We start from the raw sequence: 57,671 nt of genomic DNA, 5'->3' as shown, positions 1-57,671 counted from the left end.
ATACATGTAATAATTAGCAATTTTAGCTGGGTCTTTAAAGGACAGGGCAATAAAAAAATAAGTTTTCCCGGCGATCTCCTTTTCAATGACGCGTGTTGCATCTAGATTGATATAGGCCGGCATGCTGCTGCTCGACGTGAACTGCTGCTTTTGCACACCAACGCTCAGGGTGTATTTTCGCCCAACTACAGGTTTAAAATTACGGTTTATATAATAGCCATCTTTTTCGTGCTGGAATGAAAAGCTTTGATTTAGGTTGTCCTTAACAGCTACCTTGGCATTTTTAACTGCTGTAGAACCTACTTGGGCGTCAAAAGCAACAGATTGCGAAACCCGAATGCGCTGCACACTGTTGGCATCCGATAGCTGCGCATCAATCACAACACGACCACTATCTGCATTCAAATTGAGATCTACTTTTTCTTCGCAGGACGAAAGTACAAAGATGGAATATAGAAAAATAAGAGGAGATTTGGACAGCATAGGTTTAAAATTTAAAGTTCCAGGTTACTGAAGGGATTATACCGAAAAGAGCAATTTTGTATGCCTCTGTCCGATTTGGATTTGATTTGTCGGTGCGAAAATCGATTGTATAGGCGTTCTTTCGGTTATAGGCATTATAAATGCCAAACGTCCAACTTGAATGAAAGCGTTTATTTGTTGGTTGAGGTTCATAAGTGGCCGATAGGTCAAGTCGGTGGTAGTCGGGCATCCGATAGCCGTTTCGTTCTGTATAATAGAATAGCGATTTCCCATTGACCTGATATTTTCCACTTGGGAATGTGACCGCGTTCCCTGTGTGGTATACAAAGGTTGCTCCCAAGATCCAGCTCTTGGAAAGCGTATATAGTCCTACGATGGAGAGATCATGTGTACGATCTTGACGTGCGTTGAACCAGCTACCCTTATTGATCTCGGCAAATTGACGCTGGCTTTTGGAGAGGGTATAGCTTATCCAGCCGTTCAGTTTCCCACTGTGTTTACGAAGGTACCATTCGACACCAAAAGCCCTTCCCCGGCCATAGAGTAATTCTCCTTCAAAATAGGCGTCGGCTTGTAGTGTTGCCCCATTGCGGATGTCGAGTTGATTGCCGAGGCGTTTATAGTAGGCTTCTACAGATAAACTATATTGTTTTCTTAAGAAATTATGGAAATACCCAAAAGCAACCTGATCGACGATTTGGGGCTTAATGTTCAGGCTACTGAGTACATATTGATCTGTCGGCAAACTGGAAGTACTATTGGTCAATTGGTGGAGATTCTGAGTGACTCTGTTGTACGAAGCCTTTAGGCTGGTTTGTTCATCTAACAAAAGGCTTGCAGATACCCGGGGCTCCATATTGATATAGTGTTTTGCGATTCGACGATTATTTTGTTTTTCTCCAGTAAGGGTACCATTTTTATCAAATTGATAGAATGTGCGCGGACCTAAAACCATAAAATCATGTACATGTACACCATACTTGAAGGAAAGGCTATTATTTGGCTTCCATTCATGGGAAATATAGCCGCCCAGATCAATGCCCCGTTGACTCTCGATCGCCGTTGGATTAACGGATTGATTTGTTTCCGAGGACAGGTTGGCGGGGCGGATCGCTTGAAATACTGCTCCTGCGCCGAGGCGGACTGTGTTGTTGGCATTGGCGTAATACGCAAAGTCCTGCTTGGCATGGAGATTACGTATTTTCGAGTTGACCTGAAAATTGGTCTGTTCACTCGAAACGCCCGCATGATAATGAAAACCACTATAGATGAAAGAAGTATTACTCGATATTTTGGAATTAAAACGGTGGTTTAATCGAGCTGTAGCCGTCGTATTTCCCCAGGCGATATCAAAGAGGTCGCTATATTTGAGTTTGTCCTTTCCATTGTAACCGGAGAGATAGAGTGCCGTTTTCTTGCCTAGATTAAAGGAGAGCTTCCCATTCAGGTCATAAAAATACAGTGTATTGTTGGCCATATCTTTATTTTTGGCCAGCTTCAAAAAAGAATCAGCATAGGATCGCCGTGCACTTAATAGAAAGGAGCTTTTGCCCTTTTCGATTGGACCTTCCACTTTTAAGCGCGAAGCGATAATACCGATCCCACCTTCAGCAGCAAACTGTTTCTGATTCCCGTTGAGGGTTCCGATATCCAATACGGATGCTATACGTCCACCATATTGAGCGGGGATATCACCTTTATACAGTTGGATGTCCTTGATAGCGTCCGAATTGAAGGTAGAAAAAAAACCGAGTAGATGTGATGCGTTATAAATGGTGGCCTGGTCCAGTAGGATCAGGTTCTGGCCAGCGTCGCCACCGCGTACATTAAAATTGGTCGAGCCTTCGCTGCCGCTTTGTACGCCGGGCAGTAACTGTATGGTCTTTAATAGGTCCTTTTCACCGAAAAGTACGGGAAGAGTACTCATCTCTTTGGTGTTGAGATGAACGGTACTCATTTGTGGATCGGTAAGAGATTCTCCTTTTTTTGAATCCGTGACAATGACCTCATCCATGCGTTGACTTAAGGGCTGCAGATGAAAATTTTGCTCGAAAGATTGACTCAGCGTCATATCAAACTCTTGCGTTTGATAGCCCATATAGCTAACCATCAGTCGGTGTGCGCCTTTTGGAAGAGCCAAAGCATAGCGCCCTTGGGCATCTGTCTTGCTGCCAACGCTGTCATCTGCTGTACGGACGAAAGCTCCGGTTAGTGGAATACCGCTCGCTGCATCCCGGACGATGCCGGTGAGGGAAATCTGCTGCGCAGACACAACCATGGGTAGCAGCGTTAAAGATGCCGGGAGTAAATACTGAACGATGGAGATCATTTGATGTTCTTGTCTGAATTTGATTTTGTGCTGTTTAAATGGAATGACCTGTTAATCAGTGATTAAAATTTGTTATTGTAGTTTATATGAAAGTGGATTGTAATTGTCGCATATATTCGTGTTGGTTTAGATAATATGATAACGATCTCTTGTGTAAAAATATTGTTTCATGCACTGGGATAGATTTAAGTTGTTGTTATACAGTTTGTTAATTGTGTTTTGTTAAATAGGTGTATACAGATTCTCATTGAAAATTTGTATTTTAACGGAGACTAAACAATTTCATTAAATCTAACTAATGGGTAAAGATTATCATTTAAAACAGACCGACGCTAGCCTATTGTCCAAAACGATAGATTTCTTGCGTTTTCCGCTGATTGTAGGTGTGGTGTTTATCCATACCGATTTTTCCCATATTGTACTGGCAGGAGCAAAGCAATTTAGCCTGGTAAATTTTCCGATTTTTACCCGTGTTTTTTTTCTATTTTCTAAGATTATTTTTGAAGTCTGTGTTCCGTTATTCTTTTTTATTTCGGGATTTTTGTTTTTCTACCGAACGGAAGGGTTTTCGGCCCAAATTTATCTGAAAAAGTTAAAAAACCGTGTGCGTTCCCTTTTAATTCCTTATATCTTTTGGAATTTGGTCGTGTTGCTTTTTCTTTTTATTGCACAGACTTTTCTTAGGGGTAGTCTTGTTTCTGGCGTAAATAAGCCGATTGTCAGCTACAGCGTTTTGGATTGGATCTGGTCATTCTGGGATACCTCAAAGGTAAACCCTCATCTCAAAAAAACACTCCCCGTTAATTCTCCTTTTTGGTTTATACGTGACCTTATGGTGCTGGTCGTTTTTTCTCCCGTAGTATATTTGATGGTCAAAAAGCTCGGTGTATATGCTTTAGCTTTTCTGGGCCTGATTTGGCTATACGCTCCTTATTTCTATCTGCCTGGCCTAAGCACAGTATCACTTTTTTTCTTTGCAACGGGTGCATATTTTAGTATCTATAAAAAAGATTTTATACTGCTGCTGAAGCCGCTTTTACCTTGGGATGCAGGGATCTTTATACTCCTGATCGCCGCAGAATTCTATTTTTTTGGCAAGAGCTGGTGGAGTTATCTGTATTGTGCAAATGTGCTGGCTGGGATGGTATTTGTAATAGCACTTTCAGCGCATTTTATTCAGAAAGGTCGCTGGCGTCCCAATTCTTTTTTGGCTGACGGAAGCTTTTTTATCTTTGCGTATCATCGTTTGCCTTTGGTATTTGTGATCAAATTTTTATTTCATCTGATCCGGCCCCAGTCTGAAGCTGCATTGCTGTTTTTATATATTGCATGTCCCACTGTTGTTATTGTGCTGGGGCTGCTCGGTTATCGGTTGTTGAAAGACATGCTGCCAAGATTTACAGCAATAATATGTGGAGGAAGATAATGACACGAATGAAAAAAAAGCAATGGGTCTTCGGGCTGCTGCTCGTCCTTGTTTTAAGTATGCTTTTTTATAGATATGGTTTGCCATACATCCAAAGAAATAAATATGCACGGGTTAAAACACAATATGTATTTACCGAAATAATCAATCTTGGCTGCACTTCGGTCAAACAGCAGGGGGCCTCTAATACCTGCTGGTCCTATACGGGTAATTCTTTCCTGGAATCTGAAATGATCCGAATGGGAAAAAAGCCCGTTGAAATTTCCCAGATTTATACGGCAAGACAAGCTTATATCGATAAGGCACGTAATTTTGTGCGGCTGCATGGTGGATTGACCATGGGGGAAGGGGGACAGCTGCAAGATGTTCTTAATGTATACCGTAAGTATGGAGCGATGCCAAGAGCGGATTACACAGGCTTGCATGGAAACCATACTTACAATGATTTCAAAAAAATGACGCCCATGCTGAATACCATGCTTAAGGTACTGGTCAAATCCAAACCATTGCGGTCGAATTGGGAGCAGTCTTACCTTGCCACCTTAGATGCGCATTTAGGGGAAGTGCCCAAAACCTTTGATTATCAGGGTAAAAATTATACTGCGCGAACGTTTGCGGATCAAGTAATTGGCATTCGCCCGGATGACTATGTGGCTTTGGCCTCTGTGACAGATCAACCCTATTACAAGCCTTTTGTGCTCTTAGTCCCGGATAATTGGTCTTTCGACTCGTTCTATAATGTACCCATGGAACAACTCACCAGCACCATTGATACCGCATTACAGCGGGGCTATACCGTTGCATGGACAACAGATGTATCCGAACATGGTTTTTCCTGGCAGCATGGTTTAGCATACGTACCGGAAAAATGCAGCGACGAGATGTCTAGAGAAGAAATAAGAAATATGTTTGTGAAACCAATGCCGGAGCGGATTATTACTGCTGCCGAAAGACAAGCGGCCTTTGAAAGCTGGCAGACCACCGATGACCATGCGATGCACATTGTGGGGCTGGCCAATGACCAGCATGGCAGACCTTATTATATCGTGAAAAATTCTTGGGGCAAAGCCAATTTCTATAAAGGTTATATGTACGTGACCAAAGAATTTGTTCGTTTTAAGACCATCACCTTGCTCCTGCACAAAGATGCTTTAGATGCTTCACTACAGAAAAAGATCAACTTATAATTCCCAATTCTTTCCATATTTCAGGTGCAAGTTTGCCTTATGGAAAATAATAAATTTGCATATGCAACCTTGGGAGGATGGTTGGTTTTGGGTACTTTTTTCTTTTCTCTTCCGGCTGTTGCCCAGGAAAATAGGTCAATGCCAGATAAGGTACATCATGCCGAACCTCTATATAATGATCTCGTCCGGGATCTCGGAGCACGAAAAGGAGAAAAAGAATTTAATGTTGGGGCAGATATCAAAAGGACCCATACCATGGATGACTATGGTTATTTAATGGAGTATGAATTTGCACCTGTTGATCGCTTAGGCTTAGAAGTCGAAACAGATTTTGTCTATTCCAAAAGCCGAGCGGCCAGCACCCCTTCGACAAATCAGTTAGAAAGATTACGTTTATCCTCCCAATATTCATTTTTTGTTTCCAAAAAACATGCCGCAACATTGGCTGTCGGGTATACCCAGATCTTTGATCTGGCGCATGGGGGCACGGCATTCAATCCATTTTTTATCGCAGCCAAAAATTGGCATAACAACTGGCACGCCTTGATTTATACCGGTCCGGAGATCGCTTTTCATGATGCCGCATCCAAAGTGAATATGAACTGGCAAGTGAATACATCATTTCATTATACGGTACCACAAACCGATCATTTTATCGGTGTTGAAGTCAATCAGGAAATTTCTTCAGCGGGTGTTCAAACGACTTTACATCCCCAGATTAAACTCGGTCTGAGCCACAAGTTGGCTGTTGGTATGGCTGTGGGTTGGCCGCTAAGCGGCCATGAAAGGGCAATGAGTTCGTTCTGTCGATTGATCTACCAGCTATAATTTCAAAGAAGAAAAGAGGGAAGAAATTTGTTGAGAGGGGGCGTTAAAAAGTAAATGGGGCGAACGCCTTCGCCCCATTATATCCATTAATATTATCAAGTCGAACGCAAAAAAAATGACTTGACGGCCCAAATGTAAAAAAATAATATGGAATTGCTCCTGTTAAAAAATGCTAAAATCATGTAAAAATGTATTAATGTGGATATAGGGCTACAAAATTTTTTCATAAAAAAACGGCTAGATCGCGCTAGCCGTTTCATTTATAGGGTTACCAAAAAACTATTTTTATTGTCTAGTTTGTGCGTACACAACGAACGTTTTTAAGTGATGAACTTGCAACGTTAATACCCAATAGGCTCACCGTAGATAGTAGCTCAGCTGTACCTTGTGCAGTTGCAATACGTCCTGTTAAAAGGGGTTGTTTTGTTACTGCCAAATATCCCCAAGTTCCTAAATTAACCAAACCTAAAATACTGTTCGGTGGATCTGAAGTCCATAAAGCAGCTTCACGACCATAACTTAATCCTAAAAGTGCCTGAATAGCTGTCAGATCAAGCGTAAGGAAATTTGGATCCAATACATTTACGCGTGCCAATTGACCATTGTAATAAAAACGAAGGTTGTTGGAAGCTGCATCAAATGCTGAATTGCCTGTTCCTGATGTAGTCGTATACTGGATATAATTTCCAGTAGTCGATCCACTTGCAGGACTTGGTGAAGAGTTCGGCGCTTTTGTTCCGATAAGAAGATCCGTGATATTTTGCAATACATCTGTTAAAAGAGCATTCGAACTGACATAAGCTGTGGTAGAAAAATCAGCATGACTTGGTTTTCTCCAAAGCCCTTGAGGGTACACTTGTGCACAAGGGTCAGCGTATGCTGTCATGGACTGAAATTGACCCGGAAGTATCGCACCATAGGCGAAATAGCTATTTGCTTCAGAACGTTGTCTGTTATTCGCAAAGAAACGGTAAGGGTTGTGACCAGCAGTGTAATATAGATTCGAACGAGACCATTTTACCGTAGATCCTGTCGAAGTCAGTGGCGATTCAACGATATTTGCCAATAGACGATGACTATTTCCTAATACCGGAGTTACATTAAAAGAAATATTAATCGGAGCTGTGGTCGCAAAAGTGCGGTCTACGTTGTCGGCATGTTTGATTGCTAAATTCGTTACAGAGACAGTGACGTTATTTAAAGCTGTCGTTCCGGCTGTATAGACGTAAGCAATTTTCGCATCCGAGTAAGCCGGATCAATATTAGTAAAGCTGCTCCAGTTTAATGTTGGTGAAAATGTAGTAGCAGACGGTGTAAGGGCTCCAGTAGCTACGTTAAGCGCTGCGCTCCGCAAAGCTAAATTAGATACAGCAAGATTTCCAGATACCATATTTCCAAATACACCCATGGTATTCAGTTCAATAGCGATACGTGAATATTTGTGTGCGAAGGTAATCGGTAAAGTAACATCTGTCCCTGGGGTGCTTGGAATAGTGATACTTCCAGAAGCGTAAAGGACATCCTTATTCTCCGGTAATTGAAGTGTTGGGTTTGCAACAGTAACGTCTGGGATCGCATCCGTATTGTTGTAGGATAAGGCTACCCATTTGTACGTGGTGCCAGGTGTTACAGAGATTGTTAAATCTGGTCCTGAAACACTGTATTGTTTGGAAGAGATTAACTGAGTTCCATCGGCAGAGTAAAGGTAAACCCGGTAAGTGACGCCGTTCTCTAATGCTGCAGCGCGTAGGCCCGTGCTTGCAGCCGCTACTGTTCCATCTGCATTTCTGCTCTGTACAACATCTGATGCTGCCGCTTTGAATGGAACATTGTTATCAACAGCAGATACAACGTCCACATCTGCAAAGGATTCTACCTGTAATTTTGCGGATTTACTTTTGTTTGAAGCTTGTTTTACGGTATTGTCTGATCCTTCATTAATACCTTTGACGGACAGCACAATGTTTGTGCCCTCATGGTTATCGGCTTGCTCTACTGCAGCGCCGCGCTCTTTGGAACAGCTTGTAGCAAGCATTCCAGATGTCGCTAAAAGGACAGTCGCAACAATCCAATTAGCTTTTCTAATCGTTGAAAAGTTCATAAATTTCTTAAAATCGTGTAATAAATGCTTTTTTAAGTCCTTTCAGGCTGGTTATGCTTCACCTGTACCTGTGCCACCTGTGCCTTCACCGAAACCGCCGTCGGTAGGGGCTGTGGTAGCAGAGCCAGCAGCAATGCCTTGTTCCAATTCAACTACGTTCTCCACGATGGACGGAGCAACGTACATTTTTTTTGCGTTCTTATTCATGATAATATTATTTGGATAATCCATGCTGTTGCCAGCATGGGGTTTAAATTTAATGGACAATTTTAACCCTTGTTCATGTTCAAAAAATACTCTCGTTGTTAAACGGCTTTGCCTTTGCGTATAGGCAATTAACGCTGTTTTAGCGAGCGCATTTTTGGTTTTTATTTTTCTGTTTGTGTGTGTTTCTAATTTAATTGTTAATACTTTTTTGCTATCGGCTAGTTATACTTTTCCCGAATTGAATTGTAATATTACGACTTAATATCAACTTGTGCAAAAAAAAATTGTAAACTTTTTTTTAATTCATTATTGATTTCATAATATAACAACTTTCTTCATGGTTGTGATTATATATGGTATTGGGCTAAACAGTGCCTAAATAAGCCTTTTGGCTATATTTTAGACTAATTGATCAGCTTTCTTCTTGCTAACATCTCCTTAAACAAGCCAACAGTTCTTTTGTTTTTGTTTTTTTTGAAAAATGTTTTTTTGGCTGTTTATTATTCTATAATTAATATGTTTGAACAGGTTCTTTTAAATAGCTTGTTTTTCTGATTTTGATGTTATAATAAGGATATATATTTCTTTTTTTGATAGTGTTATTTGCTGTCTCTATTTTTCCCTTCAGGTAGATAGTTTCCAATTAAATGCTGTTTATTTGTTTTTTATTTATTGATTTTCAATATTAATTGTTTTTTTATGTTTTATAAGGTTATAAATTGAGTATATCCCATGCAATATGTTTCTTTTTTATTTATGTTATTGTATTTCATTTTAGGAAAAATTGTGGATGCAACTAATTTTTTTGCGGAATTGACTTAAGTATTAATAAATGTAAACATAACGTTTTATTTGATGGAAATGGCCTATTGGAAAGCAGCTGCTTTATAAAACGAAATTAATATATTGTTGTGTTTGGAGAGGGTATTGTGCATAATTTGAGGTGGATAGTTTTCAATAATTGCGTTTCTAACTTTCTATAATGGGATTATTGGCGTTTCCTTAAATGGGATAGTGAATTCCTGATTTTTTTACCTGAATAGTTCTTTATTTATTCTTGTTTCTTTTCGTGATACTACTAAGTTGTTCTTTTTTAGCTGGTTTGTAGCTATGCCTCTACAAGTATGCAAACTTAGCTTAAAATATTGTTTATGGAATTAAATATTGCCTACTTTCGCACATCTTCAAAATGAAAAGGGCTCTATTTTACCTATTTATATAGCTGTAATACAGTTGTTTATGATGAGTTTTTGACGCTGTTTCATTTTGGGTATTCAACAACACTTATAACACGTAAAGAATATAATCATGAAAACGCAAAAGAAAAATTTGATGAGCAAAACTGACCGTTTAGTTTATGTTGCTCCGGCAGTAAAAAAACAAAAAATTGAATTGGAGTATAGTGTGGCTGCCGGCTCTGTAAATCCATCTGTTCAACAGCAATGGGGGGAAACAGAAACACAGACGCATGAGGTAGATAATAACTTTTGGAACTAACCGTAATTCTGATCAAATTAATTAGCTATGAAACAATTTAACATTAAAACTTTATTTACGGCTCTTGTGGCAACTGTACTTTTTGTTTCTTCATGCCAGAAGGATAATGGCACTGACACTCAAACAGAAGGTAAGGCTGCTATAGCAGTTAATATGAATGGGATTGGCCTTGAAGATGGCGCAAAACTTTTGGCGCGTGCTGCTGCTGGTGTTTCAACAACTTCAACAGCTGCAGTGCAGCAAGTAACTGTCCCTTTTGGTGAGGATCTGGTCGTGAGAGCAACGTTGACTGAAGTCAAAAGCTCAACAACATCGGCGTTGCGCGCTTCTGCAAGCAAAGCTGCAACGACTTCCATTGGAACTGGAGCTATTAAACCTTTTAATGGAAATTTCACTATCCGGGTTTATAAACAGGGTAGTACTAGTTTAGAAACGACAATAAACTGTATCGGCGGAACGAACAACAAGTTCGAACTTGAGCCTGGGGCTTACAAATTTGTGGTAACTGCCTATGGTAATGAAGCTGCGACAGGAGCTGATAAAGATCCATTGTGGCAGGAAATCAACCAAACTGTAACGGCAGGAACAAATGCTTTGGATATTTTGCTGAAGCACAAACTGACCGAGGTTACTGTAAAATTTGACGCTGGAAGTGGTCGTACTATTTCTGCTATCGGGGGAGCCACAATAACGCCTAATTTTAACTATGCTTTTGATGAACTTACAGGTCTTGTTAGCTATAGTGGAACTGGAGCCGTCAAAAACTTTAGTTTTCCGGCACAAGCGGCTGGACAAATATGGACAAGCAATGCTGTGATGATCGCTGTGGAAAATACAAATGTGGGTCAAGTGAAATTAGATCCAGTGACAATTAACGGCGTTGTTGGAAATGTGGAATTACCAGGTTTATCATTGAGACAAGGTGTTCAATACACTTTGGATTTAAACTTAGGCCCTAAAAAGCTGCCTACTTTCGAAATCGGAAATGAAACCTGGTCGGGGGGTAACTTGGAGCGCAATCCATCGACCGGAGAATATCATTTTGGTACTGAAGTGAATAGTTCGGGTGATTATTGGTTTCCGGACCGCCTCCTACCAAAACGCTTGGACGGTACTAACCAAGGAGCAGACGGTACCAACGGTGGTAATGGCGATCCTTGTGCTTTGGTACAGCCATTAGGTACCTGGAGATTACCAAATGAAGTTGAGATACAGACATTAATGGATCGTACTGCTCCGAAGCAAGGCGGTAAAGGTCAAGATAATCAAAATCTGATGGCAACTTGGAATCCAGCACGCTATGTAGATTATTATAATGGCAGTTCACCTTCACCTTTGGGTATGTTCTTTGGGGTGAATACAGATGAGCCTGTAAATTTCCCGGCGAGCCAAAGAGACAAGTATTTATTTTTCGCTTTCCGTGGTTATTATCCGAACGATAATAATGGATCGGTAATTGGAAAAGAAGGAGCCTACTTGGTAACTGCAACCGATGGTGGTTACAAAACACTACATATGACTGGTGCAGCTAAGGATATTGGGTACGGTATTGGCTGGCGAGCTGCGGCTAGTACAGAAGCTGTTCAAATCCGTTGTGTAAAGAAATAAACAATTCTAATTTATTTGAATAACAGATGTCATATAAACGCATTCCTCTAATTGGGGAATGCGTTTTTCGTGTTCGGGATTTATTTGCTAAATTGCTCCCTGGCTAGGTAAATGAAACTTTTTTCAGGCGGTACATGGCGTAAATAATAATTATGGAATTTGGAGTTCATCGGGTAATTGGTGTAGAGCAAGACTTTTCGGAAATTAGGGAGGCAACGGCGAAAGAGAACCATGTCGTTCTTTTTGTGTCGTCCGGCGGTAGTAGCATGCGCATCAATAAAGAGCTTACTGAAATAGCAGAATACAGCTTAGTATTGATACCGCGAGGAATAACAGTAGATGCGAATCCAGATGAACAGCGGGCTTTTTTGATTATTTATTTTTCGGAAAGTTTTTTTGCACGTACCGAGGTGGATACCGCCTTCCTCCGGAATTTCAAATCATTTAACAAAAACGAATATACTTATAGAACACTCAGCGTGCCTCAGGAATACGCAACGTACTATGAATTTGTGGGGATGCAGCTCAAGCTCTCCAAGCAGAATTACAATCAGGCAATTTATCGGGACTTGGCACATAATATCGTCAAGCAGATCGTGCTCCTGGCAGCGATTTATGCAGATGACAGGCAATCGGGAGAGCTGCTCGGTCAGCGTACAAAGGTACCTCTGGTACAACGCTTTCAAGAACTGGTTGAAAAACATGTAAAAAAAGAAAAGCAGGTTGCCTTCTATGCGGATCAGCTCAATATAGGAAGTAAAAAACTGACCAGCCTCACCAAGGAAACTTTGGGTATCACGCCCAAGGAGTTCATTACCAAAGAATTGCTTCGTGTGAGTAAAAAACTCCTTGTCGAATCTTCGCTAAGCATCAAGCAAGTGGCCTGGGAACTTGGTTATGCCGATGTCAATAATTTCAGTACCTTTTTTCTAAAGGAAACAGCCCTTACTCCAACCGAATACCGTAAACGCTGGCAGCAATAACCATTCTGTATTGAAAATAATACATATTTTCCTATTAAAAATAATTGTTCTTATTCTTTCGTTTTTGAGATAAAAGGTATATTTAGAATAGAACAACGAAAGGGTATGAAATTATCCATAGTTGAGGATTCAAACGCTTCTGGCTTCAAAATTGCTAAGATTCGATAAGGATAAAGTTGCACAATAAATCACGGATGATCCATACGGCCATCAAAGAACAGGTATCAGGATATGAAAAAGGGACTATTGTTTTTGGGATTAGCATTGTTGAGTGGTACAGCCTTCTCGCAGACAGGGGTTCGCTTGAATATTGAGCTACATGATGTGCAGCACCTTGTTATTAATCCAGATCAATCGACCGTTACCTTGGCCTACCATACCTTGGAAGATTATCAAAATGGCGTAGAGTCTGTCCAAAAATCACATCTTTCTGTATTTAGTACTTCGGGTTACGAAGTGAAGGTCAAATTGGCCAATCAAGATTTTGTAAAAGTCGGGCAGGCACAAACAGAAAAAATTCCGGCTCCTTTGATTCGTGTTAAGGCTGCCGCTTCTCAGGCGGGACAAGCAATAAATACAAGGAATGGCCTTCTTGCAACAAATAAGGAAACGATCATTTCCTCTGATTCACCGACGCTTAACGGACTGTTTGATGTAACGTACACAGGTCCCGGGGCTGATGGTCTAATGCAATATGTAGAGAAAAACAATACGGTAACCTTTACAAACGATGTTCTTTATAGCATCGAAACACGCTAATAATCCCCTTAATTCATTTCTTTTGCCTCATGCACCGCACATTGTAGCTACCGCGCTACAAGCTTTTGTAGCTGTATAGCTACAACAATTTACACACTCCCTTTTTCATACTTTTTGGGCTGAAATTCATACTTTTTACCTCATTTGCTGTAGTACTTTTGTTTTGTCCAAAGAGGATAAATAATAACGAATAAGTCATATAAAAATATAAAAACTACAAAATGAAAAAAATTATTTTCTTCGCAGCAGCAATCATCGGTTCAGTTACTGCAGCAAATGCACAGTCTCAAGCAAAAGTAAAAGTAAATGTTGAGCTGAATCCATTTCAGTCTATTGAAATCGGTAGCGGTGCGGGTCAAGATGGTCAGGTTACATCAGGATATGATGACGAAGTAACGTTGAAATACGAGAAGGCAGCTGACTATACAAACGGGGTAAATAAATTGATCGCAAAACAATTGAAAGTGTCTTCGGTAGGTTCAGGTTACAAAGTAAAAGCAACGATGTCTTCTAATGGTCAATTCAATAAAGTGGCTGGAAATGGTGCTAACACGTATGATGCTAAAAAATTGGTTGAAATTCAAGTTGATGGTAAGTCAGCATCGACAGATGTGAACATGGAATTCGGTCCTTTCGGAAGCACAAGTACAGCTGAATCTTCTGTGTTGAACAAAGAATTGGATGTAAAATATATCGGTAAACCACTTAATGAAGCGACTGTAAAAGAATTGTTAGGTAACGGTGGTAAAGATACAAAAGCTAAATATACCATTGATGTGGTATACACCATCGCAGCAAACTAGTAGGTCCTATACTACGCTATGAAAATCATATAGATGCAGGTATCGGAAGATACCTGCTTTTTTATGTATTTTTATCCCAAATGTATTTTTATGAAGAACCTGATTGCCTCATTTTTTTTGCTTTTTACTGCAACAATAGCTTTTTCTCAAACGGGATTGACAGTTGGTCCGCCCAGATTGTATTTTGTGGGTGACGCCGGACAGGCACAGACGCAGTATGTGGATGTGACGAACCCGAGTAAAGATTACACACTTGAATTGGGAGTGTCTTTTGAAGATTGGTCGTATTCTACCTATGGTGATAATGAACTGAGCCCGAAAGGCACGCTGCCAACAAGCTGTGCGAACTGGCTTTCCGTATCTGAATCGTACTTCTCGCTTAAACCCGGTGAATCAAAACGGTTGCAGTTGAATATGCAGGTACCTAAAGATGCAAAATTCAGTACGGAGGTGCCAATCCATACCGCAATGCTCTTTGTGACCCAATTGAATCCAAGGGCAAGGGAAAAACAGGAAGGAGCTAATATCCGTTTGGCCGTACGCTCGGGCGTTAAGGTCTACCACCGGTTTAACGGAAGAGAAACACCGGATCTTGAGATCACGAATCTGGTCTATAAAGATGTGGATTCTGTTGGACAGTTTCTAGAGGTCAGTTACGATGTGACCGGAAATATTTGGCTGGAAGGAAGGTTGCGCGCTGAATTTTTAAATCAGGAAACAGGCGATAAAGAAGTGGTCGACAATCTTAATTTTTATTGTCTTCCCGGGGATAAGCGTAAACAATATATTGCAATTCCCAAATCGTTAAAATCTGGGAATTACCTCGTTTCGGTATTGGCATTTTATGGCGATCAGGATGTGGTGAAGATCGCGGAATTGGAATTTAAACATGTGGCAAAGAACTAAAATAATAACGCTCTTGATCTGGGGCCTGTTTTCGGCAGCGCCTCTGGTTGCACAATTGCGGTTTTCAGTCTGGTCGGATAACTATTTCGAAGTAACTTCCTATTTGGGAAAAACGACGCCGGATCGCTTTAATGTGTTTCAATTTGACCTGAACGGGCTCAATGTGAACGAAAAAAATTGGTCGCTCGCCGTTCGCTTGCTGGCACCGATACGCACCATTGCAGGCGGAAAGAACCGGAGCGGAAATACATTTCCGGTAGATAAAATAAGCCTCCGCTGGACGGGTGACAACAATGAAGCAAATTTTCGCCTGGATGGTATCGGCGCAAGCCGCAATCCGATTATTTTGCAAAATAGTAACGATGTACTGCTGATTAACCGAGCAAAACAACCCATCAGTTCCAATGGAAATTATTATCTGCAATATCAGCTGTATGGTGCCCTGACCATTGCCCAAGGTAAATACCTGGATGATTATCTGAGTCCGGACCAGTATACGTACCTGAAATATCGTATTCCCTTGTTGTTTACCCTGTATAGCGAAAGCGGAAAAGTACTGGGGACACAAGAAATTAATTATGAAATGCAATTACCGCCGCGTTTGACCGATGGTGGGATGGTCGATATGGAGCCTGATTATAGTTTGGAGATTGCTGCGGATGCCGCCAATGCCACATTGCAGTTTTCGACACAAAAAGACTATATGCAGGGGGTAAGTTCGTTGGTAGCAAATGCAATACGCGTTAACTCCATAACGGATTTTGAACTCCGGGTCAAGTCGGTAGATAGTGAGCTTGTCCGTAATGGTGGGGGAGCACTTCCGCTATCGGCACTGTCGCTTCAATTGACTGCAGGGACGGGGATAAACAGGATAAAATCCAATCCCAAAGTAATCTTAACCACACAGGAGCAGGTTGCTGTGGCGGCTGCTTCGGCGGATAAAAAGCAAGCGCAAACTTTTAATGTGGAGTATAAAGCTAATCTGACCGCTGATCAGGTGTCGGCTTCTAAATCAGGAAGCTATGGTGTGTCACTCCTCTATTTATTGATCCCACAATAATTTGATCTCTGTTGCGTGTTTAAATGCTCTTTTCATAAGCTTAGGTCGATAGCCGCTGTGCTGTTGCTGCTGCTGGTTCAGTCTGTCTGGGCACAGCAGGAAAAGCCTGTTCACTTGATTTTACCCGACCAGGTCCAGCTCGAAGCAGGCCTTAACAGCATTGACCTGCAGCTGATCAACAGCAGCGAAAAGGATTTTACAGGCGAGCTCAGGTTGCAGTTGCCGCAGGGACTGCGTGCCCTTGGTTCGGATCGTTTAACGTTTACGGTGCCTGCTGGGAAAAAACGGTTTATTACCCAGCGTCTTCAGGTCCAGGCGCCGGCGCAGTTAAGGGGGCAAACGATAGGTGTTCAACTTTGGGATCCTCTGGGGCAAATGGTTGATAATAAGTCGATGGCCATCGATGTGCCGCCCAAAAAAGCGGTGATCTTACAGGATGTTTCGGAGCAGCAGTATCTGAAGCATGTGGGTGATTCTATTTTTATCCGGACACGGGTTATCAATAATGGGACAACGGATGAGCAGATTAAAATCCTGTTTTCCTCTCCGGATCGCATTGGAAACACGAAATTTAAAGAACAGAATCTTTTCCTTCCGGCAGGGCATGATACGCTTCTCATTCTCCGTTTTGCTGTGGAGAAATATATGTTAAACAGGGCGCAGTACACCATCAGTACGACAGGTCTATATGATAATGGTGATGTGTTTGGAAATCTAGCTGTGCTATTGTCCAATATTACAGCCGATCGAAATTACCAGCAATTATTTGACAACCGCGGTAATCTAGCCGCTTATTCGCGTAATTTTATCGATCTGCAGGTCGATAATATGCTCGGTGAACAGCAGGCTTTTTATTTACGGTCGGAGGGGGAGTATCGCCTAGCTAACGGACAGCTCAGATACAGCGCCTATCTGACCAAAACTGGGGGGATGGATCGACCCACATTAAGCAATACCTTTGCCAGTTTTCTGAAAGGGAAAAATACCTATACGATCGGAAATTTGCAGGAGAGCATGGAAGCATCTGCTTTTGGAAGAGGTGTCAAATTTGATCATATCGATACAGCAAGGGCTGCAAATTTCTCGGTTGGTGTATTGCAACGTGCCGTAGACCTACTGGATTACAGTACTTCTGTCGATCCGGGATATACCGCTTTTGGAAAAGTCGTTTTGGGGGAAGGTAAAGCGGATCACCGTCGTTATGAGGGGCAGCTCTTCTATGATCGCAATGGTTTAGACAGTACGACCAGTCTGCTATGGTCAAATTCTTTTGATTTTTTGAAACAAAAATATGCAGGCAACACCGTACTGCGGGGTTTTGTCGCTGCTGGACTCCAGAGCCAGAATGGCCGACAAGCGGGGCCTGATTCCTCGATGCCTTCCTGGGCTTTGGGGCTCCGAATGGACCAGCGCTTTGCCAAATGGAGTTTTAGCTCCGATAATTTTTATAGTTCCCCTTATTATACCGGTAATCGCCGCGGTTCCCTGCAATTTGTCGAACGCTTAAATCGAAATTGGGGTAAAATATCCACAGCATTAAGCTATACCTTTTATCGTTATAACCCAAGTTATTTAAATACACATTTTCTCAATTACGCAAGCCAGTCTTCCCGTTGGGATTTAAGCCTGTATATGCCCCTGAGCTCATTTGTGACCTTATCAGTATTGCCAAACTATAATCGCGAAATCGGAACCTATATGTTTGTCGCGGGTACCCGTGAACTGAAGTCTGCCTCATGGCGCTTATTGTCCACTGTAAATGTGCGGTCGCGTAACCTGCAGCATAATCTGAATGTGACCACGGAGGCCGGAATCGTGTCGATGACCGATCAAGCGAATGGGCTTTTTGCGGTACGGACCGATTTAAATTATAATTATAAGAGTCTGGGACTTTCGGCTTCTTATCAGCAGGGTGCTTTTCAGATTTCGGATCTGGTGAGTGCACTATTAATAGGACGTTCGTTTGGAAATCGTTTTTCCGTGGGGCCTCGGGTAAGCGGTACGCTATTACAGGAAAGACTGCAATGGACAGCCAACGCCCGGGCGAATTTAAGCAGCAATTACGGAAATAGTTTTGGAGGGAACGCGAGTGTAAATTACCGCGTTCTGAAAAATACCCTGCTGACGGGTCTTTTTCAATACAATTATAGCGTCATGAAAACTGGCTATGATTACGATTTCAATAATTTGCGGATTGGTGTTCGGCAAAATTTCAAAGGATCAAATCTTGATCGTCCAGCCGTCAAAACAGGAAATATACGAGTCTTCTGTTTTTATGATAAAAATTTCAATGGCATATTTGATAAAGGGGATATTCCGATGGTTGATCATAGCTTTACAGTAAAAGGAGTCTTGTTTGTAACTGATAAAGCCGGTTATGCTTCCTTTAAGAAATTGCCCTATGGATCGTACTTGTTTTTTTCGCCAAAGCAAGGGCAGTATATGGCCGTGTCGAAGGAGATCGTGATACAGCAGTCAAATCTAACAATCCAGATTCCGCTCCAGCGCGGTGGGATGGTTCGGGGCGCGGTGCAAATAGCGTATACACAGGGGCTTAGTCTAGAGACTGATCTGAATTTAGATATCTACAAGGTTTTGGCAAAAGACGGGAACGGGAAGATCACCGAGATACGTACCGATAAGGATGGAAATTTTGAGTTTGGTCTACCCGAAGGAACCTATAGTTTCTACTTGGACAATGCAAGTTTTCCAGCAAACGTATTTACCGATCAAGAGGCGCAATCGGGAGCAGTGAGACTTGATGCTGATTTGGTGCTGGAGCCTTTTGTGTTAAAAGTGAAGTCAAAAAAGGTCAATGTCAAGCGCTTTGGACAATAAATTTCTATCCGGCAATATGCTGGGATTTTACTGTACTGATATGATCTAAAAGAGACGGATTCAAAATAGGAGATGTTTTTAACATTTCACGGACGGGGTATTTTTCGGCAATATCCGTGAGGGCTTTGAGGTGTTTTTCATGGTGGAGGTCAGTGCCCACGAAATCGTACATGCCTGATTTGAGTAAAGTCATCGCAATCGCTTTGACATCGACACCGTAATAGCGGCTGATGGATAGCAGGTTAAGCTGCAGCAGGCAGCCGGCATCCTTAATTTGCTTATAGATGTTAAAGTTGCCATGATAATAATTATACCGCTCGGGATGTGCAAGGATGGGTTTATAGCCTAGTTTTTGGATATCCAGGATGGTATGAAACAGCGCCTTTGACTCCGATAGATAGGACATCTCAATGAGTACATAACCCCCGGGGATAACGCAAAGCTCATTGTCCTGAATAAGGTTTGAAAGACCATCATCGATCATATGCTCCGCGGCTGCATAAATTTCAGCTTTGCTGCCGATATTCTTAAGGCCGCTTTCAAGATTGACCTGTGCTTGTTCGATGCTTGATTTGGTATTGGGATGAACGCCAGCCATAATATGCGGTGTGCAGATAAATTTCTTCAATCCCAACCGTTGCAATCCTTCCATATAGCCAAGCGAATTTTGTACAGAACTGCTACCATCATCGATCCCTGGCAGCAGATGATTGTGCATGTCTACCTCCAAAAATTCAAGCTGTGCTAAGGGTCTAATGGATGATTTTTTATTGGTACCGAACAAATTGCTAAAAAAGCCCATAATGATAGTTTTAAAAATGCTAAGTTAAATGGGGATATCTGGTATTTTGTTGGTATTTAATATATGATCGTGTTGGCATTTAGTTCCTGTATTCATATCCCTGATAAGACTTTACAAACAATATGCCAGTTTTTGTGTTTAATAAGAATGGAAGAATAGCTCAAGAGATGCTTTAATAGACTGAACACTCTTGCAAACACTTTTGTTTATGATTTTTAATAATTAATTCAGCTTTGTAACAGTTTCGGTATAATACTTGCTTGTCCCCCCATAGTGGACAAATAACAAAGAATAGGTTTTTGTTATTGATATTTTAGGAGATTGTTTAATTGCTTGTTAAATTTTAAGTATCTTGGCGATCTCTTTAAAATATTGCAAAAGCCATATAAGTTGGGTTTAAGACAAAAGCCTAAGAAAATATTATAAAAAAAATAAAAAAAGGGAAATTTATGATGGGTTCTCTAGGAGATTTAAAAAGACGTCTTCGCAAAGACAATCCACGATGGGTTATATTAATGATCGATATGTGGTTTGTGTTTGGAAGTTATGTGTTTTCAAACTATGTGGTCAACAACTTTAAAGGAGTATTTGATATTGCTTTGATGTTGAAGAAGCTTGTGGTCGTATTACCCGTGTTTTTTATTACCTTTCTCTGTTATAATACCTATCGGGGTATTGTCAGGCAAACGGGCATCCGTGATACCATTAAAATATTCAAAACAGTAGCTTCGGCCTATCTTGTGCTGATGTTGCTGACATTGTTGATCAAGGCTGTTTTTGAAAAAGGCACGATGGCAGGCGATTATCTGCGTCTATCTTATGGTGTTTTGACCATGCAGGCCTGTATCTTATTGGTGATCATGGTAGGGGCAAGGGTTGTTTATCGTACAATTTATGAATACCTGTTTTTACCCGCGAGAAAAGGAGAAAATGTACTGATTTTCGGTGCCTCACGTCCCGGTCTCGTTTCTTATTCCCTTTTAAAAGAAGACCAGCGGATCAAATATCAGGTTGTCGCTTTTGTGGAAGATAAGATTTCGCGTATAGGTAAACGGCTTGCAGGATTGAAAATCCGAGATATTACTGAGATTTCAAAAGAATTTGTTGAAAAAAATCAGATTTCACAAGTTATTATTGCTGTTGAAAATAACGATCCCGAGCGTTTGGAGTATGTATCGGACTGGTTTCAAAATATTGGACTTGAACTAAAGATTATGCCACCCGCGCGAATTTTACTTAATTCAGGAGCCAAGCGTGAAATCAGACCGTTAAAGATTGAAGATCTATTGGGACGGAAACCGATTAAATTGGACCACCCGGAGATCGAACAGGAGATGCAGGGTAAAGTGATCCTGGTGACCGGTGCTGCCGGATCTATTGGTTCAGAATTGGCCCGTCAGATTGCCAGACGTCATTATAAGACCTTAATTCTGCTGGATCAGGCCGAGTCTGCATTGTACGATATACAGCAATCGATTAAAGCTACGCAGCCCGAGCAGATGCACTGTGTCGTAGGTGATGTGCGTAACTATGCCTTTATGCAGAAGATATTTGCGCAATACAAACCTGATCTGGTCTTTCATGCGGCAGCCTATAAACACGTGCCTTTAATGGAGGCCAATCCGTATGAGTCTATTCAGACCAATGTATTGGGCAGTAAAAATGTGGCAGACCTCTGTATGCAATATGGTACAAAAAAGATGGTCATGGTATCGACCGATAAGGCTGTCAATCCAACCAATGTCATGGGGGCAACCAAACGGATGGCTGAAATCTATGTGAGCAGCTGCAGCGGTAAATCCAACACCAGCTTTATCATTACCCGATTTGGAAATGTACTTGGTTCAAACGGCTCTGTCATTCCGCTCTTTGAGAAGCAAATGGCCGAGGGGGGACCGCTGACATTGACCCATCCTGAAATCACCCGTTTCTTTATGACGATACCCGAAGCATGTCAATTGGTGCAGGAGGCCGGTGTGATGGGCAAAGGCGGAGAGATATTTGTATTTGATATGGGTAAATCGGTGAAGATTATCGATTTGGCTAAGCGGATGATCAAATTGAAAGGCTATCGTTATCCAGAAGATATTGATATCAAAATAGTTGGATTACGTCCGGGTGAAAAGATTTACGAGGAACTATTGGCGAATAATGAAAATACGGTGAAGACACACCATCCTAAAATTATGATTGCAAATGTAAATCATGACGAGCTTTCGCTGAAGGCAGAGCGTATTAATGCAATCTGTAAGCAGATTTTGGATGCGGAGGTTCAATTGCCCGATTTTATGGAGCTCGTCGCCGGAATGAAACAGATCGTCCCAGAATTTAAATCCCAAAATTCGGAATACGAAGTGCTAGATACACAAGTGGAGCAGGAAGAAATCGAATTGGTGAATGACGCTCCGGTAGAGGTGCCTGTATATTCTTTGGTAAAGAATGTGCTGTAAACCTGGTATAAAACAGCTAAAATTTAGAAATTAACACGATAAATAAGTTAGAAGCCTTCTTCATTGAAGGCTTTTTTTGTTTATTTCGTTTACTCATGGATTAAAACTTGTCAATTAACAAAAATCATCCTAATTTTAGCGAACTATTTGCTGAATGCATCATTCGAAGACCAATGGTCTAAACATTCGAGAATCATTATATGAATAAAACAATTTTAATTACTGGAGGAGCAGGCTTTATAGGTTCCCATGTTGTCCGTGAGTTTGTGTTAAAATACCCTGAATATCAAATTATTAATCTAGATGCTTTGACCTATGCAGGTAATTTGGAGAATTTAAAGGACATCGAGCATCTGCCTAATTATACCTTTGTTAAGGCGGATATTACCGATCAGCAGGCTGTCTCCGCTATTTTCCAAGCGTATCAGCCCGAAGGTATTATCCATTTGGCGGCGGAGTCCCATGTCGATCGTTCAATTGTCGATCCAATGGCTTTCGTCATGACCAACGTCATTGGAACGGTCAATTTATTGAATGCGGCCCGAGAAATCTGGAAAGATAATTTCGAAGGAAAACGTTTTCATCATGTATCAACGGATGAGGTGTTCGGGGCATTGGGTGCAACGGGATTTTTTACAGAAGAAACAAAATATGATCCGCATTCGCCATATTCGGCTTCCAAAGCAAGTTCCGATCATTTTGTGCGGGCTTACCACGATACCTACGGCTTGCCTATTGTTCTGACAAACTGTTCCAACAATTATGGGCCTAACCATTTTCCCGAGAAATTGATTCCTTTGTGCATTCATAATATTTTAAATCATAAACCGCTACCTGTCTATGGTGATGGAAAATATACCCGCGATTGGTTATATGTCATTGATCATGCAAAAGCCATCGATCTCGTTTTCCATGAAGGGAAAAACGGTGATTCCTATAATGTCGGTGGATTCAATGAATGGCAAAATATAGATCTGATCAAAGAACTGTGCAAACAGATGGATGAAAAATTGGGGCGGCCCCAAGGCTCTTCGGCGCAATTGATCACTTTTGTGAAGGACCGGCCAGGGCATGATTTGCGTTATGCAATTGATGCGAATAAGATCAATAAGGAATTGGGATGGAAGCCAACAGTAACTTTTGAAGAAGGTTTGTCACGGACGATAGACTGGTTCTTAGCTAATCAGGAATGGTTGGAACATGTAACATCTGGCGATTATCAACACTATTACGACAAACAATATAAAGACGCATAAGAATGACGTATACGGAAACAAAACTCAAAGGCTGCTTTATACTCGAACCGACTGTATTTGAAGATGAAAGAGGTTATTTTTTTGAATCATTTAATGAGACAAAACTAACCGCCATATTAGGTTACACACCACATTTTGTTCAGGACAATCAATCCAAATCGCAGTTTGGTGTGGTGCGTGGCCTACATTTGCAGGCCGGTGAATATGCACAGGCAAAATTGGTCCGGGTTGTGGAAGGAAAAGTGCTGGATGTCGCTGTTGATGTCCGTCCGGGATCACCGACCTTTGGGCAGCATGTCAGCGTAGAGCTTTCAGCTGAAAATAGAAAGCAGCTTTTTGTGCCAAGAGGATTTTTACATGGTTTTTCGGTGTTATCCGAAAATGCGGTTTTCTTTTATAAATGTGATAATAACTATCACAAAGAATCGGAAGATGGTGTAAATCCATTGGATCCGGAATTGGCGGTCGACTGGCAGATTCCTGCAGAACAAATGATTCTCTCTCAAAAGGACCAAGAGGCACAATCCTTTGCGGAATTACGGTTGAAGTTAATTTAAGATGCTATGCGGATTGTTATAACAGGAGCTTCAGGACAACTTGGCTCAGAACTAAAAGATCTTTTGCTGGATAATACCGAAAAGGAGTGTTATTTTTTGGATCGGAAACAATTGCCATTGGATCAAATCCAGATTATTCAGGATATCTTGGGGATGTATCAACCGGATCTCATTATACATGCGGGAGCTTATACGGCTGTTGATAAGGCTGAGGAGGATCAGGTAAATGCTGATTTGGTCAATCATTTGGCTTGTGAGGAGATTGCACAATACTGTCATCTTCATGGCACACGCCTAATCGCTATTTCGACAGATTATGTTTTTGATGGATCTTCTGCTTCAGCTTTAACTGAAACAGCAGAAACCGCCCCCATCAATGTATATGGGCAAACCAAACTGGCCGGAGAACAGGCGATTCAGAAGTGGAGTCCAGAAGCAATCATTATACGTACTTCCTGGGTCTATTCCACCTATGGCAAAAACTTTGTAAAAACGATGTGTCGTTTAATGGCCGAGCGTGATGAAGTGGGTGTGATCAATGATCAGATCGGTAGTCCTACCTACGCGAAAGATCTTGCCGCAGCCCTATTAAAGATTGCAGATTCGTCTAAATGGGAAGCGGGAATTTATAACTACAGCAACGAAGGCGAGATTTCCTGGTATGACTTTGCTGTAGCGATACGTGATTGTCGTTCGTTCAATTGTCAAGTAAAACCGATTCCCACGAGTGCATATCCTACACCTGCACGTAGGCCGAAGTATTCTTTGCTCGATAAATCAAAGATCAAGTCTGTCTTTGGTGTTGAGGTGCCTCATTGGGAAGTAAGTTTGGCTAAAATGCTAGCCGAAGAATTTGAAAATTAAGAAATAGCAAGGATTAAAGATTCTTGTTTTGGAATCTAAATAAAGTGTTATGAAAGGAATTATTTTGGCTGGAGGTTCAGGGACACGATTACATCCACTTACGTTGGCTGTAAGCAAACAGTTGATGCCTGTCTATGATAAGCCTATGATATATTACCCCCTGTCCACATTGATGTTGGCTGGGATACGTGAAATTTTGATTATATCGACACCGCAGGATCTGCCTCATTTCGAAAAGCTATTGGGTGATGGTTCGCAATTAGGTTGCCGGTTTGCGTATAAAGAACAGCCGAGTCCCGACGGATTGGCACAGGCGTTCTTATTGGGGGAAGAATTTATTGGCGATGATAAGGTAGCACTTATTTTGGGTGATAATATTTTTTATGGTTCAGGTTTGTCCAAGCTATTACAGTCTTGTGCTGACCCAGAGGGAGGGGTTGTATTTGCCTATCCTGTACAAGATCCGGAGCGTTATGGGGTGGTTGAATTTGACCAAGAGAAGCAGGTGGTTTCTATTGAGGAAAAGCCCAAAGCGCCTAAATCCAATTACGCCGTGCCGGGCATATATTTCTACGATAATGATGTTATAGCTATTGCTAAAGGTATAAAGCCTTCGCCGAGAGGGGAACTGGAAATTACGGATATTAACAAAGAATATCTCCGCCAAAGCAAATTAAAAGTGGGCGTTTTCGATCGTGGAACAGCTTGGTTAGATACAGGGACGGTACAGTCCTTGATGCAGGCAGCACAATTTGTCCAAGTGATCGAAGAACGGCAAGGGATGAAAATTGGTGCGATAGAAGAAGTCGCTTATCGGATGGGTTATATTAATCAACAACAGTTATTAGATGTTGCTACCCCGCTAAGAAAGTCCGGATATGGGGAGTATTTAATACGATTAGTTAAATAATTTTAATAGCTTTGCAATTTTTATAGTCTGCCTGGATGTTATAGTCCTTTTTTGAGACTAAAACACAATTATTATTAAAATAAAAATGGTAACAGCTTCCATCGTATTATTTAAACAGACCTATGCGGAGATCAAATCTCTATTAGATGGCTTGGACCAATCGGGTATCAATACGCTATTTATTATTGATAATTCGCCATTTAACGCTATAGAAAATGAAGTTAAGGTTAATCACCCTAATATTCAATATATACATCAGGCCAATAATCCGGGTTTTGGTGCTGCCCATAATATTGCATTCAAGAAAGCGATGTCCTTAGGGAGTGAATATCACTTTGTTGTGAATCCCGATGTGCTTTTGAAAGACGATGTTGTCCAATCGCTGGTTGATTTTTTGAAAGATCATCCTGAAGTAGGAATGGTGATGCCACAGATACTGAATGTGGATGGAACTATTCAATATCTGCCTAAATTCTTACCGAGTCCTATATCGTTTTACAAACGGATATTGTACCGTAAATTTAATTTATTCAATTCTTTTATTGCAAAATACGAGCTTAGAGATGTTGCGCCGGACTTAATATATGATACTCCTGTTATCTCCGGATGTTTTACCTTGTTTCGTATTTCGGCACTGCAGGAAATAGGGCTTTATGACGACCGATTTTTTATGTACCTGGAGGATTGGGATATATCCAGAAGGATGAACGAAAAATATAGAACGGTCTATTACCCTAAAGCAGCTATTGTACACGGGTATGCCGCAGGGTCAAGTAAAAGTTATGGTCTATTTAAAGTACATATTCGTTCTATCCGCGCCTATTTTGGAAAATGGGGCTGGTTTTTTGATCGTGATAGAGTGCGTGTCAACGAACGGACAAAAAAACAATTCAAATAGGATAAATTAGTTGTTTTTTGCTATATGAATATAGAATGTGCTTCCAAATCCAATTGTACTTTCGAGGGAAATCCTGCAGTTGATCCGTTTTGCAAATTCATGACATAACAAAAGTCCGATTCCGGTGCCTTTTTCATGGAAAGTCCCTTCAAAGCTTTTTTGAAAACCCTTGTCCTGAAGTGCAGCGATCGTTGTCGCGTCCATACCTAGTCCTTCGTCCCGAATAGAAATCGTCGTGCTTTCGGAATTTTCCTGCTGATCAATAACAACGGATTTCCCGCTGAGGCTAAATTTGATCGCATTGTTGAAAATATTACGGATAATAAATTCAAACCGCTTTAAATCTGTTTGGATGGTCAATTCGGAAGGGATATTGATCTGTATATTTAATTTTTTTAAATGAATTCTATCCGCAAAGAGCTGCTGGCATTCTTGAGCGACCTGCAGTGGATGTATCGTTTGAATTTCGAGCTTTTCATCGGCCATTTGCTGCGAGGACCAGATCAAAAGATCGTCCAGCATCTTTGAAGCAACTTCGACCTGATAGCCGATGCCCACAAGTATTTCTTTGATTTCTGAGGCCGGCAGATCCACAATCTTCGATACGGAGAGTAAGGTCTGGAAGGTCGCAATCGGACTGCGCAGGTCGTGCGAAACAACGGAAAATATGCTCGAACGAAAGCGATCTGCCTGAACAAGTTCGGTATGCTGCTGTTTAATTTCCTGTGCTTGTTGGTCTACTGTCTGTTTTTCCTTCCGCAATAATCTATTCTTTTTGATCAGCAAAAGGATCATCATCAAAAACACCAAGAGCACAGAAAAGGTTAAGATCCAGATCAGCTTTATCCAGTGGGTTTCACGTTCGGCATTCGCATTTTTTAATAGGAGGTTTTTGTTTTCGAGTTCTTTTTTTTCACTTTCATATTTTTCGCGGAGTTCTTCCCTGATCCGGACACGAAGAGCCGCGGCATCCTCATGAAACTTGCGGTCCGAACTATCCTGATCGCTCAGTATTAAATGCGCATCTTGTGCTTTGATCGCTTTCGCTATTTTATCAAAATCTCCCTGAAGGTCTTCCGTTAGATTGGTGAAACCGCTTTTAGCAATTATACGCTTGATGAGGGAAACTTCTTGTGCGGCCAGATCAAACCGCTTTTCTTTGACATAGATATTTGCTCGGTTGATGCGGGCATAACTTTCCCCAACAGGATCTTTTTTCTTGGTGGTAATGTCTATCGCAAGGTCGGTATAGTAAGTGCTCCATTCAAGCTTATCTGCCTTGAGATAAAGGTAGCTTAATAAAATGTAGGTATTGAAAAGATCAACTTCCGGCGCATTGGCTTTACAGAACTCAACCGTTTTTACTAAATAGTCAATAGAGTGGGTTATATCTTCCTTTTTTTCTCCATTTAATGCATTTTGAGCATATATGTTTCCAATATTGGTCGATATATTAGCCCGATTTCGGGTATCGTGGGTTTCTTTGGCTAAATCTAATGCACGTTGGTAATATTTTAAGGCCTGATCGGGATCATAACTCTTATTAAATACATTGCCTATATTGAGAAAGGAAAGCATCATTCCTTTTTTGTCGTTGCGCTCTTCCCGTTTTTTTAGGACCTTGAAATGGGTTTTTATGCTTTCATCGAAATTATTTAGCTTCAAGTATATGACTCCCTGTAAATTTAACAGATCAATTTGCAGCGCCTCAAATCTTTTGTCGGCGGCGAGCCCCAACCCTCTGGAAACGATCTCTTGCGCCTCTGTAGGATTGCTTCGGTAGATTTCTGAGGCAACTTTGTAATAGGCCAGTATTCGGGTAGAATCGCTGCTTGCTTCTGACAGCTGCTTGTCTAACTTGTCCCAGCCACTGTTTTGTCCATGTGCAGGAAAGGTAAACAACAAAATTAGGGTAACAATAGATAAAATAGATAGACGGCCCATTGGGATTTTTTTGCCAAATATAATTAAGTTTCTGCTTATGTGAAGATCGACGCTTCTGTAGCTGAGCATAGGCGATGATGTTGTAACATGTAATTTTCTAACGGAGAAACGATGATTTCTAAATAATAAAAATTATATTTATGTAGATCTTTTTTAGCCTACTTATTAGTGTTTATATAAATTATTGTGAAATTGATTTCTGATGCGATTAATTTCGCTTCATCTTAAATTTTCTTTTGATTATTTTTTTCTTTAGAAACAATTTTGAGGTTGAGTTTGTCTATAATACAATAGGTTCACGAGAGTGGGGGCGACAATAGTGTGAAAATTGGAGTGGTTTATAATTTTCAGTTTAATAAAATGCAAATATCATGATTACAGTTGGGATAATTGACATGGATGAGCAGGAACGGACAGAGACAAAAAACATCATCTTAGCAAAAAGTAACTCCGAATCAACAATACCAATACATATACTGTTTGATCAGGATACGCTGGCTTCTTCGCGCCGCAATCAAGTCCCTGATGTGATGATTGTCGATATTGATCATCAGGATAGTTTGGTCGTAGAACGGGTGAAAAGTGTTTTCCCGCGTACTGAAATATTGGTGCTGACCAATAATTGTGACGTGAAAACTGTCAGAAGTTGTTTTCGGCAAGGCGCTGTCGGCTATATACTGAAAGAAACCTGCTTGCAATCTTTGAAAATTGCCATAACCATGACATTGGGAAATGGTTCTTTTATTAGTCCTTTCGTCAATCGTGCTTTAATTGAACAAGCCTTCAGTGCCAAGCAATCCGAAAATTTATTGACTGCAAGGGAGCTACAGATTGCCAATGGTATTATTGAAGGCCTTAGTTATAAGATGATTGCCCAGAAATACGCGATCTCATTGGACACAGTCCGTATTTATATCAAACGAATCTATAGAAAGTTTCAGATCAATAGTAAAGGTGAACTGATTGCACAGTTGACCGCTTAATAATTCGTTACATGAACATGTGACTGCCTAAATTTCGATCTCTTTAAATTTAGCCTGATTTTTATGAATACTTGAATGATATGCTATGCCAATAAGAAGCCGTTTAATTTTGGTGTTTCTTTTCTATTGTGCTGCTCTTTTCTTATCCATAGCGAAAGGCCAGCAAAGATACGATATTGCCTATCATTTCGAATATGATTCCATCCCGATCACGGCATCTCAGACCTTCTCCAACAAAATAACGATCATTAATAACACCGCTGGAGCAATCAAACTAAGTCCCCAAGCGAATGAGACGAAGGCCTTGCAGGGATTGATCAAATTGCCACCAATGATACAGCTGAAACCGCATGAATCGAAAACCTTCCCTTTGAAATACATGACTGATCGACGGACGATCTCGGACGCAACACAAAAATTTAGCATTGGGCTGAATTCAAAAGACCCAACTGTAACTGTACAGCCGCCCCAAGTTTTCTGGACAACCTTGGATGTTCAGGCATCGCTGATGATTCAGTCTGAACAACCTGAATATTTTATTGATCAGTCAACCGGACTGACGCAATTTTTGGTCCGCATCGTCAATACGGGTTTAATACCGCTTACTTTTCAGCTGCAGTTTGCGAACCTGCCTTCTGAACTGGAGGTCGTAGGTGAAACTTTGCCAACAACATTGGCTGCCGGCGGACAATCATTATTGCGGTTTACAGCACGTATGCGAACAAAAAAAATAGCCACGGATGTAGAACTGACGATGACAGCTATTGAAGCTGGTGGCAAACAGCTTGCGACAAGCCGGGTTCGCATCATGACGGTAGGGAGCGTTAAGCGGTTCGGCTCGTCGATAAACTTGCCCGACCAGCCCTACAACAATACGATTGCTTTGCGCTATCTGGATATGGGACAGGATATAGCCGTCTATCAGCTTCAGGGATATGGAAACCTAGCGTTCGGCAAAGAGAAATCCTTGAGTTATCGCATGAACATGGATTATTTTAAAAGCCAGCGCACGTTTAATATGTATGATAGTTATTTGAATTATCAAACGGAAAAATGGGGGCTGAAAGCTGGCAATATTTACGAGAATCTAGACCAATATGTTAACGGCCGAGGGGTGAGAGCAAGCTATAAGTTTGATAAGTCTCGTTCGATCAGCGCGTATGCGGTCCAAAACAATTACTTTCTTTGGACTCAGATGAATACTTTTTCGCCCGGAGGAGGAGTTCTAGGACTGAAGTATGCTTTTACGTCAGAAAAAAATCAAGAAAGTAGCTTGGCTTATTTGCATAGTAAAGACAATTACCGAAATGTTCGCAGCCATCTGCTCAGTGGGAAGGGCTATAAAGACTGGAGCGAAAAACAAAACCTCACTTGGGAGGGTGGAACAAGTATCGAACAGCTGGATGCTGGCGGTCATAAGGCTGCTTTGGCAGCAGGCGTAAATTATAATGGAATCTTCGACGGCTTTCAGCTTTCAAGTGTCAATTACTACAGTTCTCCTTATTATGTGGGGCTTAGAAGAGGACTCTTGCAGTCGGATTCACGTGTTGTCATTCCGCTTGAGGAAACGAAGAGTATTTCCGTCAGGATGAGTTTTATGGATAACCGGCCTAAATATCAGGTCGGGGACAGAAACTACTTTTTTAGCAACAGCAATCGGATTGAAATTTATGAGCTGGGATATCGTACCGCATTTGGACGATTGAATGTTGATGTAAGACCCTACTGGATGAAGCAGCGCGCAGATTACCACAGCTGGCTGGGATTAGGTGCTAACGCTGTAAACTGGAAATCCAGTTCGGTAAGAACCGTCGCGGATCTTCATTTTTTTACATCGAACCATCGCTTCTCGCTGCAGACGGATTATGGTTATACTTATAGAAATACCGCTGAAAAGCCCATTGCTCCTTTTCATTCCTTACGTGTATCGGGTAATTATGATCAGGCACTTTTTGGATTTAACGCATTTGTACAGATCAACCCTTATTATTTAAGTGATCTTTTGGCTACCTATGAAAATGCTAACTATAGCATGTACTCGCTGGGGCCCAATACGCATTTTGAAGCATTTGCACATAGCTTACAGGTGCAACTTGCAACGATGTATAGTTATTATGGCTTTTCGAAAAGTAATAATTTGTCCATAAATGGAAATGCCCGTTGGCGGATAAAGAATAACTGGAGCCTCACTGCAGATATCTTTTATACCTTTATTAAAGGTAAATTGCTGTTTATGGCAGATCCCATAAATGTGCCGCAACCCCAGCCATTGGATCGGTATTCTTTTAATAATCGACAGATCAGAATTGGGATAGAAAAGAATTTTGGTCATCGAGGATATGATAAAGGATATCGTTTGCAGCTGACCTGTTTTGATGATAGCAACAACAATGGCATTCGGGAGGATGGGGAACCTGCCGTAGAATCGGTTCTGATTCGAATCGGAAAGGAAGCGGCCATAACGGATGAAAAGGGGCGTGTCAAGTTTGTCGATATGGAGGCCGGCTCTTTTTCCATTCAGACAGAAAACCATCAAGGTTGGGTTTCTCAGGGGCCATCCACGATCGTACTGACCAAAAACCAGTCCATGGACATTCCGCTGATCAAAACAAAACCTGCGAAAGGCAAAATAAAATTAATATCCAGTAAGTACCTGGAGTCTAAGCCTGATTTGAGCGGTATCAGAATTACCGCGAATGATAGACAGGGCAAGAAATATAATACGTTGACCAACGAAGCGGGAGAATATGTTTTCTATCTGCCTGTCGGTTTTTATAAGTTGACGGTGGAGACCGAAGGAATGCCTTTTGTTATTGAAAATTCGAATTGCGAAGCAGAAGTAAAGGTTGAAGGACAGACGGAGCTTCCATCCTTGCGCTACCGGGATCAAAGACGAAAAGTCGGTATCAAAAGATTTTAAGGAGCGACAAAGCTATAGACTATATTTGCGGTATAGGTACCTGCAGGTTTGCCCAGAAGATTGCTGGTCTGCGATGCGGGGATGCTGTACTGCATATTGAGTGTGCGATCGATGACCGGGTCGGCATTTTGGATGAGCTGCTGGGCTGTTGTAGACAGCGTAACTGTATTTACGCCAGTCTGCCCTGCCATTGGACCGATACGTAAAACACTTAACGGAATACTATTGACCCCTGAAGTAAAACTAGAAGAAGTGGCCCGTACATATAAATTGTAGGGCGTGGTCTTGCTCAGTTTTAAATGAGTGGGCATATTCGTACTAACTCCATTCACATAATTACTGGTCGTCGTAAAAGGAAGATTCACGGACTGCTGATTTGCGATGATTTCTCCCAGGTCGCTGACCGCAATAGTCAAACTTCCACTAGCCTGCGCCTGCACAGGAGTTGTTGGGTAGGCTGAAGACAATTTGTTCCAGGTGTAGGTGAGGGGAACGGTATAGGTTCCGGCCTGTATATAGTTGCTTTTTAGGAATGCGGTGCTAATGGAGTATGTATGTGTGATCGAACTGCTGTTATTGGTAGGAACAGCTATTCCCCCCGCGGCTGTTAGTGCCTGATCGCTGGTCGACAGATTGGCCGCGGTTGCCGTTGCAACTCCGCTCAGTGAAGCACTCACTGTGGATACAGGCGAAACAGGCAAGGTATTGTACGGAAAGGTTGTGTTAAAACTAAATTGGGCATTTCCGGTACGTATACTGGGAATATAGGGTACGGTACTTGAGACTGGTATAATTTGACTGGCGCTGATCCCATTTGCAGAACGGTAAAAACTAAGATTGTTTACGGCTATATTCGTTGTTCCTATGCTGGCGGGCGGACTGATAAATCCGGGTACGGTGATGGACAACGTGTAGCTTGCTGGAGAGATGGACCCCGCCAATACACCTTGCGTATAGAAGCTGACAACATTGCTAAATACGCCCGCGGTCCAGGTCTGGCTTGCGGTTGCAATGCGCGCATTGGCGGCTATAGCACCCGACGCAACACTTGCTACAGCTGCATAGAGCAAACCGCCTCCAGTTGAGAGGGCGACTTCATTATTCGTGCCCAACCCAAGCAATACCAAGCTGCCAATACTCGAAAGTTTCATATGGACTAAACTGGCCGGAAAACTTCCACTGGTTGTGCTGGTAAAAGTCGCTGCAGTTGATTTTACTGAAAAAGACGGAAGTAAGGTAATTACACTGGAATAGGTGCCTACATTGACAGGCGTATTGTAGTCGGTTCTAGCCTGTATATTGGCTTGGGGCAGGGTAATAGCAGTCGTCTGTGCATAAATATGATGCCCATAGAAGCTGAATAAACTTAGGAAACAAACAGCAAAATTCCGTTTAATATGTAATTTCTTTCTCTGCAATTTTTAAATCATATTGGCTGCCCGCATCTAATATTGCAACGGCAAGATAATGTCCTGCAGCCAGTTTCTCTGGAAGGTCGATTTGTACCCACTGATCCGAGTTGGGGAGCATCGCGATAGCGACGGCTTTAATAGGGATTTCTTCGCCTGTCTCTGTATTGGTCAGCTCAAACCGTACATAGGCATCTTTGTTAATCTGTCCTGTGTTTTTAACATGTACATCCATCCGGCGCACAGATTGCCCCGTTTGATTGGGAATGATATGCCTGTCTTCAAAAGCAAGGAATTCCAGATCTCCGGGATTTAGTCCTGAAGGGGTATGATAAATTTGGATCCCTACTTCGATGAGCACATTCATATGAAGACCATGCTGGAGGGCGGCCTTCTGTTCTTTCACCTGTGTAAAGAACAGCATCGTATTGCTTAGCCGCTGCGGGACTGGATCTTTGGGGACCGTCATCGAAAGGCTGACCGATTTGGTCTCTCCCGGTGCCAACCGTACCGTGTTTTCCGATAGCGTCAGCCAAGCCGCATTTGATTGCTGTTTTTGGCCCGGAGAATAGTATTTTTTTACGCCAATCGAATCGCGATCCCAATCTTTCAGATTGGCAACAAAAGAGAGCTCCGTGTTTGAGGTGTTGCTAAATGTAATCACCTGGGAAACTGTCTGCCCTGGCTCACCAGTAAAAAAGATGCGGGATGGAGAAATTGAAATACCCTGTCCATAGATCAGGGTATTACAGATATAAAGGACGAATAGTGTTAAATAATATCTCACGGATCAAATTATCTTTCCAATTAGAGTTGTGTCGCAGTATAAGTGACTGTTGTACTATAAGCCGATGCGCCCAGATTCAAAAGGGATGACGGATCGGCTATGGTATAATCCACCGTATAACTTGCTCCGGTTGTTGCGGTCGAACCGTTGACCAAAGCCGCTGGGCTTGTACTTAATGGTACATTTGGTACTGGAGTACCTCCATTGGCAGTGGCTGTTGGTACTGTAACTGTTACAATATCTAGATCAGGTCCTCCAGCAGGCGTAAATGCGGCCGTCGCAGCAACAGTAAGATTATACGGTTTATTGCTCACGACCGTAAAATGCCCTGCTTTCTCCACAGTTTTTGATGCGGTATAATCTGCCGCAGTCGTATAGGTAAAATTAACTGTTGGGGTTGCACCTAATGTAATCGAAATAGCATCCGTTAAGTTGATATTTACCGTAACAGGCTGGGAGGTCGCCGACACTTGGGCTTTGGCTTGATGTCCAAAACAGATGGCTGCAAATGCAATGAGGGGTATAAATAGGTTCTTTTTCATAATTTCCTCTATTTTATGGGATTAAACTCTAGTAAAGTTAGTCAGCAACTGTGCTAAATGCAATGCCAAGAAGTCACATGATGATGTTATAAAATTGAGTGAGGTCAAGGAAATTGCTCCTGAAAATTTTCTGGAAACGGCGTATATTTACTGCCAAATGTCTGAGTCCAAAAGAATCTACCAAATTGATCTGTTTCGCTTTATTGCGGCAATTGCAGTGGTATTGTATCATTATCTGTATCGGGGATATGCTGCTGGGAATATGTCCCTTCTACGGTTTGACGGAGTTGGTGAATATGTTAAATATGGCTATCTAGGTGTTGATCTATTTTTTATCATCAGTGGTTTTGTAATTGCCTTTTCCATTAAGCATCTTTCGCTGCGTAAGTTCTGCTACTCCCGCTTTAAGCGTCTATATCCGATGTATTGGATCTGCCTGATGATGACCTTTGTGGTGACCTGTTTTTGGGGAGCCCCACGTTATCATGTTACATTTGTTCAGCTATTGGCCAATTTGACCATGGTGCAAAAACTGTTTGGGCAAGGAGATGTTGATGGCGCCTATTGGTCGCTCTATGTGGAGCTGAAATTCTACCTGATTATAGCTTTGTTCTTGATCCTGAACCGCTTTAAAAAAATAAGCTTGGATTACCTCGTTTATTTTTGGCTGCTGTTGTCCAGTCTACGCTTTTTTGTTGGTCCATCGGAAATTTATGATGCACTTCACGAATTCTTCCTATTGGATTGGAGTGCCTACTTTATTGCAGGAATTGTATTTTGCCAGATTTTTTTGCATGGGCCAAAAATGCAGCATGTTGTCGCCTTACCCTGGTGCTTGTACATTTCTATCGATGCTGCCGTAGGCCGTATTCATTGGCTGGAGCGTACTTTTCACAGTGACTTTTCTCCTTATATTATCGGAGCTGCCATCGCGGTATTTTACCTGCTTATGTTGCTGGTTTCCTGTAAAAAACTCCAGGCGATCAATTCACCTAGATTTGTAAAAATTGGTATGCTGACCTATCCACTGTATTTAGTCCATCAGCATATAGGTTTTATTATTTTTAATCACCTGCACCCATATGTAAACAAATACCTGTTGCTTTCGGCTGTTATAGGTCTTATGCTCGCGATAGCCTATATCCTAAGCGATCGGATCGAGCCGTGGATCATGAAGCATTTTAAATCATAAAAGGCCCGAGGGTAGGAGATGTATTTCTGCTTAGCTGGGTTGTTTTTGACAATCAGGCCGAACTCCTGAATCGTTTACTACACTGCCTTATGGTTAGAAAACAAGATTCCCTTGATAGATAAGTGATTTTACGGGCGATATCCTTGAAATAGCTTCGGCTGAACAGCTCGCGTCCAGGAAAGCAATATCCGCACTATCGCCGATTTTAGGCCATTGCATATTGCCTTTGTCATCCAATGGGATGGGACCAGCGGTAGCAAGTTTGAGCATGCGGGATAGGGCATATTCGGTAGCCTGGCCGTATACCTGCGCCGCAAGATTGGCTTTTTGCAGCACGCTTCCTGTGCCAAATGTATTCCAGTGGTCTACAATACTATCATTGCCTGTCATCACTTTAACCTTGTTTTCCATTAAGGTCGGAATGGGCATAATCAATCCGCCAAATGGGATCGTCGAAACGATGCCAATTTGTGCGGCGCCCAGTTTCTCGGCCATTTCCTGTTGTTTGGCTTTTTCCAGTCGGCCCAATACAAAACAGTGGCTGAGGTAAGTCTTGCCTTTGAGAACAGGGTTCTCGTTTACTTTATTAATGAGGTATTCTACAGTTTTTAGACCTGATTCACCCGATTCATGTAAGTGAATATCAATTCCCTTGTGATGATCTAGTGCCAGCTGAACCGTAAAATCCATTGTTTTTTCAATGGCTCCGTCAATGGAAAAGGGATCGACTCCACCAATAAAATCGATATCGGTTTTAGCCGCTTCCTTGAGATAAGGTACGGTGTCGGTATAGTAGACACCATGCTGCGGGAAAGCCACCAGTTCAGCTCCGAATCCATTTTTCTTGTTTTCCAGTGCCAGTTGCAGATGGCGTAAGGAGTCGAGTTTGGATGTGGGTTCAATATTGACATGGCTGCGAGCAAAAGCAGTTCCTTTGGATTGTAAAAGTTCGATCAGTTTTTCTGCCTTATAAGTCGAGTTTTTTAGCAGCTCCGGCAGAATTTTCTGTTCAAGGGCGATCATCCCCTTTACACCTCCGGGGCCGCGTCTAACGGCCTGCCATTTGTCGCCATAGTAGGTCTTATCCAAATGGATATGCATATCTTTAAAAGAAGGCAACATCAAAAGTCCTTTTGCATCGATCGCATCTGCACTATTGGTATTGGCACTGATATTTTTGATTTTTCCGTTTGCGATCTGAATGGAAAAAAGCCCTGTTTTTGTTGCCGTTACATGGCCATCTCCATCGTACTCAAAACCCGTTTCTAGTAGCACATTTTTCAAGGTGTAGCTTTTCTTCCCTTGATAACCGCTCAAAAGTTCTTGATGAACCGCTCCATGGTCGTTTTTTGCAAATAGCATTTCTGGGAGGAATGTTGCTCCGGCAAGTGCTAAAGCAGAGTTCCTGATAAATTCCTTGCGGGAAAGGGCAGTTGATTTCATTTGATTTCCTATTATGTTATTTTGTGACCGGAATAAAAAGCCTACCAGTCTTTTACAAAGTTACATCGCTAGTGTCCTATTCTTGCTGGGAGATTTCTGCCATTCTTTGTGTGATTTATCTTTTTTTCATTCTTTCAGCGGACTTGATGCTTCGCCCACCTGGAGGTCTTCCCTAAAGTCACTTGGACTTGTGCCGGTCTGCAGTTTAAAGAAATTCGAAAAATAAGCCTGATCTGTAAAACCCAGCTCAAAGGCTATTTCCTTGATGGATCGCTCGGTACTCTGTAACAGACGTTTGGCTTCCGTACTGATCCGTTGGTGAATAAGTTGGGTAGCCGATATTTTTAGGTGCTTTTTGCACAAAATATTGAGGTAGTTGGGCGAAATATGTAGTTTTTCAGCATAAAAAGCCACGAGTTTTTGTTCTCTAAAAAATTCGTCAATGAGCATATTGAACTTCGCCAGGCGCGGAACCGATTGATAGACTTTGAACTCGGTGAAGGCAGACTCTGCCTCCCGACTTACAGTCGCTGCGATGACACCGGCTCGGGCAGTTATTAATGGAATCAGTGAATTTTCTCTTTTTAACTCCTGCTTGACCGATTCAAATTCATAATGCAATTGTGCAAAAGCATCCGCGGTAAGATCAATGACGGGGTGGTTTTGATATGCCATTTGTGCATCTGGCCCGGAAAGAGGACATGAACCTGATGGTCTTTGATGATATGGTCAATTGAATCAATCGTATGGACACCAGAGGCTTTATCAAAGAGATTAATGATAAAAAAATCATGCTTATGTGGTTTTTTGATGAGGCGTTCCCCATGAAGTTCGTTAAATAGGAGTTCTTCGCGTCCTGCAGTCTGTTCTTTGCGGAATCCATCCAGACCAATAACTGGCGCCCAAATTTTTGAATTTCGTTTATCCATAGTAGCTCATATCAATTCGAAAATACGAAATACCCCTGAGTATTCGGTAACAAGCCGCCAAGTTCACCGGTATCCCCAAAGGTTGATCAACACGAAGGGTTAGATTTCCTGAGATTGTAGCAAAAAGGGCCATGAGTTAAAATCTGGAGAATATAGGCTAAAATAAACCTATGTATAATGCGCTATTGTCATTAATTTTATAAATGTCAATTTAACAAGAATAAGAATGCGCTTGCCATTTTTGAATGTGGATTAGAGATGGAAAAACCCTCGGGGAGAGATGATGGGGACACAACATTTTGGCGAATAAAAGATCGTGATATGAAAAGATACAAAATATATATTGCAGCACTTTTTACACTTTTTATCAAAACGATAGATGTGGCTGTGGCTCAGGGGGGAGACCAAATATTGGATGGTATCGGTGAAACGGGGATGGTGGCACGTTATCTCTTTAATGGTGATTTAAAGGACTGGTCGAGGAATGGACTGCATGGCAAGTTTCAGGGCGAAAAAGTTTCGTTTGTTGCAGATAAGCAATTCACCAAGGTACTGTCTCTTGCTGGCGGAAAGGATGATTTTATCGTATTGCCAGCGCAGGCGCTCTCCGATTTAGAATCGATCAGCATAACGGGCTGGCTCTACTTACGTGCAGCTCAGCCGGAGCAGTATCTCTTCGATTTCGGACAGGATATAGCCCGGCATTTTGCTGCGACAGCAACAGGAATGGATCTGAAAAAGGGATACCAGGGGATCATCTCCCAGAAGAAGGGCGAATCGAAAAATGCAGTTTCGCCGGCTGTCCCTTTAAACAGGTGGGTGCATCTGGCTATTGTGGTTGATATAGCTGCGGGTTCTATGCAGACGTATTTAGATGCGGTGCCAGTTGGAGAAGCTAAGGGTATTCCGCAGGAACTGAGCGCAGTTTTCGGACAGACGGGGAGCAAAAGGACTTTGTATATCGGAAAATCCCTGGCGGGAAGCAATTCGAGTTTAAATGCCTTGCTCCATGATTTTCGGATCTATCGTGTGCCGCTGAACCGGAGCCAGATCAGTACGGTATACGGAAATGCGCTGAAAGGTGTGCATGAAGATCGTAGCGCCAAAGGTAAAGCCGAGGACGATCTGCCTAGATTTCCAATGAGTAAAGCGCAGCTTTATAATGCCTATCTGACCAGTGTTGGTGATGTCAACGTAGAAACTGAAGTGGGAGAATTGCCCCGATTGCCTAGCTATGTCATAGGGACTTATAAAGATGGCATGGTAGGCCCGAAAGTACGTGTGCTATGGCCCGCACCTACAGACAATAGTACTGTCTTGCAGCAAACAGCCTACACCATTACCGGACGCGTTCCAGGGACTGATCTGAAACCCAAAGCAATCATCACCGTAAAAGGAAAGACCAAAGCTAAGCTGCCTAGCCTGCAGCTGGAACCCTTTCACCTGGATCAAGTTGCTCTGAATACGGACGTAAAACATCAGCAGACGAAGTTTATTGAAAACCGCAATAAATTCATCGATACATTGGCCAAATCGGATCCCAATTCTTTTCTCTATATGTTTCGCCACGCCTTTGGACAGCCGCAACCACGGGGAGCGCAGCCATTGGACGTGTGGGATAGCCAGGATATCAAGCTGAGAGGCCATGCGACGGGACATTATTTGACTGCCATCGCACAAGCTTATGCCAGCACAGGATACGACAAAGCTCTTCAGGCAAAATTTTTGGGAAAAATGGATACCATGGTCAACGTTCTTTATACCTTGTCCAAATTATCAGGCAGTCCGAGACAGGCAGGGGAAGCGTCTATTGCCGATCCTGCTGCCGTACCTTTTGGTCCCGGAAAATCAGCTTACGATTCTGACCTGAGCGATGAAGGAATCCGTACAGATTATTGGAACTGGGGGGCCGGATTTATCAGTGCTTACCCGCCGGATCAATTTATTATGCTTGAAAATGGCGCAAAGTATGGCGGCCAGAAGAATCAGATCTGGGCTCCTTATTATACCCTGCACAAGATCTTGGCCGGCTTGATGGATGTTTATGAAGTGAGTGGTAATAAAAAAGCATTGGAGATCGCACAGGGAATGGGCAATTGGGTATACGCACGTTTGGATAAAGTTCCGACAGAGACACTCATTAAAATGTGGAATACGTATATCGCGGGTGAATTTGGGGGGATGAACGAAGTGATGGCGAGGTTATATCGGGTGACCGGTAACCAGAACTATTTAAAAACAGCCCGTTTATTTGACAATATCGATATGTTCTACGGTAATGCTGCGCATGTACATGGGCTGGCCAAAAATGTGGATACTTTTAGAGGACTGCATGCCAATCAGCATATCCCTCAAATTGTGGGAAGCATGGAGCTATATCGCGTGTCCAATGAACCGCAATATTATAAAGTAGCGGACAACTTTTGGTATAAGGCTACCAACGACTACATGTATAGCATTGGCGGTGTTGCCGGAGCGAGGAATCCCGCCAATGCCGAATGTTTTATTAGTCAGCCGGCGACCTTATATGAAAATGGATTTTCTGCAGGTGGGCAGAATGAAACCTGTGCGACTTATAACATGCTGAAACTGACGAGTGACTTATTTATGTTTGATCAGCGTGCGGAGCTGATGGATTATTATGAACGTGGATTATACAATCATATCTTAGCTTCGGTTGCAGAAAATAGTCCAGCAAACACGTATCATGTGCCTTTGCGGGCTGGATCCCTGAAGCAGTTTGGAAATGCGGATATGAAAGGTTTTACCTGTTGTAACGGTACGGCGATTGAAAGCAGTACGAAATTGCAGAATACCATCTACTTTAAGAGTAAGGATGATCAGTCGCTGTATGTCAATTTGTATATTCCTTCAACCTTGCACTGGACGGAGCGGGGAATCAGCGTCGAGCAAAAAACAAATTTTCCTAAAGCGGATCATACATCGCTCACCATACAAGGGAATGGCAAATTTGATCTCCATGTTCGGGTACCGAGCTGGGCAACAAAAGGTTTTTTTGTGACGATAAATGGCATAGCGCAAAAAATTACGGCTAAGCCGGGAACTTACCTGACTTTAAGCCGCGACTGGAAAAACGGTGACGTGATCAACTTAAAAATGCCCTTCCAATTTCATCTGGATCCGGTCATGGACCAGCCTAATATTGCAAGTCTATTTTACGGACCGATTTTATTGGCTGCTCAAGAGCCTACAGCAAGAAAAGACTGGCGTAAAGTCACTTTAGATGCAAAGGATATTGGTAAATCGATCAAGGGGAACCCGGAAACGTTGGAATTTTCTATCGATGATGTGCTCTTTAAACCTTTTTATGATACTTATGGACGCCATTCGGTCTATCTGGATGTCAGCTTAAAATAGGATGTCGACAAGCATTCCTAATTCTTTCCTAAATTCAGATTACCTTTGTCATAAACAATTGTATGTATGATATTGTCTACATTTAAAATTGACCGCAAAGGATGTGGATGAATTCTTATGAATAGGAAATAAAGATGAAAGTACTGGTAATTGAAGACGAGGAAGAGTTAAGGGAAATCGTAAAAACCTCTTTGATTAAGGAAGAATATACCGTGGAGACAGCCAGTGATTATGGAGCAGCCCTAGAAAAAGTATCGCTATATGATTATGATTGTATCCTGCTGGATATTATGCTGCCGGGCGGTAACGGTTTACATATCCTGGATCAACTCAAGAGTGAAGGCAAATCTGATAATGTGATCATTATATCTGCAAAGGATTCTTTAGACGATAAGCTAAAGGGACTCGAGCTTGGAGCCGATGATTATTTGACCAAACCTTTTCATATAGCGGAGCTGAATGCACGGATCAAAGCGGTATTGCGTAGGAAACAACGCGACGGTAAGAATACATTGACGATGGGGAACGTTGTTCTGGATCTCAACGAACGCTGCTTGTTTATTGCGCAAGAACTCGTGCCACTAAATAGGAAGGAATTTGATATGCTCAATTACTTTTTATTGAACAAAAATAGACTGGTCAGCAAAAGTGCATTGGCTGAACATGTTTGGGGTGATCATACAGATCAGGCCGATAACCTCGATTTTATCTATTCACAGATTAAAAATTTAAGAAAAAAATTCCTGGCTAGCGATGCGGATGTTGATTTTGAAGCGGTCTATGGAATCGGTTATAAACTTGTCGAAAAATGAGATTAGCCAATCAAACGCTTAAGTATCTCTCCATCTCCGTGCTGGTAGTAATCGCGCTATGGTCAACGGTATTCTATTTATTTATGCTGGAGGTGATCCACGATAATATTGACGAGGAACTCGAAAACCAGAAACGGCTCATTATCCAGGAGTTGTCTACCAATCCCACCGTCGCTCCGGATTTAGAGTTTGGGATAAATAACTATAAGGTTCGCGAGATCTCCGAACAGCAAGCGCTTAACATGCAGCAGGTATATAAGGACACCATGCTGTATATGCAGGACGATGATGATCCGGAACCGGAACTGGAACCTGTTCGAATGCTGACGACAGCATTTGAACATCAGGGACATTACTATGAACTGTCCATCATCAACTCGATGATTGAAGAAAGCGATCTGATCAAGAATCTGTTTTATTCTGTTGTCATCTTGTTTGTATTGCTGGTCGTCAGCATTGTTTCCATCAATAAGATCGTGATCGAACGTTTATGGCGGCCTTTATATTCTTTCCTTGATCAACTGAAGCGATTTCGTCTGGGGAAAACCCAAGAGAAGCCTGCTATGGATACGAAGATTCAGGAATTTAAAGATCTGCAGCTTGCTGTAACAACACTCATCCACCATAATGAAGAAACCTATGAACAGCAAAAACAGTTTATTGGGAATGCTTCGCATGAATTGCAGACACCTTTAGCCATTATGATCAACAAATTGGAAATGATGGTCGAGTCGGAGGAACTGAAACAAGAACAGTCGGAAACGATTGCAGAGGTCTTACATACTGCCGAAAGGCTTGTGCGTCTCAATAAGTCCTTGTTGCTGTTGAGTAAAATTGAGAATAAACAATTCTTGCAGAATGAAAATCTTTCACTCAATGCGCTTGTCCTGAATATGGTGGCGGAGTTTGAAGATATTGCCGAATTTAAACAGGTAGAAATAAACGTTGTCCAGGTGGATCAGCTTCATGTGCACATGGATAGTGCTCTGGCCAATATCGTCGTGTCGAATCTTCTCCGGAATGCTTTATTTCATAATAAAGCGGGCGGCGAGGTGAATATCAGTATTACAGGCAACATGCTGACGGTCACCAACACAAGTGCGCATGCAGCGTTGGATGCCGATCTGGTGTTCTCCCGTTTTTATAAGTCAGATGCAGCCTCTAAAGGTACTGGCTTGGGGCTTGCCATTGTTCAGGCGATCTGTCAACTCTATGGTTTTGTGCTCGTCTATCGTTATGAAAATAATCTGCATAGTTTTCAGCTCAATATGCACCCTTAAACAACAGACTTCTATTGTGCATGTATTCCCAAATCTTTACAGATTCGCTTTTTTACTTTGTGTTATACTAAAAAAAAGAATCATGAACTGTAAATTGATCTGGAGTGCTTTTATGCTAGCGCTCACAACAACAGGAGCTATTGCTCAAGATATATCACAAAGTCAGGTTCCCGCTGTCGTACTGAATAGCTTCCAGCAAAAATTTCCAAAAGCTAAAAAAGTAGATTGGGAATTGAAGGGAAATGTGTATGAAGCTGAGTTTGAAACAGGTTTATTTGGAACAGACCAGGAAGCTTGGTTTCAGCATAATGGAAGACTGTTGCGGTATAAAACTGATATCAACAAGAGAGACCTGCCAAAGAATGTGGTGGACCGGGTGAAAAGAGATTTCCCAGGTTATCGGATTGATGATGCAAAAAGGATTACCGCTGAGCAGAAAGTGAGTTATGCGTTTGAAGTGAAAAGCCCAAAAGAGGAGTGGAAGCTTGTCGTCGATTCGCAAGGAAATATTCTAGAGAAAGTAAGGGATTAGGTTGAAATGCCTGATTATTGATAAACCATCATGATTTCATCGCTACTGGAGCCTGTGAAATCATGATGGTTTTTTTGGTGGATAAACCCAGTATAGAGCGTTAATTAATCTTCGCCCACTTCGGCGTGGAGTTCGAAAGATAGCTTAATCTGATCCTGTCCAGCAAATTTAGTCGCGTAATCCGAGAGATTCCAGTCTGCACGGGTAACTTTAGCCTTCGTTGTTGCATCATTAAATTTACGAAGGATATAGCTGACATTCTTCTCCCCCTCATTGTCTTTTCCAGCGGTAAAATAAGTGATGATTCCTGTAGTCTCTATTGCTCCATTGACAGCAGAACCATCCCCGTAGGTAGTTTCTTTCGTTTGAAAGATGGCACCAGTTCCTGTACTGCTATTGGGATTTAAGACAAACGAACCGCCTGTAAGGAATGCTTTGTAATAATCCGCCGTTGCTTTATTGCTGATGTACTGGCCCTGTACCTCTTTAGAAGAAGCATCAAATTGTTTGAATTCAATTTTATAGATACTTTCTGGGTTGATATGGGCATGGCCACCGGCCAAAGCTGTTCCCTTTTCGTCAAAGCTGATCGAGATGGGCTCGACCTTGTCTTTATCAGCCAGATCATGGAAATGGTCTCCATGGGCTTCTCCGGCCACTTCCGTAAACACAAGTTTGTAAGCAACTTTGGCATCTGAACCTTCTATGGTTAATGGTGATTCAACGGTCGTTGCATTTCCTGCTTTGTCGGTGACTGTAAAATGAAAATGATACGCTCCAGCTGGTGCGTCTGCAGGAACATCAATGTGTTCATGGAATGTCGCATTTTTTACGCCGATATATTTCCCTTCGGTATAGGCTTTTGTAAACTTGTACTGACCACCACCTTCTTGATGAATCTCAATTTCAATTTTAGCAATAAGTGCTTCGGCAACAAGATCACCTTCGAGATGAAGATCTGATCCCGCTTTGACCGTCTTGTTGTTGCCACTGCCGATTTCAAGCGTGCCTATCTGGGGTTTTGCAAGTGCTGGAATGTCTTCGTTATCTTTCTTACAGGAGGATAGGAAACCTAAAAGAATAGTACTTAACAGGAAGAAGAAGCGAATGTTTCTAGTTTTCATGTAAAATGGATTTAAAAATTTAGTTGATAAATATGTTTGGTATTACTCGAGTATACGGATGCTGATTCCCTTTTGAGTGCTCCAGCCAGCTAGATCGGTTACCTGGATCATAAAATGATAGTTACCCGGATCGATATCGGCCGGTACATCGATTTTTAATTCGGCATTATACTGCTGCGGCTGTCCCGGAATATTGACTGTTTTAACCAACACAAAGGGTTTGATGGGCGTTTTAATCGCTTCTACTGTGCATTCGCCAATTTCCGTACTATGCGAATGATGGTCAAAATTGTGGTGGACATCGATGCTATAGCTTCCCAGGGCTACATTGTCGGCCAGTGTGCTGCGGAAAGTGAAGCTTGTGCCCCGTTTAATCGTGCTACATTGTTTGGGGAAAGCAGTGTCGGAATCGATGGCGATGCTCGGTTTTTCAGTGTCAATGCTTTCCTTATCTTTTTTACAGGCGGCAGCCATGACAAATAACACCGCAATCAGTGTATATTTTTGAAGTGCTTTCATATTAAATAGTTTCATTTTTAAATAGTTATTCATTTGTGTATGTTTAATCGGTATTCATGAGCTCGCCCTGCTCGGTTATTCTAACCAAAAGGCACGCCGATCGATAGGATAAAGTTGCGCCCTTGTTCAGGCAATGCGATCAGCCGATAAAAGCTGGTATGATCCATATATTTCTTATCAAAGAGATTCTGAACCTGCAAGCGCAGCTGAAGGACAGATTTTGCAAAGTGGACCTGTGTTCCGGTTCGAAAGTTAAAGACTTGATAAGCAGGTGTGAATTCCTCTGGCGGAACGACATGGTGCTGTGCTGCTGTCCATTTGCAGTCGACGGACAGATAGGTATCCTTAAAATGCCTGCTATTTTTTGCCGTCCAGCTGAGATCCATTAAAATGGAGGGCGCTGGAGAAAAAGGAAGTGTGTAGCCTTTCTTTGCACCGGAGAGCTGCTCCGAACGGACATATTCACCCAATAACTCTACTTTCCATTGTTTTAAAGGCTGGTAGCTTACTTTGAGTTCAGCGCCATAACGGCGTATCCTGCTCTCTGTATATTCAAATATTTGATTGCCGGCCCCGTAGTACTGATCGTAGCGCGATGTAGGATTGAGATAGATATAGTTGGAAAAGTAATTAAAGAATGGCGTCAAGGCCGCAGAGGCTTTTTTAGCACTCCATGTCAATGATAAATCCAGCTGATAGGACTGTTCGGGTGATAATGATCCATTCCCTTTTTCATAACTGAAATAATGATAATTGACACCATTGGCGCCAAGCTCTTGTGCGATAGGAGCGCGGAAGCTCTTGCCTAGATTGATTTTTGTTTCTACAGAACCAAATTGGCGCCCTGCCCCGATAGACCAAACGAGGCTGTTGAAACTGCGGCTGAGCTCGGATGCCCTGACAATTCTTGCTGTCTGGTTGCCTTCTAGTTGCGAATCGAACCAATCTTGATACGATGAAGTATGAATATGGCTGTAATCGTACCGCAATGCGCCATAGAGCGTTGTATGATCATCTAGTAAATATTGATCATAGGCGAATACGCCCATTGCTTTTTGTCTATAGGATGGGATCAGGAAGCTCCATCCGTCAATCCGGTTGTCTTGATAATCCCCATTTGCACCAATGGTCAGGCGGTGTTTCGCTAATGAAAATTGGTCTTTCAGGGTTATACTGTAGATCTGTTTGTCGTACAGTCGCTCCAGATAGATCGGCACGGTCATATCTTGTGGATAGACGGGGGGCATATAGCCATGTGCGGTGTAATTGTTGTATTCCTGCCGGTAGTTTCTTTGGTATCCGAGGTCAATCCATAACTTATGTTTATCCCAGTCGATAAAGCTGCGGTTAATCAGCTTCAGGTGATTGACGGTTTGGCTCGGAAAACCGATGTCGCGGCTAGATTTGTCATACAAAACGGTGTCTACCCCCCGGGGTTCCAAGCCATGCGCATTGGCAAAAAAACCAAGTTTTGTGTGATAATTGCTCAGGTATAGAATGGAAGAAAAACGATCAGACATATAGCCGCTTCGCAGTTGAAAATGCGTTTCTCGCCCTGCAGTATTCCGTACATGACGGTCTTTCAGACGTACGGCATAATTGTAAACATAGACGGTGTCTGTGGGTACTTTGTAGTCCGCATAATCCAAATGTGTGAAGCCCCCGCCAAAAACCCAATTTCCTTTTCTGCCCTGTGCCTGAAAAGATCCGCCATAGGTGGCATTGTTGGATTTTGTCAGTACATTAAAATTGCCTTTAAAGCCATCTTCCTGGAGTTCAATAGGAGGCAATAGGCGGATGACGCCACCTATCGCATCTGATCCATACAGGAATGAGCTTGCTCCCTTGAGTACCTCGGCACTGCCGACGCTGAATTGATCGATTTCCAATCCGTGATCCAATCCCCATTGTTGACCTTCGTGTTTAATGCCATTTTCTACCGTAGCTACACGGTTAAAGCCAAGTCCTCTGATCTGCGGTTTGGACTGATTTGGACCGATGCCGATGGCATTTACGCCGGGTAGGCGACTCAAGGTCTGCATTAAACTTCCGGCCTGATATTTTTGTATGGAATCTGCATTTAAGATATCAATGGATAAGATCCCTTCTGCCGCGCGCTGATAGCGTTTTCCCCCGACTTTTACTTCCTTGAGCTGGATGCTCTTTTCCTGGCCGAAACAAGGGAAAAACATGTATTGTGCTGCGATAAGTGAAAACATGATATACCTATTCATCTGCTGCGGATTCGATTTGTTTAATGTTATTGTTGCAATTGAGTTGCAACAAATATAGATAAAAAGATCTTAAAAGCAATAAGGTTGCGTTTATTTTGATGAAATTGACTTGCATCACCTCATACAGTGGCAGAGTTTTTGTTGTTTTTTTGCGCCTTAAAGGCGATATAAAGCGTATTTTACCAAGTATTACAAACGATTATATATGAAGTTAAGTGAAGAATATTTCAATAAAGTTGCTGAATTGCAATCCACTGAAGATCAATTGACAATTGATCTTTCTCAACGTCTTACACCCGATGTGTGGTTTGATGCTCTGGCTTATTTTGAATGCAATATGCATCAGCCGGCTGCGGCTGAGCTCTACGATGTATTATTTGAAAAAGGAACTGATTTTGCCGCAAATGTATACTTGAATGATGTTGATTATACTTTTTTTATTGATAAAGTCCGAACAATACTGGAGCGCTATGCGACTATAAATTCTGATGCATGGGTGGAGTTGGGTTTGCAGTATATTTTATGTCGTCGAGATGTTGTCGATAAAGAAAAGACTTCCTTTTACTTAAAGAAAGGAACGGATGCAGGCGTTAAATTGGCAAGGCCGCTTTATTTATATTACAACTATCTAGGTGCATTGGCAGATATCGACCGGGATACGGCGAAAGCTGAGCTGGATGCGCTCGCCCTCGGCGGAGATCTCTGGGCAATCGCTTATAATGCCCATCTGGATGTCTGGACGGATAAGTTTGAAGAAGTCTTTGACCGTATTCAGGTACTTAAGCATTCGCCGGATAGAAAATTACTGCGCCATTACTATGAAGCACTGCAGTTTTACTATTCACGTAAAGATAATAAGGCAAAACGTCTGGACATGCTGGAAGAGGGAATCGCTGTGGCAGACTCCCGCTATTGCAGATTTGTACTCAATGAAATAAAACGTGCGGAGGCATCTTCCTTGGGCGAACTGGAACTGCTCATACCGGAATATCAAGAATTATTTGAATATGGTATGATGGACGCTGCGGTGCAGATTGCACTAATCAAACTTCAGAAATTGGGTAGCGATAAACTGGAAAAACAGGATTATGAGGAACCCCTGCAGTATTTCCAGAAAGCTTATGATTATAATAACAATTATGCGGGCTATCGTCTTGCCTGTCTGTATCTCTATCATGATAGGCTGCAGGATGTCGAACGGGGACTGTCGCTGCTGTACCTGCTCGACGAAAAATATGATTATGTGGAAGCACAGGTTGAACTTGCTGAAATCCTACTGGAAGGCAGATTTCTCCCAAAGGATGAAAAATCTGCCTTCCAGAGATTCACGGTAATGGCAGAAAAAAATATAGCTTACGCCAAACTGCGTTTAGGTAATCTGATTGAATCTGGCTACGATGGAATAGCTCCTGATTATAAAACCGCATTTGCCTATTATCAAGATGCTGCAAAGGATAAATTGCCACAAGCTTTATATCAAGTTGGGCGATACCTAAAATATGGAATTCATGGTGAGGAACCTGATCTGGCAGCTGCATTGCCCTATTTTGAAGAAGCGGCGTCTTATAACAATGCGACTGCGCTTACGGAAATGGGCTTGGCCAGTGAATTAAAAGCTGAACCCGATTATAAATCAGCGTTCGATTATTTCTCGCGTGCGGCAGATCTGGGCTATCCTTATGCCTATTATCTGAAAGGTATTTATTTGGCAAATGACTATCACCAGTCTGGTGCTCCTGAACCATTGGCCGCGTTTACGGCGTTTGAAACCGGGGCTGGAATGCAGGAGGTCAATTGTATGTATGAACTGGCGCGATGTTATCGTGGCGGAATCGGCACGGACATAAATCTGGACAAAATGGTGGCTTTATATCAGCAGGCTGCCGATCGAAACCATGTGCAGGCTTTGACGGATCTTGCGCTCTGTTATGAATATGGCTATGGACTAAACATCGATACTTTTAAAGCACAGGATTATGTCAAAAAAGCCGCTGACCTCGGTTTTCCTTATGCGATTTGCGTATTGGGGAGATATTATCTGAACGGGCTGGTGCATAAGGATGTGCCCCTGGGTCTCCAGTTGTTGGAGCAGGCAGCGGAAAAAAACATTGGTGAAGCGCTGTTGCTGCTTGGAGACTATTTTTTCTTCGACTATGATCAGCGGGAAGAATATGACAAAGGCTTTGATTACTATACGCGTGCCGAAAAACTGGGATCGCTGTCAGAGGGCTTGGGCATGTGTTATGAGTTTGGTATCGGAGTGGAGGTACAGCCCGCCAAAGCATTCGGGTATTATCAACAAGCCGCAGCGCAAGGAAATCAGCAAGCAATCTACCGATTGGGCAGATGTTATTATTTTGGAATAGGAACAGAGATCGATAAAACGGTTGCTTATGAGCACTTTATTGAAATCGCACAACAAGGAAATCCTTATGCTTGTTACTTTGTTGGCGTGCAATTGCTGGACGGAGAAGGTATACCGATGGATCTTCAGGACGGTGTCGAATGGATGATGAAGGCCGCTGATGCCGATCATGCTGAAGCACAATTTAAGCTGGCCAACTGTTATCTCATGGGGGATGGGGTAGAGGAAAATGAAGATCTGGCCCTGGAATGGTTCGAAAGAGCGGCCGACAATGGACATGAAGAAGCTATTCGATTGACAAAGAAAACGAGAACGTAAGAATAACATGCAAGAAGAAAAATCTTATTCATTTCAGGTAAATCTGAAAGGGATGATCGCACTGCTCTCGGAGCACCTTTATAGCGATCCCAATACATTTGTGCGCGAGCTTCTTCAAAATGGGGTGGATGCAATTACAGCCTTAAAACACCTGGATGAACAGCATCAAGGCAAAATAACGATAGAGTTACCAAGCGCTGAGCAGTCGAAGTTTATATTCAAAGATAATGGAATAGGACTTAAGGAGGCCGACATCCACCAATTTCTGTCGATTATTGGGGAGAGTTCGAAAAGCAAGGATATTAAGGATGCGAAGGACTTTATTGGTAAGTTCGGCATTGGGCTGCTCTCTTGTTTTGTGGTAAGCGATGAGATTATCGTGGAAACAAAATCGGCACTTGAACAGCTACCCTTGCGCTGGACGGCAAGAGCGGAAGGGGACTATAGAATTGAGCGCCTGAACGAAGATATTCCCGTCGGAACACGGGTTATCCTTACGCCCAAAAAGCAATATAACTATATTTTTGAAGCGGACTATTTTGAGAAAAAAATCAAATTTTATGGAGACGCACTGAGAGAGTCCATTGCAATAGTGGTAGGAGATACCGAAAAGATCGTTCATAAAGAAGAGCCCAAATGGCTTTCGTCATCAGTTTCAAAAACAGATCTGCTAGCTATAGGAAAAGAACTTTTTCATGTCAGCTTTTTGGATGCAATTCCATTTGAGACTACTGCGGGTAAGGCAAAAGGCGTGTTGTATATTTTACCTTTCCGCACGCAATTTAGCAATAAACAGCGTCACCGCATTTACCTGAAACGGATGTTCCTCGCTGAAGAAGATCAGTCTATCTTACCTAATTGGGCGTTTTTTGTGCGGATGCTTGTTAATACGGAGGAGCTTAGTGCCACGGCATCACGTGAGTCTCTCATGAAAAATGATGTACTGCGGCTGGCGCGAAAAGAAATTGCAGCTGTGTTGAAAACTTACCTGCAACAGGTGAAGAAGATTGATTTTGATATTTATTTGCGCATTATTCAGACACATTATCTGCATCTAAAAGCTTTCGCGCTCGAAGATCCGGACTTCCTGGACATCTTTTTGGCCGATATCCCTTTTGAAACCAACCGTGGACAACGCAGCTTTCAAAATATCATCGATCATCAACAACAGCTCTATTATTGTGCGGATTTTGAGGACTTCAAGCAGATTGACCGCATGGCTGATACGCAGGGGATGCTTCTTGTCAATGCTTCCTATACCTTTGATACGGAATTGCTCCGTAAGATCAAACAGCGATATTCCGAATATAACATTGCAGAGATGTCGCCAAATCAGCTTCTGGGAACATTTCAGCCTGTACATGAAGACGAGCATGATCAATTTGTTTCTTTTAAGAAAGATGTGCAGCACATTTTGGACGACTACAACTGCCAGTTGGAAATCAGACGGTTTAAACCAGTCGATACGCCGGCTATTTTTACTAAAATGGACCAAAATAATGTGCAGAATACGATTAGCCAATTGAAGGAAAATGCAAATCCTTTTGCCCAGGTACTGAAGACAGCTAGGCCGAATAAGATCCAGAATACTTTATGCTTAAATGCAGACAATGCACTTATCATCACGCTGATGGATATTAAAGATGCCTATATGCTTCGTTCAGTCATGGAAGTGCTTTATGTGCAAGCGCTGATTTTGGGCAAATACCCTATACAGGAGCGTGAAATGAAGGTCATGAACGATGCCCTGAAAAACCTTATTGTAATGGGACTGGATAATTTTGTGAATCTTTAAGATAGTTGAAGATTTTCTCCTGCCGAGGAGCTTATTAATAAAGGATATATAATTCATTAAAAGTAGAGAATAAATAGATGTATACACTTAAAATTCAGAAACTTCGCAATCAGGTCGCGCGAGTAGACAATACGTTGGAGAAAGTCAATCTATTGACACAGGCTATTCGGATTGCAGATGAAAATCAAGATATTGAATGGGGATATGACCTTCGTCTAGATTTAATCAGCGAAGAGATTGATCTCGCTTTTTCAACGGAATCTTTACCAGCTTTTGCTTGGATATTGCAGGCTTATGACGAAAACCCGGAGCTCTTTAACGAAGAAGATTTCTTGTGGCAATACAAATGGATGATGTCCGAATTATATGATAATCCTGCTGTCAGCCGTGAACAGATCCAAGCCGCTTTGCGTGATTTTGAACAACGCTTGATCCGTAATGGTTACGGTAAGCGGGCCATATACAATGAGGAGTTAAGCGACGCCTTGGCACAAAAAGATCTCGCGGCTATCGAGCAGGCACTGAAAAATGTAAATGCTTTGCAAAGAGATGATATGAGCGACTGTGAAGCCTGTGAAATGGACGCAGAAGTAGCAGCAATTCTATTGCAGCAAGGATATGCCCCTGCGGTTGAGAAAGCATTGCCGCTAATTGAAGGGCAATTTACCTGTGCACATGTGCCTTTGCGTACGGCCGTAAATCTTGCTTATGAAGGTTACAAGCATGGCGATGTTGAACAGGCAAATAGCATGGCTGAGCTGGCAGAAAAGGAGGTGTTTAAAAAAGAAAAGGATTCTGCGATCCTAATATCGGTTATTAAATTGGCGACTTATTTCTCCTATACCGATCTGGGTAAGGCCAAAGAATGGATCGAACGGTTTTTACCTTGGGCTGATGGTCCCGAAAATAGGTCCATGTTTCAATTGGCGTGCTACATCTGTGAAGCGATGAAAAATTTTGCTCCGCATGAATCTTTTGTGCTTGAGCTCGGCAATCAGCATAACCTTTTCCAAGGGAAAAACAGCTATACAGCAAGTGAACTGGCTGAACATTATGGGAAATTAGCGGATCAACTGGCAGATCGTTTTGATCAACGCAATGGCAACAGTAATTTCCGTAAACAAGTAAACTTCGCATAGGTTAAATAAACTGCGGAAATCCCTGAATTCCGTGATGAAATCTCGTTGTTTTGTAGGCTATCTTTGTGTAAATGAGTGGTAAACAATAATACATAACGATAAAATAGATCAACAATGATTAAACAAATGATTACAGGTATGTTGACCGCAGCGGTTTTGACCATGTCAAGTTGTGGTTCGGGAGAAAAAGATCCAGCAACATACAACAACTCGATTATTACGGTAATTAATGGGAGTGAGCAACATATTACGGATATGAATGCGGCGATGAATGGTTCCGATTATGCGAAAGCGGAAGAGGTTCGGACAGCATGGGATAAGTCCTTAGACGAGGATATTAAAAAAGTAGAAGATCTGGGTGATTTTAAAGGCGATGCGACATTCCAAAAAGCTGTGCTCGATGGTCTGAAAGGGTATAAAAAGATTGTTACGGAAGATTATCCGAAATTGATTGAGATCCGTAAAAATAAAACACCTGATGCAGCGGCAGAATCGACTCTGCTGGATAATATCAACAAAGCATTTGAAAATATGAGCAATGGTGTCAATAAAGCATCGTCAGCATTTGAAAGTAAATATAAAAGTTAAAGCTATTGCTTGAGCAATCTGGTAAGCCACATCACTTTTAGGTGATGTGGCTTTATTTTTTACTTTTATATGGTGCGCTTACTGGTGCTTGGGAAATCAGGAGGAATTTAGGTAGATGTGCTAAACATGGTAAGAAACCACGTTGTAGACCAAAAATGCTAACAAAAGTTAAAACTCCATGTGTTATGGTTGGATTTCATATTTTTATGTAGTTTTACACAAAGCTTGGATGGGGAATGCCAAGTAGATAATGAATACAGTCAACTTAGGTTAATACAAAAGTTATTGACAAATACATGTTTCCAATGAAAGCCATATCAATTTTAGCTGTTTTAATTTTTTCTTCCTGCGTAGGCCTATCGATCAGAGCCAAAGCACAGGAAGTTGCAAAAAATTTAGATTACGTAGTTCTTATGAACGCAGATACCCTTTATGGAAAGATCTCTTCTATTAAGGATCGCAAACTGAAATTTGAGAATCAACAGAAAGAAAAGGTAATTTTTGAGCCCGGCGATGTATATCGGGCATATTGGCAATCCAAAAAGAAGGTGTATGCACCCTCTTACGTGGAAGACGGATTAGAAGTTGTGCCTGGAACTTCTCCAAAAATGTATAGAATTCAGAAAGGACTCAGTCAGGAACCTACTTTTGCTGAAGTGCTGGCTGATGGAGAGATTATTGCGTATTATGTTTCAGAGACAAAAGTCAGTGGGGGAGCTGGTATGGCTATTGGTGGCGGCGCAGGTACAATGGGCAGCATTATGGTCAATAAGTATAAACATGCGTATGCGTTGAAAAAAACAACTGGAGAAGTCATTGAAATAAATAGCAATCATAATGGGTTATTTAGCGGTGTGAAAAAGAAAAGACCAATTACTTTTGGTAAACTGATTAATGACGAACCGGAATTATTTGCTGAGTTTGAAAATGAAAAGAAGTATGATTATGATCTTTTTATTAAATACATCATGCGATATAACGAATTACAAAAGGCGAAGAGCGCTCCGGAATCAAAAGAGCGATTGTTTATTTATTAATATTTTAACCACTGAGCTGCACTTAAAACGAATTTATGATATTTATCATCTTTATTGTATTGACCATTGTCGCGGCCTACGGCTTTTGGATGTTATTTGAAAAAGCAGGGCGTAAAGGCTGGGAGGGGGTTGTCCCCATCTATAGTCAGTGGGTCCAATCGAAAATATTGGGCAAGAAGACTTGGCATCTCATCCTATTGATTGTGCCAATCGTTAATGTTTTTGTGTTTTATAACCTTTATCTTGATTTTATTCATTGTTTTGGAAAAAGGAGATTCTGGGAGAACTGTGCCGCTGTATTGGTCCCATTTATTGTTTTGCCACTTTGGGGTAAAGATAAAAACGTTAAATTTTTGAATGGGCTGTATACGAAAAATTTAAAAACAGCTATGGCAGGGGAAACTCAGCTGAACGAAGAGACTAAACGAACAGTTTTAAGAGAATCCTACGACGAATATAAAATTAAATACCCCTATAAAAAATCGATGGTAAGGGAATGGGCCGATGCGATCGTTTTTGCAACTGTTGCTGCAACTTTGATTCGCGGCTTTTTACTGGAGGCATTTATGATTCCTTCAGGGTCCATGCAACAGTCTCTCCTCATTGGTGATTATCTTTTTGTCAGTAAACTGAATTATGGCCCCCGTATCCCCAATACACCTATTGCATTTCCTTTTGCGCACCACACGATGCCATTGATAGGAGGAAAGGCATTTTCTGAACTGATTAAAATTCCTTATAAACGATTGCCCGGTTTTCAAGAGATAAAAAGAAACGATGTTATTGTCTTCAATGCACCCGCAGGCGATACTGTCGCTGTGGAAAATCAAGATATACCTTATTACGATCTGGTTCGAATGATGGGCCGCGAAGCCGTTCATCAACAATTTACGATCCAGACACGCCCAGTAGACAAGAGGGAACATTTAATTAAGCGATGTGTGGGCATGCCCGGAGATAAAATCAGTATGAATGCGGGGGTATTGTTTGTGAACGATCAACCGGGTTTTGTAGCTCCGGAAAGCCAGATGGATTATACTGTAATAACAGATGAAGCTGGTCTCGACGAACGTCGCCTGAAAGATATGGGGATAGAAGTCGCCCCAATTCAGCCTGGGGTGTATACAATCTTCTTGACGGAAAAACAGTTTGAAATGGTGAAATCCTGGTCTAATGTCAAATCCATGCAGATGAACCTGGAAAAACCGGGAGTGGCCAAACCGAATACTTTTCCAAATGATCCCCAGTACACATGGAATTACGATAATTTTGGTCCCTTTGTTATTCCAAAGAAAGGAATGACTGTGCCATTAAACGCACAGACCTTACCGCTCTATGGCCGTGCAATTCAGGTCTATGAGCATAACAGCCTCGAGAAGAAAGCCGACGGATTATATCTAAATGGCCGCAAAGCAGATTCTTACACCTTTAAAATGGATTATTACTGGATGATGGGAGATAATAGACACAACTCACTCGATGCCAGGGACTGGGGATTCGTTCCTGAGGACCATATCGTCGGAAAAGCATTATTTACCTGGATGAGTTGGAATACAGATGGCAATGGACTTTCTAAAATACGCTGGAATAGGATTTTCAAAGGTATCCATTAACAGGCAAAGAACACCAAAACAAAAAAGGGGAAATGA

General features: G+C 42.0%; 45 protein-coding genes (1 of these 45 running past the window's edge). 30 read left to right on the top strand and 15 right to left on the bottom strand.

What is annotated here, in order from left to right:
- Together B3C94_RS03195 and B3C94_RS03190 are read right to left on the bottom strand one after the other, a co-directional pair.
- Nucleotides 1-483: the 5' portion of a DUF4249 domain-containing protein gene (locus B3C94_RS03195; protein ID WP_293898879.1), read on the bottom strand. The gene continues 297 nt to the left of window position 1, outside the view; only the first 483 of its 780 coding nucleotides appear in the window; the start codon lies at nt 481-483; the stop codon falls past the left edge of the window.
- 4 nt (nt 484-487) lie between these two features.
- Nucleotides 488-2,812 (bottom strand): TonB-dependent receptor, encoded by a 2,325-nt coding sequence (locus B3C94_RS03190; protein ID WP_293898876.1) that lies wholly within the window; start codon nt 2,810-2,812, stop codon nt 488-490.
- Between the two features lie 298 nt (nt 2,813-3,110).
- Between B3C94_RS03190 and B3C94_RS03185 the strand changes: the two genes are divergently transcribed.
- Genes B3C94_RS03185 through B3C94_RS03175 form a run of 3 tightly spaced genes read left to right on the top strand, consistent with a single transcriptional unit; the run spans nt 3,111 to nt 6,253 of the window.
- Entirely contained in the window at nt 3,111-4,238 is a 1,128-nt protein-coding gene (locus B3C94_RS03185) for an acyltransferase family protein (RefSeq protein ID WP_293898873.1), read from the top strand.
- Nucleotides 4,239-4,246: 8 nt separating this feature from the next.
- On the top strand, nt 4,247-5,425 hold the full coding sequence (locus B3C94_RS03180; protein ID WP_293898870.1) for an aminopeptidase C: 1,179 nt from the start codon (nt 4,247-4,249) through the stop codon (nt 5,423-5,425).
- A gap of 39 nt (nt 5,426-5,464) precedes the next feature.
- Nucleotides 5,465-6,253 carry an HAEPLYID family protein gene (locus B3C94_RS03175; protein WP_293898867.1) on the top strand — a complete coding sequence of 263 codons (789 nt, stop codon included), beginning with the start codon at nt 5,465-5,467 and terminating at the stop codon, nt 6,251-6,253.
- A gap of 292 nt (nt 6,254-6,545) precedes the next feature.
- Here B3C94_RS03175 and B3C94_RS03170 read toward each other — a convergent pair whose 3' ends face one another.
- Both B3C94_RS03170 and B3C94_RS03165 read right to left on the bottom strand, forming a co-directional pair.
- Nucleotides 6,546-8,354: a hypothetical protein gene (locus tag B3C94_RS03170; RefSeq protein WP_293898864.1), complete on the bottom strand. Its 1,809-nt coding sequence runs from the start codon at nt 8,352-8,354 to the stop codon at nt 6,546-6,548.
- A 51-nt stretch (nt 8,355-8,405) separates the two neighbouring features.
- Complete coding sequence (locus B3C94_RS03165) at nt 8,406-8,561, bottom strand: hypothetical protein (protein ID WP_293898861.1); 156 nt, start codon at nt 8,559-8,561, stop codon at nt 8,406-8,408.
- A 1,308-nt stretch (nt 8,562-9,869) separates the two neighbouring features.
- Between B3C94_RS03165 and B3C94_RS03160 the strand changes: the two genes are divergently transcribed.
- The 8 genes from B3C94_RS03160 (at nt 9,870) to B3C94_RS03125 (ending at nt 19,015) form a co-directional block, all read left to right on the top strand.
- Complete coding sequence (locus B3C94_RS03160; RefSeq protein WP_293898858.1) at nt 9,870-10,058, top strand: hypothetical protein; 189 nt, start codon at nt 9,870-9,872, stop codon at nt 10,056-10,058.
- 27 nt (nt 10,059-10,085) lie between these two features.
- Nucleotides 10,086-11,666, top strand: coding sequence for a fimbrillin family protein (locus B3C94_RS03155; protein ID WP_293898855.1), 1,581 nt, complete (start codon nt 10,086-10,088; stop codon nt 11,664-11,666).
- Between the two features lie 152 nt (nt 11,667-11,818).
- Entirely contained in the window at nt 11,819-12,649 is an 831-nt protein-coding gene (locus B3C94_RS03150; RefSeq protein ID WP_293898852.1) for a helix-turn-helix domain-containing protein, read from the top strand.
- A 231-nt stretch (nt 12,650-12,880) separates the two neighbouring features.
- The gene (locus tag B3C94_RS03145) at nt 12,881-13,408 is read left to right on the top strand and encodes a hypothetical protein (protein WP_293898849.1); all 528 of its coding nucleotides are present in this window, start codon (nt 12,881-12,883) and stop codon (nt 13,406-13,408) included.
- Nucleotides 13,409-13,629: 221 nt separating this feature from the next.
- On the top strand, nt 13,630-14,211 hold the full coding sequence (locus B3C94_RS03140; protein WP_293898846.1) for a hypothetical protein: 582 nt from the start codon (nt 13,630-13,632) through the stop codon (nt 14,209-14,211).
- Nucleotides 14,212-14,301: 90 nt separating this feature from the next.
- On the top strand, nt 14,302-15,117 hold the full coding sequence (locus B3C94_RS03135) for a fimbrial biogenesis chaperone (protein WP_293898843.1): 816 nt from the start codon (nt 14,302-14,304) through the stop codon (nt 15,115-15,117).
- A complete protein-coding gene (locus B3C94_RS03130) occupies nt 15,101-16,177 on the top strand; it encodes a hypothetical protein (RefSeq protein ID WP_293898840.1) in 1,077 nt (358 codons plus the stop codon). The genes B3C94_RS03135 and B3C94_RS03130 overlap by 17 nt, the downstream gene beginning before the upstream one ends.
- A gap of 15 nt (nt 16,178-16,192) precedes the next feature.
- Nucleotides 16,193-19,015: an MSCRAMM family protein gene (locus B3C94_RS03125; RefSeq protein ID WP_293898838.1), complete on the top strand. Its 2,823-nt coding sequence runs from the start codon at nt 16,193-16,195 to the stop codon at nt 19,013-19,015.
- 4 nt (nt 19,016-19,019) lie between these two features.
- Here the strand turns inward: B3C94_RS03125 and B3C94_RS03120 are convergent, their stop codons facing one another.
- Nucleotides 19,020-19,817 (bottom strand): tyrosine-protein phosphatase, encoded by a 798-nt coding sequence (locus tag B3C94_RS03120; protein WP_293898835.1) that lies wholly within the window; start codon nt 19,815-19,817, stop codon nt 19,020-19,022.
- Nucleotides 19,818-20,266: 449 nt separating this feature from the next.
- Here B3C94_RS03120 and B3C94_RS03115 point away from each other — a divergent pair, with 449 nt between their 5' ends.
- From B3C94_RS03115 to B3C94_RS03090, 6 genes are all read left to right on the top strand, one after another.
- Entirely contained in the window at nt 20,267-22,267 is a 2,001-nt protein-coding gene (locus B3C94_RS03115; RefSeq protein WP_293898832.1) for a polysaccharide biosynthesis protein, read from the top strand.
- Nucleotides 22,268-22,467: 200 nt separating this feature from the next.
- A complete protein-coding gene (gene rfbB / locus B3C94_RS03110; RefSeq protein WP_293898829.1) occupies nt 22,468-23,523 on the top strand; it encodes a dTDP-glucose 4,6-dehydratase in 1,056 nt (351 codons plus the stop codon).
- A 2-nt stretch (nt 23,524-23,525) separates the two neighbouring features.
- Nucleotides 23,526-24,080, top strand: coding sequence for a dTDP-4-dehydrorhamnose 3,5-epimerase (gene rfbC, locus B3C94_RS03105; RefSeq protein ID WP_293898826.1), 555 nt, complete (start codon nt 23,526-23,528; stop codon nt 24,078-24,080).
- Between the two features lie 6 nt (nt 24,081-24,086).
- Complete coding sequence (rfbD, locus tag B3C94_RS03100; protein WP_293898823.1) at nt 24,087-24,944, top strand: dTDP-4-dehydrorhamnose reductase; 858 nt, start codon at nt 24,087-24,089, stop codon at nt 24,942-24,944.
- Between the two features lie 49 nt (nt 24,945-24,993).
- On the top strand, nt 24,994-25,854 hold the full coding sequence (gene rfbA / locus B3C94_RS03095) for a glucose-1-phosphate thymidylyltransferase RfbA (RefSeq protein WP_293898820.1): 861 nt from the start codon (nt 24,994-24,996) through the stop codon (nt 25,852-25,854).
- 85 nt (nt 25,855-25,939) lie between these two features.
- Nucleotides 25,940-26,752, top strand: a complete 813-nt coding sequence (locus B3C94_RS03090; RefSeq protein ID WP_293898817.1) for a glycosyltransferase — start codon at nt 25,940-25,942, stop codon at nt 26,750-26,752.
- A gap of 6 nt (nt 26,753-26,758) precedes the next feature.
- Here B3C94_RS03090 and B3C94_RS03085 read toward each other — a convergent pair whose 3' ends face one another.
- The gene (locus B3C94_RS03085; RefSeq protein WP_293898814.1) at nt 26,759-28,696 is read right to left on the bottom strand and encodes a tetratricopeptide repeat-containing sensor histidine kinase; all 1,938 of its coding nucleotides are present in this window, start codon (nt 28,694-28,696) and stop codon (nt 26,759-26,761) included.
- 371 nt (nt 28,697-29,067) lie between these two features.
- On the opposite strand from B3C94_RS03085, the gene B3C94_RS03080 reads away from it, so the two are divergent.
- Both B3C94_RS03080 and B3C94_RS03075 read left to right on the top strand, forming a co-directional pair.
- Nucleotides 29,068-29,679: a LuxR C-terminal-related transcriptional regulator gene (locus tag B3C94_RS03080; protein ID WP_293898811.1), complete on the top strand. Its 612-nt coding sequence runs from the start codon at nt 29,068-29,070 to the stop codon at nt 29,677-29,679.
- Between the two features lie 85 nt (nt 29,680-29,764).
- Nucleotides 29,765-32,599 carry a hypothetical protein gene (locus B3C94_RS03075; protein WP_293898808.1) on the top strand — a complete coding sequence of 945 codons (2,835 nt, stop codon included), beginning with the start codon at nt 29,765-29,767 and terminating at the stop codon, nt 32,597-32,599.
- Here the strand turns inward: B3C94_RS03075 and B3C94_RS03070 are convergent.
- Genes B3C94_RS03070 through B3C94_RS03060 form a run of 3 tightly spaced genes read right to left on the bottom strand, consistent with a single transcriptional unit; the run spans nt 32,596 to nt 35,337 of the window.
- Nucleotides 32,596-34,017 carry a hypothetical protein gene (locus tag B3C94_RS03070; protein WP_293898805.1) on the bottom strand — a complete coding sequence of 474 codons (1,422 nt, stop codon included), beginning with the start codon at nt 34,015-34,017 and terminating at the stop codon, nt 32,596-32,598. The genes B3C94_RS03075 and B3C94_RS03070 overlap by 4 nt on opposite strands.
- On the bottom strand, nt 33,992-34,795 hold the full coding sequence (locus B3C94_RS03065; protein WP_293898801.1) for an Fn3-like domain-containing protein: 804 nt from the start codon (nt 34,793-34,795) through the stop codon (nt 33,992-33,994). Before B3C94_RS03065 ends, B3C94_RS03070 begins: the two co-directional genes overlap by 26 nt.
- Nucleotides 34,796-34,815: 20 nt before the next feature.
- Nucleotides 34,816-35,337, bottom strand: coding sequence for a hypothetical protein (locus B3C94_RS03060; protein ID WP_293898798.1), 522 nt, complete (start codon nt 35,335-35,337; stop codon nt 34,816-34,818).
- 94 nt (nt 35,338-35,431) lie between these two features.
- Here B3C94_RS03060 and B3C94_RS03055 point away from each other — a divergent pair, with 94 nt between their 5' ends.
- Complete coding sequence (locus B3C94_RS03055) at nt 35,432-36,529, top strand: acyltransferase family protein (RefSeq protein ID WP_293898795.1); 1,098 nt, start codon at nt 35,432-35,434, stop codon at nt 36,527-36,529.
- Nucleotides 36,530-36,622: 93 nt separating this feature from the next.
- On the opposite strand, the gene B3C94_RS03050 is transcribed toward B3C94_RS03055, so the two are convergent.
- The 3 genes from B3C94_RS03050 to B3C94_RS03040 form a co-directional block, all read right to left on the bottom strand.
- Complete coding sequence (locus B3C94_RS03050; protein WP_293898793.1) at nt 36,623-37,972, bottom strand: amidohydrolase; 1,350 nt, start codon at nt 37,970-37,972, stop codon at nt 36,623-36,625.
- A gap of 126 nt (nt 37,973-38,098) precedes the next feature.
- A complete protein-coding gene (locus B3C94_RS03045) occupies nt 38,099-38,647 on the bottom strand; it encodes a helix-turn-helix domain-containing protein (RefSeq protein WP_293898791.1) in 549 nt (182 codons plus the stop codon).
- Nucleotides 38,557-38,901 (bottom strand): hypothetical protein, encoded by a 345-nt coding sequence (locus tag B3C94_RS03040; RefSeq protein WP_293898788.1) that lies wholly within the window; start codon nt 38,899-38,901, stop codon nt 38,557-38,559. Before B3C94_RS03040 ends, B3C94_RS03045 begins: the two co-directional genes overlap by 91 nt.
- A 321-nt stretch (nt 38,902-39,222) precedes the next feature.
- Here B3C94_RS03040 and B3C94_RS03035 point away from each other — a divergent pair, with 321 nt between their 5' ends.
- From B3C94_RS03035 to B3C94_RS03020, 4 genes are all read left to right on the top strand, one after another.
- Nucleotides 39,223-42,279, top strand: a complete 3,057-nt coding sequence (locus B3C94_RS03035; RefSeq protein WP_293898785.1) for a beta-L-arabinofuranosidase domain-containing protein — start codon at nt 39,223-39,225, stop codon at nt 42,277-42,279.
- A 134-nt stretch (nt 42,280-42,413) separates the two neighbouring features.
- Nucleotides 42,414-43,091, top strand: coding sequence for a response regulator transcription factor (locus B3C94_RS03030; protein WP_293898782.1), 678 nt, complete (start codon nt 42,414-42,416; stop codon nt 43,089-43,091).
- Nucleotides 43,088-44,371, top strand: a complete 1,284-nt coding sequence (locus B3C94_RS03025) for a sensor histidine kinase (RefSeq protein ID WP_293898779.1) — start codon at nt 43,088-43,090, stop codon at nt 44,369-44,371. Before B3C94_RS03030 ends, B3C94_RS03025 begins: the two co-directional genes overlap by 4 nt.
- An 82-nt stretch (nt 44,372-44,453) precedes the next feature.
- Entirely contained in the window at nt 44,454-44,903 is a 450-nt protein-coding gene (locus B3C94_RS03020; protein WP_293898776.1) for a PepSY-like domain-containing protein, read from the top strand.
- Nucleotides 44,904-45,007: 104 nt separating this feature from the next.
- On the opposite strand, the gene B3C94_RS03015 is transcribed toward B3C94_RS03020, so the two are convergent.
- The 3 genes from B3C94_RS03015 to B3C94_RS03005 are packed head-to-tail and all read right to left on the bottom strand — an operon-like array spanning nt 45,008 to nt 48,780.
- Nucleotides 45,008-46,027 (bottom strand): DUF4625 domain-containing protein, encoded by a 1,020-nt coding sequence (locus B3C94_RS03015; protein ID WP_293898774.1) that lies wholly within the window; start codon nt 46,025-46,027, stop codon nt 45,008-45,010.
- A gap of 42 nt (nt 46,028-46,069) precedes the next feature.
- Nucleotides 46,070-46,579, bottom strand: coding sequence for a DUF4625 domain-containing protein (locus B3C94_RS03010; RefSeq protein WP_293898771.1), 510 nt, complete (start codon nt 46,577-46,579; stop codon nt 46,070-46,072).
- Nucleotides 46,580-46,626: 47 nt separating this feature from the next.
- Nucleotides 46,627-48,780, bottom strand: a complete 2,154-nt coding sequence (locus tag B3C94_RS03005) for a TonB-dependent receptor (RefSeq protein ID WP_293898768.1) — start codon at nt 48,778-48,780, stop codon at nt 46,627-46,629.
- Between the two features lie 205 nt (nt 48,781-48,985).
- Here B3C94_RS03005 and B3C94_RS03000 point away from each other — a divergent pair, with 205 nt between their 5' ends.
- From B3C94_RS03000 to lepB, 6 genes are all read left to right on the top strand, one after another.
- A complete protein-coding gene (locus B3C94_RS03000; RefSeq protein WP_293898765.1) occupies nt 48,986-51,463 on the top strand; it encodes a tetratricopeptide repeat protein in 2,478 nt (825 codons plus the stop codon).
- Between the two features lie 7 nt (nt 51,464-51,470).
- Entirely contained in the window at nt 51,471-53,258 is a 1,788-nt protein-coding gene (locus B3C94_RS02995) for an HSP90 family protein (RefSeq protein WP_293898762.1), read from the top strand.
- 77 nt (nt 53,259-53,335) lie between these two features.
- Nucleotides 53,336-54,397: a hypothetical protein gene (locus B3C94_RS02990; RefSeq protein WP_293898759.1), complete on the top strand. Its 1,062-nt coding sequence runs from the start codon at nt 53,336-53,338 to the stop codon at nt 54,395-54,397.
- Nucleotides 54,398-54,511: 114 nt separating this feature from the next.
- On the top strand, nt 54,512-54,985 hold the full coding sequence (locus B3C94_RS02985; protein ID WP_293898756.1) for an LIC11966 family surface protein: 474 nt from the start codon (nt 54,512-54,514) through the stop codon (nt 54,983-54,985).
- A gap of 305 nt (nt 54,986-55,290) precedes the next feature.
- Entirely contained in the window at nt 55,291-56,022 is a 732-nt protein-coding gene (locus B3C94_RS02980) for a hypothetical protein (RefSeq protein ID WP_293898753.1), read from the top strand.
- A gap of 35 nt (nt 56,023-56,057) precedes the next feature.
- Nucleotides 56,058-57,635 carry a signal peptidase I gene (gene lepB / locus B3C94_RS02975; protein WP_293898750.1) on the top strand — a complete coding sequence of 526 codons (1,578 nt, stop codon included), beginning with the start codon at nt 56,058-56,060 and terminating at the stop codon, nt 57,633-57,635.
- Nucleotides 57,636-57,671: the final 36 nt, after the last annotated feature.

The sequence above is a fragment of the Sphingobacterium sp. UBA5670 genome, assembly GCF_002420705.1.
Classification (GTDB): Bacteria; Bacteroidota; Bacteroidia; order Sphingobacteriales; family Sphingobacteriaceae; genus Sphingobacterium.
This window is presented reverse-complemented; position numbering and strand designations above follow the sequence as displayed.

Excerpts from the sequence above, each read along its gene's own strand:
- B3C94_RS03190 (WP_293898876.1), bottom strand. The coding sequence starts at position 2,812 with ATGATCTCCATCGTTCAGTATTTACTCCCGGCATCTTTAACGCTGCTA.
- B3C94_RS03185 (WP_293898873.1), top strand. The coding sequence starts at position 3,111 with ATGGGTAAAGATTATCATTTAAAACAGACCGACGCTAGCCTATTGTCC.
- B3C94_RS03180 (WP_293898870.1), top strand. The coding sequence starts at position 4,247 with ATGAAAAAAAAGCAATGGGTCTTCGGGCTGCTGCTCGTCCTTGTTTTA.
- B3C94_RS03175 (WP_293898867.1), top strand. The coding sequence starts at position 5,465 with ATGGAAAATAATAAATTTGCATATGCAACCTTGGGAGGATGGTTGGTT.
- B3C94_RS03170 (WP_293898864.1), bottom strand. The coding sequence starts at position 8,354 with ATGAACTTTTCAACGATTAGAAAAGCTAATTGGATTGTTGCGACTGTC.
- B3C94_RS03165 (WP_293898861.1), bottom strand. The coding sequence starts at position 8,561 with ATGAATAAGAACGCAAAAAAAATGTACGTTGCTCCGTCCATCGTGGAG.
- B3C94_RS03160 (WP_293898858.1), top strand. The coding sequence starts at position 9,870 with ATGAAAACGCAAAAGAAAAATTTGATGAGCAAAACTGACCGTTTAGTT.
- B3C94_RS03155 (WP_293898855.1), top strand. The coding sequence starts at position 10,086 with ATGAAACAATTTAACATTAAAACTTTATTTACGGCTCTTGTGGCAACT.
- B3C94_RS03150 (WP_293898852.1), top strand. The coding sequence starts at position 11,819 with ATGGAATTTGGAGTTCATCGGGTAATTGGTGTAGAGCAAGACTTTTCG.
- B3C94_RS03145 (WP_293898849.1), top strand. The coding sequence starts at position 12,881 with ATGAAAAAGGGACTATTGTTTTTGGGATTAGCATTGTTGAGTGGTACA.
- B3C94_RS03140 (WP_293898846.1), top strand. The coding sequence starts at position 13,630 with ATGAAAAAAATTATTTTCTTCGCAGCAGCAATCATCGGTTCAGTTACT.
- B3C94_RS03135 (WP_293898843.1), top strand. The coding sequence starts at position 14,302 with ATGAAGAACCTGATTGCCTCATTTTTTTTGCTTTTTACTGCAACAATA.
- B3C94_RS03130 (WP_293898840.1), top strand. The coding sequence starts at position 15,101 with ATGTGGCAAAGAACTAAAATAATAACGCTCTTGATCTGGGGCCTGTTT.
- B3C94_RS03120 (WP_293898835.1), bottom strand. The coding sequence starts at position 19,817 with ATGGGCTTTTTTAGCAATTTGTTCGGTACCAATAAAAAATCATCCATT.
- B3C94_RS03115 (WP_293898832.1), top strand. The coding sequence starts at position 20,267 with ATGATGGGTTCTCTAGGAGATTTAAAAAGACGTCTTCGCAAAGACAAT.
- rfbB (WP_293898829.1), top strand. The coding sequence starts at position 22,468 with ATGAATAAAACAATTTTAATTACTGGAGGAGCAGGCTTTATAGGTTCC.
- rfbC (WP_293898826.1), top strand. The coding sequence starts at position 23,526 with ATGACGTATACGGAAACAAAACTCAAAGGCTGCTTTATACTCGAACCG.
- rfbD (WP_293898823.1), top strand. The coding sequence starts at position 24,087 with ATGCGGATTGTTATAACAGGAGCTTCAGGACAACTTGGCTCAGAACTA.
- rfbA (WP_293898820.1), top strand. The coding sequence starts at position 24,994 with ATGAAAGGAATTATTTTGGCTGGAGGTTCAGGGACACGATTACATCCA.
- B3C94_RS03090 (WP_293898817.1), top strand. The coding sequence starts at position 25,940 with ATGGTAACAGCTTCCATCGTATTATTTAAACAGACCTATGCGGAGATC.
- B3C94_RS03085 (WP_293898814.1), bottom strand. The coding sequence starts at position 28,696 with ATGGGCCGTCTATCTATTTTATCTATTGTTACCCTAATTTTGTTGTTT.
- B3C94_RS03080 (WP_293898811.1), top strand. The coding sequence starts at position 29,068 with ATGATTACAGTTGGGATAATTGACATGGATGAGCAGGAACGGACAGAG.
- B3C94_RS03075 (WP_293898808.1), top strand. The coding sequence starts at position 29,765 with ATGCCAATAAGAAGCCGTTTAATTTTGGTGTTTCTTTTCTATTGTGCT.
- B3C94_RS03060 (WP_293898798.1), bottom strand. The coding sequence starts at position 35,337 with ATGAAAAAGAACCTATTTATACCCCTCATTGCATTTGCAGCCATCTGT.
- B3C94_RS03050 (WP_293898793.1), bottom strand. The coding sequence starts at position 37,972 with ATGAAATCAACTGCCCTTTCCCGCAAGGAATTTATCAGGAACTCTGCT.
- B3C94_RS03045 (WP_293898791.1), bottom strand. The coding sequence starts at position 38,647 with ATGGCATATCAAAACCACCCCGTCATTGATCTTACCGCGGATGCTTTT.
- B3C94_RS03040 (WP_293898788.1), bottom strand. The coding sequence starts at position 38,901 with ATGGATAAACGAAATTCAAAAATTTGGGCGCCAGTTATTGGTCTGGAT.
- B3C94_RS03035 (WP_293898785.1), top strand. The coding sequence starts at position 39,223 with ATGAAAAGATACAAAATATATATTGCAGCACTTTTTACACTTTTTATC.
- B3C94_RS03030 (WP_293898782.1), top strand. The coding sequence starts at position 42,414 with ATGAAAGTACTGGTAATTGAAGACGAGGAAGAGTTAAGGGAAATCGTA.
- B3C94_RS03025 (WP_293898779.1), top strand. The coding sequence starts at position 43,088 with ATGAGATTAGCCAATCAAACGCTTAAGTATCTCTCCATCTCCGTGCTG.
- B3C94_RS03020 (WP_293898776.1), top strand. The coding sequence starts at position 44,454 with ATGAACTGTAAATTGATCTGGAGTGCTTTTATGCTAGCGCTCACAACA.
- B3C94_RS03015 (WP_293898774.1), bottom strand. The coding sequence starts at position 46,027 with ATGAAAACTAGAAACATTCGCTTCTTCTTCCTGTTAAGTACTATTCTT.
- B3C94_RS03010 (WP_293898771.1), bottom strand. The coding sequence starts at position 46,579 with ATGAATAACTATTTAAAAATGAAACTATTTAATATGAAAGCACTTCAA.
- B3C94_RS03005 (WP_293898768.1), bottom strand. The coding sequence starts at position 48,780 with ATGAATAGGTATATCATGTTTTCACTTATCGCAGCACAATACATGTTT.
- B3C94_RS03000 (WP_293898765.1), top strand. The coding sequence starts at position 48,986 with ATGAAGTTAAGTGAAGAATATTTCAATAAAGTTGCTGAATTGCAATCC.
- B3C94_RS02995 (WP_293898762.1), top strand. The coding sequence starts at position 51,471 with ATGCAAGAAGAAAAATCTTATTCATTTCAGGTAAATCTGAAAGGGATG.
- B3C94_RS02990 (WP_293898759.1), top strand. The coding sequence starts at position 53,336 with ATGTATACACTTAAAATTCAGAAACTTCGCAATCAGGTCGCGCGAGTA.
- B3C94_RS02985 (WP_293898756.1), top strand. The coding sequence starts at position 54,512 with ATGATTAAACAAATGATTACAGGTATGTTGACCGCAGCGGTTTTGACC.
- B3C94_RS02980 (WP_293898753.1), top strand. The coding sequence starts at position 55,291 with ATGAAAGCCATATCAATTTTAGCTGTTTTAATTTTTTCTTCCTGCGTA.
- lepB (WP_293898750.1), top strand. The coding sequence starts at position 56,058 with ATGATATTTATCATCTTTATTGTATTGACCATTGTCGCGGCCTACGGC.